The organism is Enterobacter vonholyi, assembly GCF_008364555.1.
In the GTDB taxonomy this organism is placed as follows: Bacteria; Pseudomonadota; Gammaproteobacteria; order Enterobacterales; family Enterobacteriaceae; genus Enterobacter; species Enterobacter vonholyi.
The window spans coordinates 55,888-113,558 of record NZ_VTUC01000002.1; the positions used below are offsets into that span (position 1 = coordinate 55,888).

At 56.7% G+C, this 57,671-nt stretch carries 52 protein-coding genes (2 of these 52 only partly in view); 23 read left to right on the plus strand and 29 right to left on the minus strand.

Translation table 11 applies throughout. The features are described from left to right. The 3 genes from F0319_RS02530 to F0319_RS02540 form a co-directional block, all read right to left on the minus strand. Window positions 1-678: the beginning of a fimbria/pilus outer membrane usher protein gene (locus F0319_RS02530; protein ID WP_149366207.1), read on the minus strand. Its footprint begins 1,866 nt before the window's first position; 678 of the gene's 2,544 nt are visible here — the first part of the coding sequence; the start codon lies at window positions 676-678; its stop codon lies beyond the left edge, outside the window. A 24-nt stretch (window positions 679-702) separates the two neighbouring features. Continuing rightward, on the minus strand, window positions 703-1,377 hold the full coding sequence (locus F0319_RS02535) for a fimbrial biogenesis chaperone (RefSeq protein WP_149366208.1): 675 nt from the start codon (window positions 1,375-1,377) through the stop codon (window positions 703-705). A 68-nt stretch (window positions 1,378-1,445) separates the two neighbouring features. Continuing rightward, the gene (locus F0319_RS02540) at window positions 1,446-1,982 is read right to left on the minus strand and encodes a fimbrial protein (protein ID WP_149366209.1); all 537 of its coding nucleotides are present in this window, start codon (window positions 1,980-1,982) and stop codon (window positions 1,446-1,448) included. A 266-nt stretch (window positions 1,983-2,248) separates the two neighbouring features. Between F0319_RS02540 and ybiB the strand changes: the two genes are divergently transcribed. Beyond that, window positions 2,249-3,211: a DNA-binding protein YbiB gene (gene ybiB, locus F0319_RS02545; protein WP_111963835.1), complete on the plus strand. Its 963-nt coding sequence runs from the start codon at window positions 2,249-2,251 to the stop codon at window positions 3,209-3,211. A gap of 116 nt (window positions 3,212-3,327) precedes the next feature. Here ybiB and ybiJ read toward each other — a convergent pair whose 3' ends face one another. The 3 genes from ybiJ to mcbA all read right to left on the minus strand — a co-directional run bounded on the left by ybiJ (window position 3,328) and on the right by mcbA (window position 4,529). Next, the gene (ybiJ, locus tag F0319_RS02550; RefSeq protein WP_149366210.1) at window positions 3,328-3,588 is read right to left on the minus strand and encodes a DUF1471 family protein YbiJ; all 261 of its coding nucleotides are present in this window, start codon (window positions 3,586-3,588) and stop codon (window positions 3,328-3,330) included. Between the two features lie 285 nt (window positions 3,589-3,873). Continuing rightward, window positions 3,874-4,140 (minus strand): DksA/TraR family C4-type zinc finger protein, encoded by a 267-nt coding sequence (locus tag F0319_RS02555; protein WP_149366211.1) that lies wholly within the window; start codon window positions 4,138-4,140, stop codon window positions 3,874-3,876. A 122-nt stretch (window positions 4,141-4,262) separates the two neighbouring features. Further along, entirely contained in the window at window positions 4,263-4,529 is a 267-nt protein-coding gene (gene mcbA, locus F0319_RS02560) for a DUF1471 family periplasmic protein McbA (RefSeq protein WP_111963837.1), read from the minus strand. A 243-nt stretch (window positions 4,530-4,772) separates the two neighbouring features. On the opposite strand from mcbA, the gene rlmF reads away from it, so the two are divergent. After that, window positions 4,773-5,684, plus strand: coding sequence for a 23S rRNA (adenine(1618)-N(6))-methyltransferase RlmF (gene rlmF, locus F0319_RS02565; protein ID WP_181574018.1), 912 nt, complete (start codon window positions 4,773-4,775; stop codon window positions 5,682-5,684). A 48-nt stretch (window positions 5,685-5,732) separates the two neighbouring features. Here the strand turns inward: rlmF and ybiO are convergent, their stop codons facing one another. From ybiO to rhtA, 6 genes are all read right to left on the minus strand, one after another. Next, entirely contained in the window at window positions 5,733-7,946 is a 2,214-nt protein-coding gene (ybiO, locus tag F0319_RS02570) for a mechanosensitive channel protein (RefSeq protein WP_149366212.1), read from the minus strand. 125 nt (window positions 7,947-8,071) lie between these two features. Continuing rightward, a complete protein-coding gene (glnQ, locus tag F0319_RS02575) occupies window positions 8,072-8,794 on the minus strand; it encodes a glutamine ABC transporter ATP-binding protein GlnQ (protein ID WP_111963840.1) in 723 nt (240 codons plus the stop codon). Then, entirely contained in the window at window positions 8,791-9,450 is a 660-nt protein-coding gene (gene glnP, locus F0319_RS02580) for a glutamine ABC transporter permease GlnP (protein ID WP_014169254.1), read from the minus strand. The genes glnQ and glnP overlap by 4 nt, the downstream gene beginning before the upstream one ends. 84 nt (window positions 9,451-9,534) lie before the next feature. Then, entirely contained in the window at window positions 9,535-10,278 is a 744-nt protein-coding gene (gene glnH / locus F0319_RS02585) for a glutamine ABC transporter substrate-binding protein GlnH (RefSeq protein WP_133294043.1), read from the minus strand. Window positions 10,279-10,640: 362 nt separating this feature from the next. Continuing rightward, on the minus strand, window positions 10,641-11,144 hold the full coding sequence (dps, locus tag F0319_RS02595) for a DNA starvation/stationary phase protection protein Dps (protein ID WP_063408106.1): 504 nt from the start codon (window positions 11,142-11,144) through the stop codon (window positions 10,641-10,643). 299 nt (window positions 11,145-11,443) lie between these two features. Next, the gene (gene rhtA, locus F0319_RS02600) at window positions 11,444-12,331 is read right to left on the minus strand and encodes a threonine/homoserine exporter RhtA (RefSeq protein WP_111963841.1); all 888 of its coding nucleotides are present in this window, start codon (window positions 12,329-12,331) and stop codon (window positions 11,444-11,446) included. A gap of 354 nt (window positions 12,332-12,685) precedes the next feature. On the opposite strand from rhtA, the gene ompX reads away from it, so the two are divergent. Further along, the gene (gene ompX, locus F0319_RS02605) at window positions 12,686-13,204 is read left to right on the plus strand and encodes an outer membrane protein OmpX (RefSeq protein ID WP_023310884.1); all 519 of its coding nucleotides are present in this window, start codon (window positions 12,686-12,688) and stop codon (window positions 13,202-13,204) included. Window positions 13,205-13,299: 95 nt separating this feature from the next. On the opposite strand, the gene F0319_RS02610 is transcribed toward ompX, so the two are convergent. After that, on the minus strand, window positions 13,300-14,883 hold the full coding sequence (locus F0319_RS02610) for a phosphoethanolamine transferase (RefSeq protein WP_149366213.1): 1,584 nt from the start codon (window positions 14,881-14,883) through the stop codon (window positions 13,300-13,302). Window positions 14,884-15,166: 283 nt separating this feature from the next. Further along, entirely contained in the window at window positions 15,167-15,295 is a 129-nt protein-coding gene (mntS, locus tag F0319_RS02615; protein ID WP_111963843.1) for a manganase accumulation protein MntS, read from the minus strand. Between the two features lie 183 nt (window positions 15,296-15,478). Here mntS and mntR point away from each other — a divergent pair, with 183 nt between their 5' ends. The 6 genes from mntR to F0319_RS02645 all read left to right on the plus strand — a co-directional run bounded on the left by mntR (window position 15,479) and on the right by F0319_RS02645 (window position 22,488). Next, entirely contained in the window at window positions 15,479-15,952 is a 474-nt protein-coding gene (gene mntR / locus F0319_RS02620; RefSeq protein ID WP_023310887.1) for a manganese-binding transcriptional regulator MntR, read from the plus strand. After that, a complete protein-coding gene (locus F0319_RS02625; protein ID WP_111963844.1) occupies window positions 15,949-17,058 on the plus strand; it encodes an anion transporter in 1,110 nt (369 codons plus the stop codon). Before mntR ends, F0319_RS02625 begins: the two co-directional genes overlap by 4 nt. Window positions 17,059-17,159: 101 nt before the next feature. After that, a complete protein-coding gene (locus F0319_RS02630) occupies window positions 17,160-18,254 on the plus strand; it encodes an HlyD family secretion protein (RefSeq protein ID WP_047742414.1) in 1,095 nt (364 codons plus the stop codon). Continuing rightward, on the plus strand, window positions 18,251-19,822 hold the full coding sequence (locus F0319_RS02635) for a DHA2 family efflux MFS transporter permease subunit (protein WP_111963845.1): 1,572 nt from the start codon (window positions 18,251-18,253) through the stop codon (window positions 19,820-19,822). The genes F0319_RS02630 and F0319_RS02635 overlap by 4 nt, the downstream gene beginning before the upstream one ends. After that, on the plus strand, window positions 19,822-21,345 hold the full coding sequence (locus tag F0319_RS02640) for an efflux transporter outer membrane subunit (protein WP_149366214.1): 1,524 nt from the start codon (window positions 19,822-19,824) through the stop codon (window positions 21,343-21,345). The genes F0319_RS02635 and F0319_RS02640 overlap by 1 nt, the downstream gene beginning before the upstream one ends. Window positions 21,346-21,447: 102 nt before the next feature. Continuing rightward, window positions 21,448-22,488 (plus strand): aldo/keto reductase, encoded by a 1,041-nt coding sequence (locus F0319_RS02645; RefSeq protein WP_149366215.1) that lies wholly within the window; start codon window positions 21,448-21,450, stop codon window positions 22,486-22,488. 113 nt (window positions 22,489-22,601) lie between these two features. On the opposite strand, the gene F0319_RS02650 is transcribed toward F0319_RS02645, so the two are convergent. Continuing rightward, on the minus strand, window positions 22,602-23,705 hold the full coding sequence (locus F0319_RS02650) for a M14 family metallopeptidase (protein WP_149366216.1): 1,104 nt from the start codon (window positions 23,703-23,705) through the stop codon (window positions 22,602-22,604). Between the two features lie 297 nt (window positions 23,706-24,002). On the opposite strand from F0319_RS02650, the gene F0319_RS02655 reads away from it, so the two are divergent. The 3 genes from F0319_RS02655 to F0319_RS02665 are packed head-to-tail and all read left to right on the plus strand — an operon-like array spanning window position 24,003 to window position 27,485. Continuing rightward, a complete protein-coding gene (locus tag F0319_RS02655; protein ID WP_149366217.1) occupies window positions 24,003-25,379 on the plus strand; it encodes a glycoside hydrolase family 1 protein in 1,377 nt (458 codons plus the stop codon). A gap of 51 nt (window positions 25,380-25,430) precedes the next feature. Beyond that, the gene (locus F0319_RS02660; protein WP_149366218.1) at window positions 25,431-26,753 is read left to right on the plus strand and encodes a PTS sugar transporter subunit IIC; all 1,323 of its coding nucleotides are present in this window, start codon (window positions 25,431-25,433) and stop codon (window positions 26,751-26,753) included. Window positions 26,754-26,768: 15 nt separating this feature from the next. After that, window positions 26,769-27,485, plus strand: a complete 717-nt coding sequence (locus F0319_RS02665) for a GntR family transcriptional regulator (protein ID WP_149366219.1) — start codon at window positions 26,769-26,771, stop codon at window positions 27,483-27,485. Window positions 27,486-27,527: 42 nt separating this feature from the next. Here the strand turns inward: F0319_RS02665 and ldtB are convergent, their stop codons facing one another. Continuing rightward, window positions 27,528-28,448, minus strand: a complete 921-nt coding sequence (gene ldtB, locus F0319_RS02670) for a L,D-transpeptidase (protein ID WP_023335026.1) — start codon at window positions 28,446-28,448, stop codon at window positions 27,528-27,530. Window positions 28,449-28,670: 222 nt separating this feature from the next. Here ldtB and F0319_RS02675 point away from each other — a divergent pair, with 222 nt between their 5' ends. Further along, on the plus strand, window positions 28,671-30,266 hold the full coding sequence (locus F0319_RS02675) for an ABC-F family ATPase (RefSeq protein ID WP_024908697.1): 1,596 nt from the start codon (window positions 28,671-28,673) through the stop codon (window positions 30,264-30,266). 89 nt (window positions 30,267-30,355) lie between these two features. Here F0319_RS02675 and F0319_RS02680 read toward each other — a convergent pair whose 3' ends face one another. After that, window positions 30,356-32,719 (minus strand): glycoside hydrolase family 31 protein, encoded by a 2,364-nt coding sequence (locus F0319_RS02680; RefSeq protein WP_149366220.1) that lies wholly within the window; start codon window positions 32,717-32,719, stop codon window positions 30,356-30,358. A gap of 17 nt (window positions 32,720-32,736) precedes the next feature. Then, window positions 32,737-34,038 (minus strand): MFS transporter, encoded by a 1,302-nt coding sequence (locus F0319_RS02685; protein ID WP_127730155.1) that lies wholly within the window; start codon window positions 34,036-34,038, stop codon window positions 32,737-32,739. 288 nt (window positions 34,039-34,326) lie between these two features. Here F0319_RS02685 and F0319_RS02690 point away from each other — a divergent pair, with 288 nt between their 5' ends. Further along, window positions 34,327-35,400, plus strand: a complete 1,074-nt coding sequence (locus F0319_RS02690) for a LacI family DNA-binding transcriptional regulator (RefSeq protein WP_149366221.1) — start codon at window positions 34,327-34,329, stop codon at window positions 35,398-35,400. Here F0319_RS02690 and F0319_RS02695 read toward each other — a convergent pair. From F0319_RS02695 to F0319_RS02710, 4 genes are all read right to left on the minus strand, one after another. After that, the gene (locus F0319_RS02695) at window positions 35,397-36,653 is read right to left on the minus strand and encodes a DUF1479 domain-containing protein (protein ID WP_149366222.1); all 1,257 of its coding nucleotides are present in this window, start codon (window positions 36,651-36,653) and stop codon (window positions 35,397-35,399) included. The genes F0319_RS02690 and F0319_RS02695 overlap by 4 nt on opposite strands. 150 nt (window positions 36,654-36,803) lie before the next feature. Next, window positions 36,804-37,619 carry a Cof-type HAD-IIB family hydrolase gene (locus F0319_RS02700; protein WP_111963854.1) on the minus strand — a complete coding sequence of 272 codons (816 nt, stop codon included), beginning with the start codon at window positions 37,617-37,619 and terminating at the stop codon, window positions 36,804-36,806. Window positions 37,620-37,812: 193 nt separating this feature from the next. Beyond that, window positions 37,813-40,245, minus strand: a complete 2,433-nt coding sequence (locus tag F0319_RS02705; protein WP_149366223.1) for a formate C-acetyltransferase/glycerol dehydratase family glycyl radical enzyme — start codon at window positions 40,243-40,245, stop codon at window positions 37,813-37,815. A gap of 4 nt (window positions 40,246-40,249) precedes the next feature. Continuing rightward, window positions 40,250-41,149 (minus strand): glycyl-radical enzyme activating protein, encoded by a 900-nt coding sequence (locus F0319_RS02710; RefSeq protein ID WP_149366224.1) that lies wholly within the window; start codon window positions 41,147-41,149, stop codon window positions 40,250-40,252. Window positions 41,150-41,277: 128 nt separating this feature from the next. On the opposite strand from F0319_RS02710, the gene fsa reads away from it, so the two are divergent. Next, window positions 41,278-41,940: a fructose-6-phosphate aldolase gene (gene fsa, locus F0319_RS02715; RefSeq protein ID WP_149366225.1), complete on the plus strand. Its 663-nt coding sequence runs from the start codon at window positions 41,278-41,280 to the stop codon at window positions 41,938-41,940. Between the two features lie 89 nt (window positions 41,941-42,029). Here the strand turns inward: fsa and moeB are convergent, their stop codons facing one another. Together moeB and moeA are read right to left on the minus strand one after the other, a co-directional pair. Then, window positions 42,030-42,782 carry a molybdopterin-synthase adenylyltransferase MoeB gene (moeB, locus tag F0319_RS02720; RefSeq protein WP_149366226.1) on the minus strand — a complete coding sequence of 251 codons (753 nt, stop codon included), beginning with the start codon at window positions 42,780-42,782 and terminating at the stop codon, window positions 42,030-42,032. 1 nt (window position 42,783) lies between these two features. Further along, a complete protein-coding gene (gene moeA, locus F0319_RS02725; protein ID WP_149366227.1) occupies window positions 42,784-44,016 on the minus strand; it encodes a molybdopterin molybdotransferase MoeA in 1,233 nt (410 codons plus the stop codon). Window positions 44,017-44,203: 187 nt separating this feature from the next. Here moeA and iaaA point away from each other — a divergent pair, with 187 nt between their 5' ends. The 5 genes from iaaA to gsiD are packed head-to-tail and all read left to right on the plus strand — an operon-like array spanning window position 44,204 to window position 50,426. Continuing rightward, complete coding sequence (gene iaaA / locus F0319_RS02730) at window positions 44,204-45,142, plus strand: beta-aspartyl-peptidase (RefSeq protein ID WP_149366228.1); 939 nt, start codon at window positions 44,204-44,206, stop codon at window positions 45,140-45,142. A gap of 11 nt (window positions 45,143-45,153) precedes the next feature. Continuing rightward, complete coding sequence (gsiA, locus tag F0319_RS02735) at window positions 45,154-47,025, plus strand: glutathione ABC transporter ATP-binding protein GsiA (protein ID WP_149366229.1); 1,872 nt, start codon at window positions 45,154-45,156, stop codon at window positions 47,023-47,025. Between the two features lie 23 nt (window positions 47,026-47,048). Next, complete coding sequence (gene gsiB, locus F0319_RS02740) at window positions 47,049-48,587, plus strand: glutathione ABC transporter substrate-binding protein GsiB (RefSeq protein ID WP_149366230.1); 1,539 nt, start codon at window positions 47,049-47,051, stop codon at window positions 48,585-48,587. A gap of 5 nt (window positions 48,588-48,592) precedes the next feature. Further along, window positions 48,593-49,513: a glutathione ABC transporter permease GsiC gene (gene gsiC / locus F0319_RS02745; RefSeq protein ID WP_149366231.1), complete on the plus strand. Its 921-nt coding sequence runs from the start codon at window positions 48,593-48,595 to the stop codon at window positions 49,511-49,513. 1 nt (window position 49,514) lies between these two features. After that, window positions 49,515-50,426, plus strand: a complete 912-nt coding sequence (gene gsiD, locus F0319_RS02750; RefSeq protein WP_024908682.1) for a glutathione ABC transporter permease GsiD — start codon at window positions 49,515-49,517, stop codon at window positions 50,424-50,426. Window positions 50,427-50,489: 63 nt separating this feature from the next. Here the strand turns inward: gsiD and rimO are convergent, their stop codons facing one another. Then, window positions 50,490-51,815, minus strand: a complete 1,326-nt coding sequence (gene rimO / locus F0319_RS02755) for a 30S ribosomal protein S12 methylthiotransferase RimO (RefSeq protein ID WP_008501203.1) — start codon at window positions 51,813-51,815, stop codon at window positions 50,490-50,492. Between the two features lie 216 nt (window positions 51,816-52,031). Between rimO and bssR the strand changes: the two genes are divergently transcribed. Together bssR and F0319_RS02765 are read left to right on the plus strand one after the other, a co-directional pair. Beyond that, window positions 52,032-52,415 (plus strand): biofilm formation regulator BssR, encoded by a 384-nt coding sequence (gene bssR / locus F0319_RS02760; RefSeq protein ID WP_111963863.1) that lies wholly within the window; start codon window positions 52,032-52,034, stop codon window positions 52,413-52,415. Between the two features lie 106 nt (window positions 52,416-52,521). After that, on the plus strand, window positions 52,522-53,640 hold the full coding sequence (locus F0319_RS02765) for a PQQ-dependent sugar dehydrogenase (RefSeq protein ID WP_136194584.1): 1,119 nt from the start codon (window positions 52,522-52,524) through the stop codon (window positions 53,638-53,640). On the opposite strand, the gene F0319_RS02770 is transcribed toward F0319_RS02765, so the two are convergent. Then, the gene (locus tag F0319_RS02770) at window positions 53,641-54,267 is read right to left on the minus strand and encodes a glutathione S-transferase family protein (RefSeq protein WP_111963865.1); all 627 of its coding nucleotides are present in this window, start codon (window positions 54,265-54,267) and stop codon (window positions 53,641-53,643) included. Between the two features lie 240 nt (window positions 54,268-54,507). On the opposite strand from F0319_RS02770, the gene dacC reads away from it, so the two are divergent. Then, window positions 54,508-55,713, plus strand: a complete 1,206-nt coding sequence (gene dacC, locus F0319_RS02775; protein WP_149366232.1) for a serine-type D-Ala-D-Ala carboxypeptidase — start codon at window positions 54,508-54,510, stop codon at window positions 55,711-55,713. A gap of 67 nt (window positions 55,714-55,780) precedes the next feature. Here dacC and deoR read toward each other — a convergent pair whose 3' ends face one another. From deoR to F0319_RS02790, 3 genes are all read right to left on the minus strand, one after another. Beyond that, window positions 55,781-56,539 (minus strand): DNA-binding transcriptional repressor DeoR, encoded by a 759-nt coding sequence (deoR, locus tag F0319_RS02780; RefSeq protein ID WP_008503427.1) that lies wholly within the window; start codon window positions 56,537-56,539, stop codon window positions 55,781-55,783. A 67-nt stretch (window positions 56,540-56,606) separates the two neighbouring features. Then, window positions 56,607-57,215, minus strand: coding sequence for an undecaprenyl-diphosphate phosphatase (gene ybjG, locus F0319_RS02785; RefSeq protein WP_111963866.1), 609 nt, complete (start codon window positions 57,213-57,215; stop codon window positions 56,607-56,609). Window positions 57,216-57,222: 7 nt separating this feature from the next. Further along, window positions 57,223-57,671 carry the 3' portion of a phosphatase PAP2 family protein gene (locus F0319_RS02790; protein WP_149366233.1) on the minus strand. 280 nt of this gene lie beyond the right edge of the window, so the window shows 449 of its 729 coding nt (coding positions 281-729); its start codon lies off the right edge, out of view; its stop codon occupies window positions 57,223-57,225.

The window sequence follows — 57,671 nt, forward strand, 5'->3', positions numbered from 1 at the left end:
GCCATCCGAATTGTGGTTCCAGGTGCTGTAATTACGCACGCGCCAGGCACCAATGTTAAAACCGGGGCGCAGGTTAATAAACTGGCTGCTGTTGTCCGCTTCCCCTTGCTGGCGAGCGCGGCTTTGGCTGGCGTTAACGCTATAGTTCAGGATGCCCGCGGTGATCCCTTCGTCATACTCTTTCGGATCGATGTAGCCGCGAGGCACCTGGCCCAGAGCTGACTGGGGAATACTCAGCAGTAGTTGCTGGTTTTTGATGCGGAAAGTTGCCGAGGCCGAAGGAATGGCGCTGAGGTCCGCGCATTCCCCTTTTGCCGCCAGCTTTGGATAATCTTTGGTTTTGATGCCCAGACGCGTTAATTCATCCAGACTCAGGCAAGGCTGCAGGGAATCATCTCCCTGGGCATCTTTTTGTAATGTAAAAAGGACGTCACGTGTGTCGATTTTATTGTTATTGACGAACACCGTGACCTGATATTTACCTGGCGCCTGACCGGGACCTTTTTCATAAACAGAGAGATCGGTCTTTGCCTGTTCTGGATTATCAATATCCAGCAGGGCAGGGTTAAAATAATCATCAGCGTGGGCCTGCAGCGCGCAGCATGTCACCGCTATTCCAAAAAAAGTGGGCAGCATTTCACGCAGTCGACGTAATAGCGGCTTATTTGTGCTGTACATGATTATTCAGGCGTCAACAGAGTATTAACGAACGGATGCAGACCAGGTTTTACTGATGCTTCCGTAATCGGTAATGACCGACCAGCTTACGGTGTTACCGCTCATATTTGTCGGAAGAGCAAAGCGGGTAGAGGTATTTGGCACAGCCCAGGTCGCTTTTGCTACTTTTTGGCCGTTCAGCGTAACGCTCTGGAAATTCATATAGAAAGGCGTGGGGTTGTTTACCACCAGATCATTGCCTTCGCGGTGCCATTCCAGTTTGTCAGCAACTTCTTCGGGTTTTCCTTTAATCGATGCAGGGCGATACAGCAATTTAATTCGGGTGTTAATGGCTATTTGTAATGTATTAATGCCCTCTTCATGGCTTGAAGAAGGAATGGCTTTAATATTTAACCAGTACAACGACTCGCGGTCTTCTGGCATATTTCCGCCGGTACGAACCACACGCAACACGTTATCTTCTTTAGCGTTCAGACGGAACAGCGGTGGAGTAATCAGAAATGGCGCTTTACCGCCTTTTTTCAAACCGGTATCCACCCAGGACTGTACCAGATAGTTAATCTCATCCGGATTGGAAATCCCAATCGAAGACTCTTTTTTCTCTCCCTGATAAACCAGTCGAGTGCCATTAATAATCACACCTGCATGGGCTGTTACTGCGGTCAGTAAAAGTGCGCTTAATAAATAACTGTGTCGCATAAATCTGTCTCAATGAAAGAGGAAATATTAGCCTTCGCATGAAGAAGAATATCTCCTCATTGATCGTATCAGTTATAAATAACTGTAAAAGTAGAGGCTGAGTTAGCCTGGCCAGCAGTGATCGATGCCTGAGTCTGAATATAACGCGCGCCAAACTCCAGATTATTTACCGTCGTTCCAGCAGCTAAAGGATACTGCTTTGAAGGCGTATATAAACTGACAGGCTGTTCGGAAGAATCAACCAGCTGAATCGCCACGCCAGTTGCAGTCGTCGCACCCGGGGTCAAAGACAGCGTGGTGTTATTGTCCGCATCTGGCGTACCACCGAAATTAATGGCTGCAGACGTGACCGTTTCCGGGCAGTCTTTTAACTGAATATCAAATTTCGTTAAGGTGCTGGTAGAGCCTACACCAGTAAATGTTGTTTTGGATACTTTGCCCAGCGCAACATTCAGCGGACTGCTTAAGCCGTTAACGACCTGACAGGCGGAATCGATAATTTCACCTGTGAAGTTAATTTGCCCTTCACCGGTGGATGCTGCGAACGAAGATGCAGAGCATCCCAGCGCGGCAATAATGAATAAACCTAAAGTGACTTTTTTCATATTTAAACCTGTATATTTCTCCTTTCGACTTCTGCATCACGCATTATTCGAAGTTATGTCTCAACTACTCACCGCTGGTTATTTAATCAGAAAACTCGGGCTGGGAAAGGTCCCGCGCGGCTTCCAAATAATTCAATTAATTCTTGCAAAATAAATTTCCTCAACAAAACAATTAATTATAAAATTCAGCAGGGCGGCCAAAAAAACTAACGGCGGAGTCATTATCAGGGCTATATTGTTGATAACCTGCTGTAAGGAGAAATGTCGTGGATTATCGTAAAATTATCAAAGAGGTAGGGCGTGGGAAGCACCATGCCCGCGACCTGGACCATGAAACTGCTCGCGCGCTTTACACCCGTATGCTTAACGGCGAGGTTCCGGAGCTTGAGTTGGGCGGTATCCTTATTGCGCTGCGTATTAAAGGCGAAGGTGAAGCGGAGATGCATGGCTTCTATGAAGCCATGCAGGCACAAACGCTGCGCTTAACGCCGCCGGTGGCAAAACCTATGCCGATCGTGATCCCGAGCTACAACGGTGCGCGCAAGCAGGCAAATTTAACTCCGCTGCTCGCTATCTTATTACACAAGCTGGGATTCCCGGTGGTGGTGCACGGCGTAAGCGAAGATCCCACCCGCGTGCTGACGGAGACCATTTTCGGGATGTTGGGGATTGAACCAACGCGTCATGCCGGTCAGGCACAGGCTAAGCTGGATGGCCATCAGCCTGTTTATATCCCGGTCGGCACGCTCTGCCCGCCGCTGGAGAAGCAACTCGATATGCGCTGGCGCATGGGCGTGCGCAACAGCGCGCACACCCTGGCAAAACTGGCCACGCCGTTTGGTGAAGATGCCGCCCTGCGTCTCTCCAGCGTCTCGCACCCGGAATACGTGGCGCGAGTGGGGCAATTCTTTGAGGCAATTGGCGCAAGGGCGCTGTTGATGCACGGCACGGAAGGCGAGGTTTATGCGAACCCGCAGCGCTGCCCGCAGGTCATGCTGATTGATTCTTCAGGTACGCGCGCCATTCTTGAGCGTGGGGAAGAGAATACCGGCGTGATATTGCCTGAGGCAAAAGATCCCCATACTACAGCCCACTGGATTGAGCAGTGCCTCGCCGGAAATGTTCCTGTTCCGCATTCGATTAAGCTGCAAATGGCCTGCTGTTTGCTGGCAACCGGCGAAGTGGAATCTGTCCAGGCCGGGCTTGAACGTGTGGCGCAGGCGTTTTAGACAAAAAAAAGCCCGTCCAGTGGCGGACGGGCAAGCAAGGGTAACAACAACAGGGTCAATGAGGGTGGAGCAGCTCACCAGAGGGTATGGCGAGGGGACAGCATTCATTCAGTCGATTACTTGTAGATAACTGCGGTACCGCTCAGCTTGTTATTACCGTTAGCGGAAGTAATGGTGTATCCACTTGCACCAGCAGCAGCAGCTTTTTCAGCCAGTTTGGCTTCCAGGCCGTCCAGCGTGGTGGCGCCATCAGCACTGACCACACCGACTTTATTCATGTTCTGTGCCTGACTAGAAGAGACAGGCTCGACAGCGAAAGCGCCGAAAGACAGAGCGGACAGGGCAACAGCAGCTACAGCATATTTGATGGTTTTCATAATTAATCTCTCGCAGGTGTTTCTGTTAAGGGGACGATGTTCCGTCGATGTGATAAGTATCACGGTTTTTCTCGTGAGATAAAATCGAAGAGAATTGACGTGGTTGCTCAAAAAAATTGAATGACAAATAACTTATTGAATATTAATAAAATCAAATCACCGCTTTACACTTCTTGCGGATACGCTTTACAGAAGTGAAATGAAGGGCACATTTTGCTACGCGGTTCGCTAAAAATCGTGAGCGTAAAGCTAAGGGCCTGCGCGGTTAGCTTAGGTAAAGGAAAGTCAACGTAGCTGGCTGTCTTTCGAACCTCTGCGATTATATCCCGAGTGCGATGAGTTTTTCGAATTTTTATGCTGCTGGCAGGTAATACAAAGCCTTACGCCGGGAATGGCTTTTCGGCGCGCTTTCGGAATGGGGTCTCCGCATTCTTCACATTCAGTTAGGCTTTCGCCGCGCGGAATTTCACCGCGGGCACGCGCAACCGCATCTTCAATAGTACTGTTGATCTGTTCGTTAACAGCGTCGTCATTTGCCCAGCCGGAAGCCATAGCGCCCTCCTGAAATCGGTTTAAGCTATACGTTCACTATGGGGTTAAAAAATGAACAATCAAGGTGAAGGGAGAAGAGAACTGCACCCGTTGGGCAGATGCAGTCTTGTGGAAGAGAAAGATTATTTATAGATGGTCGCGGTGCCGTACATATGGTTGTCACCGCCAGCGGAGTTCACCACGAATCCTTTTGCACCCTCCTGGCGGGCTTTTTCAGCAAGTTTAGCCTGTAGATCGTCAAGGTTACTGGCGCGGCTAACCGAAACGGTGCCCGCAGGACGAAGCTGGCTGGTGTCGGTACTCTGGGTCAGCGACTGAACGGCCATGGCAGAAAATGACGCGGTCGTCAGGGCGGCTGCGATAACAGCAAGGGTCAGGTACTTTTTCATAATCACATCCTCATGAGGAAACAACAGGTGATTCCCCTTAAGTTTAGAAGCCTGACGAGTGTGACTTAGCGCAAATATTTGATGATGATCTGCTTATTTTTTGAACGATATAAGTTGACAATTCGCTGACGGATCATAGACATAAAGGTGCTTGATTTATGGCGAGTTTCTAAGCGCCGCAGAGAAAGATTTACCGTTGAGCCAGCACAGGGTATCTTACGCCGCTGTTTAAAGGAGAATGCCATGACTGCCCAAAAGCCGGGATTACACCCGCGAAATCGCCACCGCAGCCGCTACGACATGAACGCGTTATGCCTGAGCTGCCCGCCGCTGCAGGACTACCTAGTTCAGACCCCAGCGGGTGAGCCCTCGGTCAACTTTGCTGACCCGCAGGCGGTGAAAATGCTGAACAAAGCCCTGCTGGCGCATTTTTACGGTGTGGCGAACTGGGATATTCCGGAAGGCTTTCTCTGTCCACCCGTACCGGGCCGGGCTGATTACATTCACCACCTTGCCGACCTTCTTGCCGAAGGTAATGAGGGTGTTGTTCCACAGCAGGCCACTATTCTGGATATTGGCACCGGGGCAAACCTGATTTACCCGCTGATTGGCGCGCATGAATACCAGTGGCGCTTTACCGGAAGTGAAATCGGTGACGAGGCCTTTGCCAGCGCCCAGGCGATTATCAACGCTAACCCGGGATTAAGCCGCGCCATTCGCCTGCGTCGACAGAAAGATACGGCTTCGATCTTCAACGGCATTATTCACAAAAACGAAAGCTATGACGCCACGATGTGCAATCCACCTTTCCATGATTCGGCGGCATCGGCCCGCGCGGGCAGCGAGCGCAAGCGCCGCAACCTGGGTCAGGCTGAGGATGCCGCGCTGAATTTCGGTGGTCAGCAGCAGGAGCTCTGGTGTGAAGGGGGCGAAGTGGCGTTCATCCTGCGCATGATTGCGGAAAGCAAACAGTTTGGCCGTCAGGTTAAGTGGTTCACGACGCTGGTATCCCGCGGAGATAACCTGCCGCCACTTTACCGCGCCCTGACCGAGGCGGGCGCCGTAAAAGTGGTGAAAAAAGAGATGGCGCAGGGCCAGAAGCAAAGCCGCTTTATCGCCTGGTCGTTTATGGACAATAACAAACGTCGCAAATAGTACTCCGTCGTAGGCCGGGTAAGGCGAAGCCGCCACCCGGCAACCAGGCTACAGCGTCGGCTCCTGCGGAGGGAGCGGCGATGCGGGCGGCGGCAATACCTGATACGTCTGCACGGGCATCCGCACGTTCGCCAGATCGAAGTGTTTTTTCACCATGCTGTCGAGGGCAAAGCGCACCGTCCACTGCTTCAGCGGCTGGGTGGTGAACGACACGCGCAGGGTAAACGCCGTGTTCGTCAGCCCGACAATGCCGGCAAATGACGGCTCGCCAATCACCAGTCCGCGAATATCCTCCATCTGCATCAGCTCTTCTACCGCATCGCGCAGCGCCTGCTTCGCTTTATCGGCATCCTCATGACGATCCACATCGTAGTTCGCCACCACGGAGCCAATGCCGCGCACAAAGTTGGCGAAGGTGGTTATCGAGGACCAGGGAATGATGTGGTACGCCCCGGTGTCCTGGCGCACGCCAACTGAACGGATGGACATCCTCTCAACGGTGCCGGTTAACGGCCCTATGGTTACCAGATCGCCCGTGTTCATCCCGTTCTCAAACTGGATAAAGATGCCGGTAATAATATCCTTCACCAGCGTTTGCGACCCGAAGGAGATCGCCAGGCCCAGGGCACCGGCACCGGCCAGCAGCGGGGCGATATTCACCCCGATTTCCGACAGCACAATCATGATGGTGATGGTACTGATAATGACCGCCAGCGCGTTACGGAACAACGTTAACAGCGTTCTTGCCCGCGCGCTGGGCAGGGGACGGCCGTGAATATCCGACACCAGACGGTTCTCGATAAGGCTCGCCAGCAGCGTCCAGCCGACGGCAGAGAAGAACAAAATCAACGCGATGCGAATCAGGATGTCGACCGTTTTCTCACCCGCACCGTTGTGCAGCCAGTTCCAGAAATCAAACAGGCTCCAGGCATTCAGGAGCAGCATGATCGCCACGCAGACGGTGAGGATGCGCGCCACCTTCAGCGATACCGACATCCAGCCGTTTACCCGTTTTTGCAGTTCCGGGTAATTACGCTGTACCTGCGGCGACAGGGTGATGGTTTTCGAAATCCAGCGCGACAGCAGCCCCGACACAAACGCCGCGATCCCGATAATGGCCAGGCTTTTGAACGTCGCCCCCATCATAAATTTCAGGCTATTGCCTGGGTCGAACAGCGAGAAGAAGCACAATACGATGAAGTAGGCGCTTGCCAGCCAGTGCCACACCAGGGCGAAAGCGCGGATAAAGAGGCTAAAGAACGAAAGGGAGCGATCGGCCAGATTCAGCAGGCTTTGGGTAATGTTTTTTTTATTGTGGAAGATAAGATACAGCGACCAGAAGGTAATGCAGATCATGATAATGACGTTTGCCAGCGCGCCAAACTGGACGTTTACCTGGTTGGAGATGATCGGCACGGCAACCAGCAGACCGTAGCCAATCAGCCCGCTGAGCACGCTCAGACGCAGCGCCCAGTACCTGGCGCTCGCATCGCGAATTGAGAAGGGACGTAGCTCCGGTACGTGCGGACAAAAGAGTAACCGCAGCAGCGCCTTAAAGAACTCGATCAGGGCAAAGGCATTCAGGAAAAGCGACTGCTGAAATGCGATGGTTTTATTGCCCGCGTTCAGCCTGTCGGCGAGCATCTGGCCTAAAAACAGCGTCAAGGCCAGCAGCAGTAAATCGATGATAAACGCTGAGGCGATCATCAGCGGCAGGTGCAGCCAGCTGCTTTTATGCTGATTCTTCCTTCGTCCCCATTGTCCCATTTTGCGGTACAGCGGCCACGCGCACAGGCGCACCAGCCAGTAAAAAAGAAATACCGCACCGGCCAGCATCAGGAACTGCGCGGCTGCGGCGGTAAACGTGTGTGGATTAAACGGCTTATGCGGTGATCCAATCAGGTTGCGGTAGAGCTGAGCAAAGCGCGAGGAGAGGGCTTCCCCATAGTGGCGGCTTACGTCGGTGACATTTTCCAGCACCGTTTTTTGCTCCTCCACCTGGGGAGGGGTGATGACAGGCACCGGCTCCTGCGGCGGCGTGGCGGCCACTTTCCTCAGCTGGCTGATGAGTTCCTGCCGGGAGGTGTCGTTTTCGAGGACGTCGGCGAGGGCGCTGTAGGCGGCTTTTTTCTGTTCGACATCCGGTTCCGGCGGGGGAGTATTTTGCTGGCTGGCGGTTGTTCCGGTGGTCACGCCGGGGATCGCGACGGCGAACGATGGCGCACTAAACAGGCTAATCAACAGCAACAGGATCCACGGCACGGCGTCCTCCGGTGAAAATGTCGAACAAAATGATAAGTATAGAAGTCGAGGCGAGGTGGGGGATTTTTGGGAACAATCTGGCGTAAAAAAGCCGGGCATGCCCGGCTTACGTGTAAAGCGAGAGATCAGGATACGTGCTGCAGGAACTCCTGCAAACGCTGACTCGGCGGGTTCGCAATCAATTCCTGCGGGTTACCGTCTTCCGCTATACGGCCTTTATCAATAAAGATCAGGCGGGACGCCACTTTCTCAGCGAAGCCGATTTCGTGGGTCACGATCACCATCGTCATCCCTTCTTCCGCCAGATCCTGCATGACTTTCAGCACCTCGTGGCGCAGCTCCGGATCGAGTGCGGACGTAGGCTCATCAAACAGCATCAGTTTCGGTTTGACCGCCAGGGCGCGGGCAATCGCCACGCGCTGCTGTTGACCACCGGACAGCTCGGAAGGGTAGTGGTGCGCACGTTCAGCCAGACCGACTTTCGCCAGCAGGTCTTTTGCCAGCGCTTCCGCTGCCGCTTTGTTGGCACCGCGCACGCGCAGTGGGCCAAACATCACATTTTCCAGCGCCGTCAGGTGCGGGAACAGGTAGAACTGCTGGAACACCATGCCCGCTTCCTGACGAATCAGACGGTCATCCACTTTCGGGTCGTTCACCTTCAGGCCGTCGACGATCAGATCGCCGCTGGTGATCTCTTCCAGCTTGTTGATGCAGCGGAGCAGGGTGGATTTACCGGAGCCGGATGGCCCAATAATCACCACCACTTCACCCTGTTTAATGTTCAGATCGATATTGTGCAGCACCTGGGTTGGGCCAAAGTGCTTGGAAACGTTTTTAAATTCAATCACAGGATTTTCATCCTTCTTTCAAGACGACGCAGAACGAAGCTCAGAACCAGAGTAATGATCAGGTAGACAACGGCTACCGCACTCCAGATTTCCAGCGCGCGGAAGTTGCCAGCAATGATCTCCTGACCCTGACGGGTCAGCTCGGCCACGCCGATAACAATGAACAGCGACGTGTCTTTAATGCTAATGATCCACTGGTTGCCGAGCGGTGGCAGCATGCGACGCAGCGCCAGCGGCAGAATAACGTGGCGGATCGTTTCGCGACGTGAAAGGCCTAATGCCAGACCGGCTTCACTGAAACCTTTATGAATCGACAGCACCGCACCGCGGGTGATTTCCGCAATATAGGCACCTGAGTTGATCATAATGGTGACGACGGCTGCGCTGAACGGGTCGATGCGCAGGTCGGTGAATGCCATTGGCAGGGCGAAGTAGATGAACATGACCTGCACGACAATAGGGGTGCCGCGGATCACTTCGATGAAAACCAGTGCGATGTGGTTTGCGATCCAGCCGCCGTAGGTGCGAGCGAAACCGGCGACAAGACCGATAATCAACCCACCAACCAGACCCAGGACCGAAATCCACAGAGTCATTTTAGCGCCTTCAAGCAAGATAGGAATGGCAGGCCAGATGGCGCTCCAGTCAAACTGCATGATAATTTCCTGTTACTGTTACCGTGTTTCAAAAATAGCAGGGGCGAAAGGTCGCCCCCGAGTGAACGTCATTTTTACGTCTTATTATTTAGGCTCGGTACCGAACCATTTTTTGTAGATTTCGTTATAGGTGCCGTTCTCTTTCAGCGTTTTCAACGCGCCGTTAACTTTCGAGCGCAGATCGTCGCTGCCTTTCGGGAACGCGATACCGTATTGCTGTGCTTCCAGAGACTCGCCAACGGCTTTGAACTTACCGTTACCGGCTGTTTTGATGAAATACAGGATGTTAGGCGTGTCGTGCAGAACAGCGTCAGCACGGTTGGTGCCGAGTTCCATGTACGCGTTGTCGATGTTCGGGAACTGGCGCAGGTCTTTGGTTTTGATATTTGCTTTCGCGTAATCAACAGAGCCGGTGCCGCTCTTCACCGCAACCACTTTGCCGTCGAGATCTTTCACGCTTTTTACGTCGTTATTATCGGCTTTGACCATGACCAGCAGGCCGCTTTTGTAGTAGCCGTCAGAGAAGTCGATCGCTTTTTTACGTTCATCGGTAATGGTGATACCTGCCAGCGCCAGATCAACGTTCTTGGTTTGCAGTGCCGGGATAATGCCGCTGAAGTCCATAGGCTTCAGGGTGTAATCCAGTTTGAGTTCTTTTGCGATAGCGGCCCACAGATCCACATCAAAACCAACGTATTTATCACCCTGTTTGAATTCAAACGGAACGAACGCCGTGTCGGTCGCCACAACCAGTTTGTCGGCAGCCTGAGAGGACACTGCAAAAGCCAAGGTAAGTGCAGCCAGTGAAACTTTTAATACAGACTTCATAGCATTTCCTTTTATATCCACGGGGCGATCCCCTGCGAGAACAGCTGGCACAATGAAAAAATCGTGCCAACTTTACAAGCTATTGTTTTGCAAAGGGGATAATGTCATGCATTGCACAATTAATGGGGCAATGAGGTTTTATTGCACCAAAGTGGAGCACTGTTTTGGTGCGCTTCGTTTGGCTCAACTGACGGGGAGATATTTAGCGCAAATTCTGACGAAAAAACAATCTTCCGTTAACGGTTGTGTGAGGTGATTATTACATTTTTTTCACTTTTGCACTGTCTCAGGCAAAAAACGTGCACCATAGATGTGCAAAACCCTCACCGGAAGGCGAGGGTTGGATAGAAATTTCGTATGAATTATTCGATGTTAGATTCGATGAACCACAGGAATTGATCCAGGTCGCGGGATGCGGCGGTAAAGATATCTGCAGTATCTTCATCTTTAGCTTCGCCAATCGCTTTGCGCACATCGTTTGCCACAATCGCGTAGCGGTCCGCCAGCTCTTTCAGGTGATCCTGAACGGTATGGATATCGAGCGGATAACTCTTCAGAGGCGTTTTGCTGTTGATCACCTGCGTGGTGCCCAGCGCCACGCCGCCTAGCTGAACGGCACGCTCAGCCATCGTATCGAGGTGGGTAACCAGTGCTGTGCGGAAGCCATCCAGCATTTCATGAACGGCAATAAAGTTTGCACCGCGCATATTCCAGTGGGCCTGTTTGGTGATCAGCGAAAGATCGATGAACTGGATCACCTGGCGATTCAGCAACTCAATGGTCGCTTTTTTGTCGCTGTCCGGTACATCGTTACGGGTATAAAGCAGATTAGACGCTTTCGTTTTCACCAGTTTAGCGGTACTCATAATCTCATATCCTCTTGATGTTTATGTCCCAGGTAATTACGAAACTAAGTATAGCACCGGATTTTTTCTCTGCGGTTTGGCTGTGCCTATCGGTTTAATAGCGAGAAGTGGGTTGAGAATTTAACTTATTGAAATTAATGAGTAATTTTTAAATTTATACAGATCAATCTTAATTGCTGGATGGGGACACAAACGTAGAGGGATATTTCGAAAATAGAGCATAGTGTGTAAGAAATTATAACGTCTGTCTTTCTGGCCTTTATTCTGCATGGCGTGGAAGCCATGCAGAATATATGGCCTTAGCTGATATCCACCTTTTCAACTTTAGGTTCCGGGCGCATAGTGAGCGTAGAGCCCATTGAAGCCGCGATAATCGAGCAGAGCGCCAGCGTCTGGGTCAACGTGAGGGTTTCGCCGAGAAACACCATCCCGGAAATGGCAGCAAGAGCAGGCTCCATGCTCATCAGGGTGCCAAATATGCGTGTCGGCAGACGCGTAAGGGCAATCATCTCCAGAGAATAGGGGAGTGCGGTAGAGAGAATCGCGACTGCCAGTCCGATGGGCATGACGGACCATTGCCAGATAGATTCCGTCGCCTGCGCCATGCCGATGGGCACAAATACGATGGCCGCAATCAGAGAACCCAACGCCACCGTTGCCGGACCGTGCTCTTCGCCTGCACGCTGCCCCGTGAGAATATAGACAGCCCAGCAGGCGCCTGCACCCAGCGCCAGCGCGGCGCCCGTCAGATCGATCTCAGCGACACTCTGGCCCAGGGGAAGCAGGAACCATAAGCCCAGAACGGCTAGCACGACCCAGATAAAATCGACCGGACGTCGCGAGGAGAAAAGCGCCACCGCCAGCGGACCGGTAAACTCCAGCGCGACGGCGATCCCCAGTGGTATCGTCTGAATAGAGAGGTAGAACAGATAGTTCATTGCTCCCAGGGAGAGTCCATAAAACAGCAGGGGTAAACGCTGCTCCTTTTTGAAACGCAAACGCCAGGGTTTGAAAATGAACACCAGTATCGCCGTTCCCAGCACAATGCGCAGGGCGGTCACCCCTGGCGCACCGACCAGAGGAAAAAGTGATTTTGCAAGCGAAGCACCGCTTTGAATGGACAACATGGCAATGAGTATCACTGCGACCGGCAACCAGACCGACGATGTGCGGGATAACCCAGGCATCCTTTCTCCTGTCAGCTTATGTCAAATGAGGTAAAGGTTGCAGTGTAAAGGAAATATGCGGCAACGGTTGAGGCGCTGTTGAAAAAAAACCACGTGAAATCCGTAAAATGGTTAAGCGCTGGTGGATTTATCGCCTGTCAGATTAGGAATAATCTGGATGAATGTAACGGCGCAGACGCGCACTATGCGCATTAAGTAGTGAAAATTTCATGTGATTTGAAAGAGATAGCTTAGGCTGGAAACGTTCTGTTACAGGAAAGGTTTCATTAGACATCACGAATCACAAAGAGTTTCGCAAATTTTTTTGATATATTTAAAACTTACGGACTTACTTGAAGCACATTTGAGGTGGTTATGAAAAAAATTGCATGTCTTTCAGCACTGGCCGCTGTACTGGCTGTTTCCGCAGGTACCGCTGTAGCTGCTACTTCTACTGTTACTGGTGGTTACGCTCAGAGCGACTATCAGGGCGTGATGAACAAAGCTAACGGCTTCAACCTGAAGTATCGCTACGAGCAGGATAACAACCCACTGGGCGTGATCGGTTCTTTCACCTACACCGAGAAAGATCGTTCTGAAAACGGCGCATACAACAAAGGCCAGTACTACGGTATCACCGCTGGTCCAGCTTACCGTCTGAATGACTGGGCGAGCATCTACGGTGTTGTAGGTGTTGGCTACGGTAAATTCCAGCAGACTGAAAACCAGAGCGAAAGCCGCACTGCAAGCAACAGCGACTACGGCTTCTCCTATGGCGCAGGCCTGCAGTTCAACCCAATCCAGGACGTTGCTCTGGACTTCTCCTATGAGCAGAGCCGTATCCGCAACGTTGACGTTGGCACCTGGATCGCGGGCGTAGGTTACCGCTTCTAATCACTTCGGTGATTAAATAAAAAATCCGCCCACTGTGGCGGATTTTTTTTGTCTTTTTCCCTCCCCCCGTAGGCCAAGGTGAGAGCATCGAACCGCTACTTACTCTTAATATCAAAAATATCCGTACCCAGATGGTTGTAGTCAACTTTCTGTAACTTGAAGTTGGTAACGTACACTGGGGGAGCTTTCTTGTTAGAGACAAACGGGTAAGCCGTTTTTATCTGTTCGGCTGTAATCCCCGTCCACTGCGAGAAGAACTGCAGGAAATCATTTGCCGAACGGCGCGCTTTAATGACGCGATGCGTTTTATCATCACTCGACAGCACCATAAACGGCACCTGGAAGTTCTGCTGGAACTTGTCATCGTGCGCCAGATACTGCACCTCTTTACCACGCTCTTTAAACGCCAGCCCGTGATCCGAGAAATAGACCATAGAGAAGCTGTCGCCCGTATTGCGTAGCTGATCGTACAGCTTGCTCAGCAGATCGTCGGTTTGCGTCATGGTGTAGAGGTAGCACGAGGTCTCTTTGGACTGCACGAACTCCGCGTACTTCCCGCCAGTCCGATCGCAGGCCTGCGGATGCGACCCCATCAGGTGCAGGACGATCAGCTGAGGCTGCGTGCGCGGGGTGGCGAAGACCTGTGCCGTCATTTTCAGCAGCGCTTCGTCTTTGGTGTTTTTGTCGGCTTCAAAATCGCCGTTTTTCAGGAACTGCACTTCGTCAGCCCGTTTGGCGATGCTGGCGATGGCCGTATCGTATTCGCCAATTTGCCCCTGATTGGAGAACCACCAGGTCTGATAACCTGCACGGTTTGCCAGAGTGACAAAATTATCCTGATACTGCGGTTTACCATCCACCACTCGGTTAAGGGTCAGACCGAGCGATTTCTGCGTTGAGCCGCTGGCCGCGACATAATCGGTAAACAGAGTGCCTTTGACTGAACTCGCAAACGGGGTGTTGTCCCAGTGGCCGCCAAACGCCCCCATTGCATCGCGACGCGCGCTTTCGCCAATCACCACCACATAGGTGTGATATTTCGGCTTAACGGCCAGCACGTTCCAGGTGTCTTTCATATTGGAAAGCTCAGCCATGCGCGCCTGTTCGTCGAGAACCTCTTTATTATTTACAACAACGTCTTTAACGAAGCGGAAAACCGGATAGCCGATATTGATGAGCCTTAACTTACCGTCCCAGGGAATATTCTGGATGGGGGCGACAAACGCCACGGCAATGCTGAACACCAGACAGAGTATTTCGATCTTACCCCAGGATTTTTTCTCGCCCGACTGACGGCGGATGGCAATAACGCCCAACGCGAAGATAAAAAGCCCGACCACATAGCTGTACCACGGGAAGATCGTCAGGATCTCCGTCGACTCTTCCATATTGGTCGAGTGCAGCGCCAGCAGGGTATTAAAGTTTGGCGAGCCGTAAGCCTGACCGAACGGGAAATAGAGTGCAGCAATCAGCGAACAGATCCCGATTACTGTTTTTTGCACGCGCGGGGCGGCTCGCCACAGCACATGCAGAATGCAGGTGAAGGCTACCGCGTAGAGCAGACTAAAGGGATAACCCAGCGCAAAGTTAATCAGTAATGACTGCAAAAAGTAAAAACCCGTCCACGGGCTTAAGGCCCGGCTGCGGGTAACAACGGTATCTATCAGGGTTACATTCATAGGTCACTATCATGGATGAAAACGCCATGTGCTCACCCTGGCGTCAAGGGTCATAACCTGCCTGACAGTGCGTGGAGAGGGAATGAGGGTCCGCTTCAGCGAGCCGCAAATTGTGCAGGGCTGCAAGAAGATAGTGCGAGCGCTAAAGAATATCAACAGTTGCTAAGCAGATGTTTTGCGAAGGGGATTGCAAATCCGTAAAAAAGATCGGGAATAAGGCGGCTGAAAGCCAGTTTACAGCGAGAATGTGACGGGAAAATGAAGCGGCGTACCGCAACGCCGCTTAGTTGGAAGGTTTATCGTCCTGATGCGGTTTGTTGTTAAACATATCGCACAGCATGTTCAGCAGCATTAAGCGCACTTTAAAGGGGGAGTGGGTAAACACGGTCATGCACCTCTTGAATTCATTCATAAGACCTCCTGAGTTTTGATCCCTTCGATCCATGAAGGGTGACTGCATTACATACAGATATAGCACAGGCTATATTGTATAGCTATGGCTATTTCGTTAATTTTTTGTGCTTGCAGAGCTATGGTTTACAATGTGCGCTCTCGAAACCGGGCGCTGGAAGCGTCACCCCACTGAGGAAGTACAATGAACCGTCGCGCAGGTCATCCGACAATGAGGAAAACGACGCAACTGGTGAATGTTGAAGAACATGTCGAAGGTTTTCGCCAGGTCCGTGAAGCGCACCGGCGTGAACTGATTGATGATTATGTTGAACTCATTTCCGATCTGATTCGTGAGGTTGGTGAAGCGCGCCAGGTCGATATGGCCGCCAGGCTGGGGGTTTCACAGCCAACTGTCGCTAAAATGTTAAAACGCCTGGCCTCCGTGGGCTTAATTGAAATGATCCCCTGGCGCGGTGTTTTTCTGACGCCGGAGGGGGAGAAACTCGCGCAGGAGAGCCGCGAGCGCCATCAGCTTGTCGAGAATTTTTTACTGGTGCTGGGCGTCAGCCCGGAGATTGCCCGCCGGGATGCGGAAGGCATGGAACACCACGTCAGCGAAGAGACGCTGGTGAAGTTTCGCGAATTTACCCTTAAATATGGTCCCTCCGCTGAATGAAAATCCCTGGACTGCAGGCCCTGGCACGCGATCGTTTCTTCCATCTCCTATTACTCATTGGCGCAGGGTTAAGCCTCTTTGTGCCGTTTACGCCGCAGGCCTGGCCCGCCGCGATTGACTGGCGCACCATCATTACCCTGAGCGGCCTGATGATGCTCACCAAAGGGGTTGAGCTGAGCGGCTACTTTGACGTTCTTGGCCGTAAAATGGTGCGCCGCTTTGCCACCGAACGCAGGCTGTCCCTGTTTATGGTGTTTTCTGCCGCGGTGCTGTCGACGTTTCTGACCAACGATGTGGCGCTGTTTATCATCGTGCCCCTCACGCTTACGCTGCGTAAGCTGTGCGAGATCCCGGTCAGCCGGCTGATCATCTTTGAAGCGCTCGCCGTCAATGCAGGCTCACTTCTGACGCCAATCGGCAATCCGCAAAATATCCTTCTCTGGGGACGTTCCGGGCTGTCGTTCGCCGCCTTTACCTGGCAGATGGCCCCTCTGGCGCTGGTGATGATGCTGTCGCTGCTGGCGGTATGCTGGTTTGCGTTTCCTGATAAAAAACTGCAGTACCACAGCGGTACAACGGGCCCGCAGTGGCAGCCGCGTCTGGTGTGGAGCTGCCTCGGGTTATATATTGTCTTTCTCTTTGCGCTGGAGCTGAAGTATGAGCTGGCGGGCGTCCTGCTCGTTGCCGCAGGCTTTGTCGTCCTCGCGCGACGCGTGCTGGTCAGCGTGGACTGGACGCTGCTGCTGGTCTTTATGGCGATGTTCATCGACGTGCATCTGCTTATTCAGCTCCCGGTACTGCAAACCGTCCTGCACAGCGTCAGCAGTCTGCCGCAGGCAGGGCTGTGGCTGACGGCGATTGGCCTGTCGCAGTTTATCAGCAACGTGCCTTCCACCATTCTGCTGCTCAACTATGTTCCGCCGGACACGCTGCTGGCCTGGGCGGTGAACATCGGCGGGTTTGGGCTGCTGCCCGGCTCGCTGGCAAACCTGATTGCCCTGCGTATGGCCAACGATCGTCGTATCTGGTGGCGCTTCCATCTCTGGTCAATCCCGATGCTGGTTTGGGCCGCGGCGATCGGTTTCGGAATATTCCTTCTCATATAGTGCGCAATTTGTCAGTTTTTCCTGGCAAACGTATAGCAACGTCCTAGCTTTAGTGAACGGCATAGTGTGATGCCGCTCACTGACAGGACCGTTGCTGAACTATGGCTGAAGATCAAAACCCGCCTGCTGACGAGCAGGACAAAAACAATAATGAGCGTAAGCGCCCGGGCAAGAAACCGTTAATTATCCTCGGCATTGTCGTCGTGGTAATGGTCGTCGTGGCGCTGGTCTGGTGGTTTTTAACCCGTAACGAAGAGACGACCGACGACGCCTTTACCGACGGCGACGTGGTGACGATTGCCCCGAAAACGGCGGGCTACGTCACCGAGCTGCGCGTGCGTGATAACCAGCGCGTGAAAAAGGGCGATCTGCTGGTGGTCATCGATCCGCGGGATACCACCGCGCAGCGCGATCAGGCCCAGGCCCAGCTTGGGCTGGCTATCGCGCAGCTGCATCAGGCCCAGGCGCAGCTGGCGCTTTCAAAAGTCCAGTATCCCGCCCAGCGTGACGAAGCCAAAGCGCAGGTGCTGAAAGCGCAGGCCGATCTGGCTAACGCACAGGCGGAGTACCGTCGCCAGCGCGGCGTCGACCCGCGGGCAACCACCCAGCAAAGCATTGATTCCGCGAACGCTCAGCTGCGTAGCGCCCAGGCAGGGCTGGCCAGCGCCCAGGCGCAGCTGGAAGTGGCAGAGCAGGTACAGCTGCAAATCCGCCAGCAGGAAACCAACGTTGAAGCGCGCGAGCGTCAGGTCGATCAGGCGAAAGCGCAGCTTGAAACGGCCAATCTGAATCTCTCTTACACCGAAGTCCGCGCCCCGTTCGACGGATTTGTCACCAAACGCAACGTGCAGCCCGGCACGCTGGTGCAGGCGGGAACGGCGCTGTTCTCACTGGTTTCGCCGAACGTGTGGGTGGTGGCGAACTTCAAAGAGTCCCAGCTTGAGCGCATGAAGCCGGGCGATAAGGTCACCGTGTCAGTCGACGCGTGGCCGGATATGGAGCTTGAGGGGCACGTAGACAGTATCCAGCAGGGCAGCGGCTCGCGCTTCTCCGCCTTCCCGGCAGAAAATGCCACCGGTAACTTCGTCAAAATTGTGCAGCGCGTGCCGGTCAAAATCGTGATTGATAAAGGCCTCGATCCGAACAAACCGCTGCCGCTGGGGCTGTCGGTTGCACCGAAGGTGACGGTGGAATGACGGATCACAGCCACGACAGCTGGAAGCCCGCCAGCAATCCGTGGGCGGTGGCGATTGTCGTCACCCTGGCGGTGTTTATGGAAATTCTGGACACCACCATCGTCAACGTGGCGCTGCCCCACGTGGCGGGTTCGCTCTCGTCCAGCTATGACGAATCCACCTGGGTGTTAACCAGCTACCTGGTCGCGAACGGCATCGTGCTGCCCATCTCGGCGTTTCTGAGCCGCGTGTTCGGCCGCAAGCAGTTCTTCCTGATCTGCATCGTCATGTTTACCGTCTGCTCGTTTCTGTGCGGGATTGCCACCGAGCTGTGGCAGATCATCCTGTTCCGCGTGATGCAGGGCTTTTTTGGCGGCGGGCTGCAGCCCACGCAGCAGTCGGTACTGCTCGACTACTTCAAGCCGGAGGACAGGGGCAAAGCGTTTGGGCTCTCATCCATCGCGATTATCGTTGCACCGGTCCTCGGCCCGACGCTGGGCGGTTGGATCACCGACAACTACTCCTGGCGCTGGGTGTTCTTTATCAATATTCCGGTGGGGATTGTCACGGTGCTGGCGATCTACCAGCTGCTGGAAGATCCGCCGTGGGAGAGCAAATCAAAAGAGAAGCTGAGTATCGACTGGACGGGGATCGGCCTGATCGCGTTAGGGCTTGGCTGCCTGCAGGTGATGCTTGACCGGGGAGAGGATGAGGACTGGTTCTACTCGAACTTTATCCGTACCTTCGCGGTGTTAACGCTAATCGGCATTATCGGTGCCATTTACTGGCTGGTGTATGCCAAAAAGCCGGTGGTGGATCTGCACTGCATGAAGGACCGCAACTTTGCCATCTCCAGCCTGCTGATGGCGGGGATGGCGATGATTTTGTACGGCAGTTCCGTGGTGATCCCGCAGCTGGCGCAACAGGACCTGGGCTATACCGCCACCTGGTCCGGGCTGGTGCTGTCGCCCGGTGCGGTGCTGATTGTGCTGACTATTCCGCTGGTGCTGAAGCTGATGCCGGTTGTACAGACGCGCTGGATTATCGCCTTTGGCTTTACCTGTCTGGCGGTGTCGTTCTTCTGGTCGCGCACGCTGACCCCGGATATCGACTTCGAGACGCTGGTGCTGTTCCGCAGCGCCCAGTCGCTGGGGCTGGGATTCCTGTTTGTGCCCCTGACCACCATTGCCTTTATTTCGATCCCAAGACGGCTGAATGCTGATGCGGCGGCGCTGTTCACCATGTTCCGCAACGTGGCGGGCTCGGTCGGGATCTCGCTGTCGACGGCGGCCATCACCGAACGATCTCAGGCGCACAGTGCACACCTTGCGTACCACGCCTCGCCGTTTAACGAGCAGTTCCAGCTGGCAATACGCGAAAGCGCCCAGGCAATCCAGAACTTCACCACCCAGGTAGGGGACCCCACCGGCATCGCTACCGGGCGTATGTACCAGACCATGATTGAGCAGTCGCGCTTTTTGGCCTACATCGACGTCTTCACCATCCTGAGCGCCGTGGCCTTGTTACTGATTCCGTTTTGTTTGTTGCTCTCGCCGGTTAAGAGCGAGGGGAGTGCAGGAGCACATTGATGATACACAGACGTTTACACCCCCTGATGATAATGATGCTGCTGGCAGGCTGCGCCGTCGGGCCGGACTATCTGCCGCCCGCGCCGCCTGCCGTCACGCACTGGAACGATAAGGGCGACAGCACGGTGAAATCGCAAACTACCTCCGCCGCGACAAACCCGCGCTGGTGGAAAACCTTTGGTTCGCCGCAGTTAGATAGCCTGGTTGAGCGCGCCATCGCCGGGAACCTGACGCTGCAGCAGACGGTGCTGCGCATCGCCGGAGCGCGTGAGCAGATTAACCAGGCGGGCGGGGCGTTTTACCCGTCGGTGAACGGCAATCTGCAGGCGACGCGCCAGCAGCTCGGGCTGGAAGGGGAGCTGAAGTCCCACGGCGTGTACGACCAGCTGGATAATGTCGATCCTGAGCTGCGGGGCGCGTTAGGCCCTCTGACGCAGCCGATCAACCTCTACCAGGGCAGCTTCGACGCCCAGTGGGAAATCGACCTGTGGGGCAAGGTACGCCGGCAGGTGGAAGCCGCCGAAGCGCAGCAGAAAGCCGCTATCGAGCAGCGTAACGACGCGCTGGTGTCGCTGGAGGCGGAAGTGGCGCGCGCGTGGCTCCAGCTGCGCGGGGCGCAGAGCATTATCGCCACGCTGAACACCCAGATTAAAAGCGCGCAGCAGACGCTGGATCTGACCGAAAGCCGCCAGCGCGGCGGACTGTCTCCACAGATGGACGTGGAAAACGCCCGGGCGCAGCTGGGCAACCTCGAAGCGCAACTGCCGCAGTATCAGGCGCAGGAGCGGCAGGCGATGAACGGCCTGGCGATCCTCCTCGGCAAGCCGCCGGGGGCGCTGGATGCCGAACTACAATCCGCGCAGCCGATGCCCGCGCTGCCAGATATCGTGCAGACCGGCATTCCGTCGACGCTTGCGCGACGGCGTCCGGACGTGCGCGAAGCAGAAGCGAACCTCCATGCTGCCACGGCGCAAATTGGCGTCTCGGTGGCGGAGCTGTTCCCGAGCTTTACCCTCTCCGGGCAGTTTGGCCTGCGCAACAGCGAAACCAACTGGCTGACCGACTGGAGCAGCCACTTCTACAGCTTTGGCCCGCAGGTCTCCATTCCCATCTTCCAGGGCGGGAGGCTGGTCTCCAGCGTGAAGGTGGCGCGCGCGCAGCAGGGGGCGGCGGTGCTGGACTATCGTCAGACGGTGCTCACCGCGCTTGGCGATGTCGAAAATGCGCTGGTGAGCTATCGCACCGACCAGCAGCGTGAAGCGGGCCTGGCGAAAACCATTGATGCCCTGCAAAACGCCTTCGATTTAGCCAGCGATAGCTACCGCCAGGGGATCGCCAGCTTTATTGACGTGCTGGACGCCCATCGGCAGCTGGCGCAGGCCCAGCAGCAGCGCGCGCAGGCGCAGGTGCAAAGCGCCCTCGATCTGGTGGCGCTCTACAAGGCGCTCGGCGGCGGCTGGGAACCGTATCAGCAGGTGCAATTACCGGACTACAGCGTCTTTGGCGACGCCCCGCGCGGATAAATTCAGAGGATTGGGCAAGAAACGGACAGGAACACCACATTCGCGATGGCTGAGGGGCGGGTATAACTATCGGGTACCCAATCGACATGCGAGGAATAACTTATGCGTTATCAAAAACTGGGCAACACCGGTCTGTTTGTTTCAGAACTGTGCCTCGGCACCATGACCTTCGGCGGTGAAGGCGGCATGTGGGGCAAGATTGGCCAGCTCCAGCAAAGCGAAGCAGAACAGCTGGTGGGCCGCGCGCTGGATGCCGGGATCAACTTTATCGATACCGCGGACGTTTACTCGGAAGGGCGTTCGGAGGAGATCGTCGGCCAGGCGCTGAAAAACCTGAAAATCCCTCGCGAGAACGTGGTGGTCGCGACCAAAGTGTTCGGCGAAACCGGAACGGCAGGGGTGAACTCGCGCGGCAGCTCGCGCTATCACATCATCAGCAGCGTGAAGGAGAGCCTGCGCCGCCTGCAGCTCGATCATATCGATCTCTATCAGCTGCACGGCTTCGACCCGGCCACGCCGATTGAAGAGACACTGTATGCGCTGGATAACCTGGTGCAGCACGGCCACGTGCGCTATATCGGCGTCTCGAACTGGGCGGCGTGGCAGATTGCCAAAGCGCTGGGCATTTCCGAGCGTCTCGGGCTGGCGCGTTTCGCATCCCTCCAGGCGTATTACACCATCGCCGGACGCGATCTTGAGCGCGAGCTGGTGCCGATGATGCAGAGCGAAGGCGTCGGGCTGATGGTATGGAGCCCGCTGGCAGGCGGTCTGCTGAGCGGAAAATATGGTCGCGACGGGCAGAGCGAAGCCGGTAGCCGCCGTCTGGAGTTTGACTTCCCGCCGGTGAACAAAGACCGCGCCTTTGACTGCGTGGACGTGATGCGCACTATCGCCGAAAGCAAGGGCGTCTCCGTCGCGCAAATCGCGCTGGCCTGGCTGCTGCATCAAAAAGCCGTGACCAGCGTGATTATCGGGGCCAAACGCGTCGAACAGCTGGACGACAACATTGCCGCCACCGGGATCCGCTTAAGCGAAGACGAGCTCAAACAGCTGGATGCGGTGAGCGCGCTGCCGCGGGAATACCCTGGCTGGATGCTGGAGCGTCAGGGGGAATATCGCCGCAATCAGCTGGCGCAACAGTAACCTTTTTCATCAGGTGATTTTAAATTTCTTTGCCCATCGTTACAGCAATCGGCGAAAGCGGCTTATTTCACTGAGCATGCTTTTGCCGATTCAACGATGGGCTCTGGCGGAAATCAGCAACCGTCTTTGCAGGTTGCCGCTGGATTTTGCTCAAGAACTCTTACCAGTAGGGCTCGGGGTTCTCTTACTACATCCGTTCCAACTGACAGTACTTTGCCGTCCCGCTCTGCTGAATACTTCGCGACAACATCACCGAATGCATTTCGCTGCAGGGCGACTTCTTGTCCTGCTTTTACCGTATCGCCGGGCTTAACGAATACTTCCGCAAACCCACCCGTGGTCGCTCGTATTGAACTGATAGCATTACCAATATACGTTTTATTGCTGCTGGCGGTTGCGCCGATTTTGCCTTCAATCACCTTATAATGGATCAGTACATTACGGGCACCTTCTACACCCCGGGCAATCATATCCTGCTGGTAAATCCTCGGCTCTCCCGTCTCGGCCGTTATCGCCGGGATACCATTTTGAATAAAGGTGGTTTCCATTGAGCCGGCTTCACCGGGATCTTTCTTAATTTGATCTGCCGGAAAAAGTTCTGCAATAGTCCGGGCATCCGCATTGCGGTAGTCGGCATAAATGAACAGCGGATAAGCCGTTCCGGTAGACTGGGTGTGATAGTCAATCGCCAGGTCGACATTTCCCTTGTAAACGTTATTCCACATCATCCATGCCTGACGCTCGGCAGGGTTACCCGTTTCTTTTCCCGGATGCACGCGGTTGTAGTCGATCGTCTCACCCCCATCGGTTGAAACGGACCATGTCCGGGAGACCCTTTCAAGGCCAGAACGGTTTGGACCAATAATGGCAATAACGCTGCCGTTCATTTTTGCAGGGTCCAGTTGTTCCATCACTTTTTGTACGATGCGCACTCCGTTTAGCTCATCTCCATGGACGCCCGCCTGCAGCAGAACTTTCTTCCCGTCCGTTTTCCCTTTTGCCACCATGATGGGTACATACCAGCGCTGTCCCGTTCCTGTCTCAACCCCCTCGAACATGAAGCGATGTTGTCCTGCTGTCAGGTCTGATACATCCAGAGTCGAGATGACCGGCACTCCCTGTACCTTATCACCCGTATACACCGTTGCCGCGTAAGCCATTGAGCATGGCAGCGCTAAGCTGAGAGCGAATGCAATACGGCCAGTAGATATCTTCATGAGCGTCATTTTCCATTTGATAGAGTTAAGATTTTTATTTTCCGGCCTGGGCCGTGGTTCGTGCTCATTAAGTTAATAGTGATTTTATGAGGCCAGCCAGTGGCACGAGCGGGAAATGTGATTTTGCATAGGCTAAGGCACCGGCTTCAATAACAGGGTTTGCGCGATTCATTTCCTGCCCGACGTTTCTTTCCGACATGCCTCACAAAAAACGATCCTCCGCTTTGATCGACATGCCATCTTCACCTATATGACTAGTCATGAATTTTTAAATGACTAGTCATATAGGGAGAGACCATGAACAATCAGCTGCCGGCAAACTTTTTATGGGGCAACTCGGTATCGAGCATGCAGACGGAAGGAGCCTGGAACGAGGGCGGGAAAGGGATGTCGGTGTACGACATTCGTGAAGCCGGGGAGAATGTCTCCGACTGGAAAGTGGCGACCGACTCCTATCACCGCTACCGGGAAGATTTCGATCTGATGCAGGATCTGGGGATGAACTGCTACCGCTTCCAGATCTCATGGAGCCGCGTCTGCCCGCTGGGTGACGGCCCGTTCAACGACGAAGGCATCGCGTTTTACGACCGCTTTATCGACGATCTCATCGCCCGCGGCATCGAGCCGATGATCTGCCTGTACCACTTCGATATGCCGCTGGCGCTGGCGCAGGAGTACAACGGCTTTAACGACCGCCGCGTGATGGACGCCTTTATCCGCTACGGCAAAAAGATGATCGACTGCTATGGCGATCGCGTGAAGTACTGGCTGACCTTCAACGAGCAGAACATCTTCCATATGCCGGAAGCGTTTCGCATTTCTGGCTACATGAAAGGCGAGAAAACCCTGCGCGAGCTGTACGAGCTGCAGCACCACACCATGGTGGCGCACATGTCGCTGACCGAATACCTGCACCAGACCAAACCGGGCCAGCTGATGGGCGGCATGCTGGCGCACCAGCTGATCTATCCGGCCACCTGCAAACCGCGCGATATTTTCTGCGCCCAGCAGTATGACGAATTTCTTAACCAGAACCTGCTGCGCGTCTTTGCCGGGCAGGGCTACAGCCCGGCGGTGATGGCGGTGGTGGAGCAGGAGGGCTTCGGCGATATCTACCGCGCTGAAGATTTAGCGCTGCTGGCGCGCACCAAAAACGACTATATGGCCTTCAGCTACTACGCCAGTAAAACGCTGGACAGCGATGCGATCCCGGAAGGCACGCCCGTGAACTATTACCTGCTGCACGGCGAGAAAAACAATCCGTACCTGAAAGCCACCGAGTGGAACTGGCAGATCGACCCGCTCGGTTTTCGCACCATCATTACCCGCTATTACAACGACTGGCGCCTGCCGGTGTTCCCGATCGAAAACGGCATCGGGGTGATTGAGTCCTGGGACGGCGTGAACCCGATTGAGGACACCTACCGCATTGACTACCACCGGGCGCATATCAATGCCATGAAAGAGGCGATGTTCGAAGACGGAGCAGAAGTTATCGGCTACCTCGGCTGGGGGTTAATCGACATTCTCAGCTCCCAGGGCGACATGCGTAAGCGCTACGGCGTGGTCTATGTCAACCGTGAAAACCACGACCTGAAAGACCTGAAGCGCGTGCCGAAGAAGAGCTACGCGTGGTTAAAACAGGTTATCCATACCAACGGACGCGAGATGTAAGCCGTACGCTGCCGGGCCGTTTTTGTGACTGATTGATGGGAAATATCCGCTATGTCTGAAACAAAAATAACACCGCACATGCAGTCTTTTGTCGATAAATTTGTAGAGTTCTCGGCGCGCCTGGCAAACCAGGTGCACCTTCGCTCCCTGCGCGACGCCTTCGCCACGGTGATGCCCATTTTCATCCTCGCCGGTCTGGCGGTGCTGGTGAACAACGTGGTGTTTCCGTGGATTTTTCACGGCGACACGCTCGCGCAGTTTAAGGTGTGGGGCGAGGCGATTATCAACGGCACGTTGAACATCGCCGCGCTGCTGCTAGCCCCGATGATTGCCTGGTCGCTGGCGCGCAACAAAGATTTCGACAATCCGGTCTCGGCAGTGGTTATCGCCGTCAGCAGTTTTATCATCATGATGCCGATGCGCTTACAGGTTACGCCCGTTGGCAGCGACGCTGCGGTGAACGTCACGCAGGTGCTGACGTTCGCCAATATCGGCTCAACCGGCATTTTCGCCGGGGTGCTGATTGGGCTGCTCTCAACGGAAGTGTTTATCGCTATTTCGCGCCTGAAGGCGCTGCACATATCGCTCGGGGAAAATGTGCCCCCGGCGGTGAGCAAATCCTTTACCGCGCTGATCCCGACGATCCTCACGCTCTCCTTGTTCGCGGTGCTGGCGGCGATACTGGCAAACGTGCTGCATACGGACCTGATCCATCTCATTACGACCTTTATCCAGCAGCCGCTGCGGCTGATCAACACCAGCCTGCCGGGGACGATTTTTATCTACAGTTTCGGTAACTTCCTGTTCACCCTCGGTATTCATCAATCTGTCGTTAACAGTGTGGTGCTGGAGCCGTTCCTGCTGATCAACACCAACGAGAACATGCTGGCCTTCGCCAACGGCCAGCCGATCCCGCATATCATCAACAACATCTTCGTGCCGACCTTTGGCATGGTGGGCGGTACGGGCAGCACCATCTCGCTGCTGATTGCCATCTTTATCTTCTCCCGACAAAAGTCGGCGAAGCAGGTGGCGCGTCTGTCGCTGGCGCCGGGCCTGTTTAACATCAACGAACCGGTGATTTTTGGCCTGCCGATTGTGTTTAACCTGCCGCTGATGATCCCGTTTGTGCTGCTGCCCGCCATCGGCATTTACTTCGCCTGGCTCTGTACCACGCTGGGGTTAATGTCGCGCTGCGTGGTGATGATCCCGTGGACTACGCCGCCAATTCTCAGCGCCTGGCTGGCGACGGCGGGGGACTGGCGCGCGGTGGTGGTGCAGTTGGCAATCATTGTATTTGGTGTATTCTTCTACCTGCCTTTCCTCAAGATTGCCGAGAGAGTGGCGTTGAAAAACAACGGGATAGAAAACTAACTGAAAGGAAGGACGATGGCGGCGAAGTACATCACCATAGCGCGGGAAATCAAGAAACGCATTATCAGCCAGCAGTACGCCGCCCATGAACCGCTCCCGGACCAGTTTGCGCTGGCGGCGGAGTTCAGCACCAGCCGGATGACCATTCAGCAGGCGATGCGCCAGCTGATCGTCGAAGGTCTGGTCTATACCCGTCAGGGCCAGGGCACGTTTATCCGCAAAAACTTCCTCCAGCTCTCGCAGTGGGATCTCTCCGGCAGCGACTACTTCGGCGCGACTAAAACCTGGGAACACCTGGGCAAGGTAACCAGCCAGGTGGTGCATTTTGAGCTGCGCTTCCCGAACGAGAAAGAGCAGGCGTCGCTGATGATCAATGCCGATGCGCCGATCTATGACTTCATTCGCCTGCGTTTGCTGAACGGTGAACCTATGTCGCTGGATTCCACGGTAATGCCGGTGAATCTGGTGCCGGGCCTGACGAAAAACCATCTTGAAGGTTCAGTGTTCCAGTACGTGCAGGAGACGCTGGGGCTGAAAATTATGGGGTCGTATCGGGTGGTGCGGGCGCTTAAGCCCAGCGCGCTGGACAGGGAGCATCTGGTCTGCGAGGAAACCGATCCGGTTCTGGAGGTGGAGCAGGTCATTTATCTGGAAGATGGCACAGCGCTGGAGTATGCCCACTGTCACTATCGGTACGACCACGGCGGGATTGTGATCGTGAATAACGGGTAAAAAAAAGCGGGCAACGAGGCCCGCTTTTTTAATGCTTCTCTATCAGTTCAAACGCACCGGCATACCGGAGCGGTTCTGCACGGCCTGGTCAACAATCGCCGTTTCTACGTCAGGCTGAGAAGTCACCGCCTGTACCGCGCTGTTCAGCGTAACAGGGACGACTTCGTTGTTGTTGATCTGGTCTTCGCTGGTGGACAGCGGGTTGTGCACTTCGATGTAGCGGCTGCCGTCTGGCTCAGAGGTCGCTTTCACCGGTTCGTTGATGAACTGCACGCGCGTACCGACCGGCACGTTTTCGAACAGGAATTTAATGTCATCGTTACGCAGGCGCACGCAGCCGTGGCTCACGCGCAGGCCGATACCGAAGTTGGCGTTAGTACCGTGGATAGCGTACAGGCGACCAATGTACAGAGCATACAGACCCATCGGGTTATCCGGGCCTGCCGGTACTACGGCTGGCAGCGGTTCGCCCGCAGCGATGTATTCCGCGTGCATTTTGGCAGTCGGCGTCCAGGTCGGGCCCGCTTTCTTACGCTCGACTTTCGTGGTCCAGTTCATCGGGGTATCTTTACCCAGCTGGCCGATACCGATTGGCAGCACGATAACGGTGTTGGTGCCTTTCGGGTAGTAATACAGACGCATTTCGGCGCTGTTAATCACGATACCTTCATGAACGGTATCCGGCAGGATCAGCTGCTGAGGAATATTCAGCACGGTACCCGCTTTTGGCAGATACGGGTCAACGCCCGGGTTTGCTTCCAGCATGTTAGACAGGCCCAACTGGTACTGCGCAGCGAAATACTCCAGCGGCTGAGAGTTACCTTCTGGTACCGTCACAACCTGGTTCTGGCCTACCAGACGGCTACCGTCTGTTGGCAGGGGATACGTCACCGCAGACGCGGTCTTACAAAAACCTACTACGGCTAACGCCGCCGCAAAAAGCGTTGTTAATTTCATGTTCATGTTGTGCGAGGTATCTAAGCCATTCTGGCGATGAGTTGATAAGTCTGAATCTGTGATGGGAGCGCATTATATGTGCATTCCCGCTAACAGGGAATTCAGATGTGTACGAAATCACATTTTTTTCGATTTTGTTAAAGTTTAGTGGATTGCCGCAACACGGGATCTCAATTCGGAATTGTGGCATAATGCCGTGTTTATCACACTTTTCGCAGGAATCTCCCCGTGTTAGTTACCAGCAACGTCACTATGCAGTTTGGCAGTAAGCCGCTGTTCGAAAACATTTCCGTCAAATTTGGCGGCGGCAACCGTTACGGCCTGATTGGTGCCAACGGTAGCGGAAAATCCACCTTTATGAAGATCCTCGGCGGCGATCTGGAGCCGACCCTCGGCAACGTCTCGCTCGACCCTAACGAGCGTATCGGTAAGCTGCGTCAGGATCAGTTCGCCTTCGAAGAGTTCACCGTGCTCGACACCGTGATCATGGGGCACGCGGAGCTGTGGGAAGTGAAGCAGGAGCGCGATCGCATCTACGCGCTGGCCGAAATGAGCGAAGAAGATGGCTATAAGGTGGCCGATCTGGAAACGCAGTACGGCGAGATGGACGGTTATTCTGCGGAAGCGCGTGCGGGCGAGCTGCTGCTGGGCGTGGGGATCCCCGTTGAACAACATTACGGCCCGATGAGCGAAGTCGCGCCAGGCTGGAAGCTGCGTGTGCTGCTGGCACAGGCGCTGTTCTCTAACCCGGACATCCTGCTGCTCGACGAACCGACGAACAACCTGGACATCGACACCATCCGCTGGCTGGAGCAGACGCTGAACGATCGCGACAGCACCATGATCATCATCTCGCACGACCGTCACTTCCTGAATATGGTCTGTACGCACATGGCGGATCTCGACTACGGCGAGCTGCGCGTCTATCCGGGCAACTACGACGAGTACATGACGGCGGCCACCCAGGCGCGTGAACGTCTGCTGGCGGACAACGCCAAAAAGAAAGCGCAGATTGCCGACCTGCAGTCCTTCGTCAGCCGCTTCAGCGCTAACGCCTCTAAATCGCGTCAGGCAACCTCGCGTGCGCGTCAGATTGATAAAATCAAGCTGGAAGAGGTTAAAGCCTCCAGCCGTCAGAACCCGTTCATCCGCTTCGAGCAGGACAAGAAGCTGTTCCGTAACGCGCTGGAAGTGGAAGCTCTTACCAAAGGCTTCGATGAAGGCCCGCTGTTTAAAAACTTCAACCTGCTGCTGGAAGTGGGCGAGAAGATTGCCATTCTGGGCGCCAACGGCGTGGGTAAGTCCACCATGCTGAAAACCCTGGTCGGCGAACTGCAGCCGGACAACGGCACCGTGAAATGGTCCGAAAACGCGCAGATTGGTTACTACGCGCAGGACCATGAATATGAGTTCGAGAATGACCTGACCGTCTTCGACTGGATGAGCCAGTGGAAGCAGGAAGGCGACGACGAGCAGGCGGTACGCAGCATTCTGGGTCGTCTGCTGTTCAGCCAGGACGACATCAAGAAGCCGGCTAAAGTGCTTTCCGGTGGCGAGAAGGGACGCATGCTGTTCGGCAAGCTGATGATGGAAAAACCAAACATCCTGGTGATGGACGAACCGACTAACCACCTGGATATGGAATCGATCGAATCCCTGAACATGGCGCTTGAGATGTATCAGGGCACCCTGATCTTCGTCTCTCACGACCGTGAGTTCGTCAGCTCGCTGGCGACCCGCGTGATCGAAATTACGCCAGAGCGCGTGGTGGACTTCACCGGTAACTACGAAGATTACCTGCGCAGCAAAGGTATCGAGAACTAAAAACGCCGGGTGGCGGCTTCACCTTACCCGGCCTACGTTCTATCCCCTCTCCCTGTGGGAGAGGGTTAGGGTGAGGGCATCCGCCCGCACTATACCACCCACTCGCTCCCTTCAGTCCCGTTCACCAGCAGTTTGCGTTTCCCCCCCGCCGGTAACGACACTTTCAGCGCTTTCCACGCTGGACGATAATCCCCGCGCGCGTTCACCCTCAGGTTGATGGTTGCGCTGTCGCACACCATCTCCCATTCCACCCACAGCGCATTGCCGTTCTGGTAGCCCCAGCTTTCACCGTCGTCTTCAAACAGCAGCCCCGAGCTTGTGCCGACGCCTTTAATCGGGAACAGCTTAAGCTCGCGGGTCGTATCTTTTTCGGCACTCACATGCGTGATGCGCTCGCTCAGCGGCAAACCGGCCCCGGCGCGCACCAGCAGCGGCAGTTTTTCCAGCGGCGCATCGAGAACGATGGATTGTCCGCCCGCATACCACGCGTGGGTGTAAAAATCGTACCAGCCCGTTTCGTTATCCGGCAGCCAGACCCTGCGCTCGCGCTGCCCGGCTTCGACGACGCTGGCGACCAGCAGGTCGCGACCCAGCAGGAAGTCGTCGCACTCTTCGAAAGTCTGCGCGTCGCGCTCGTGGTCGAGGAAGGTCGGGCGCAGCATCGGCTCGTCGTCGGCGTGCGCCTGCCAGAGCAGGGTGTAGAGATACGGCAGCAGGCGGTAGCGCAGCTCAATCGCGCCGCGAATGGCAGGCGTGACGCCCGGATACATCCACGGTTCGTTGACGGTGTGGTCATCGTTCCACGAGTGAATGGTAAAGCGCGGGTGCATCACGCCGTTCTGCACCCAGCGCACGAACAGCTCGGCGTCCGGCTTGTCGCCGGAGAAACCGCCGACGTCGTGGCCGACGTTGAACAGCCCGGACAGGCTCATGCCCAGCCCCATGCGGATGTTATAGCGCAGCGTGTCCCAGCTGGTGCGGTTGTCGCCGCTCCAGGTCTGAACGTAGCGCTGCATCCCGGCGCATCCGGAGCGGGAGATGAGGTAAGGGCGTTTTTCTGGCGCAAAGCGCTGCTGCGCTTCCAGCGAGGCGCGCATCATCAGCAGCGGCATGACCGGGCGAATATGCTTGATGGCGATCTCCTTGCCGAAGCCAAAGCAGCGGGCTTCTCCGTCCCACACTTCGTACTCGTTGTTGTCGTTCCAGGTAGAGTCGATGCCCATCTCCAGCAGCTGCGTGGTGACGCCGTTCTGCCACCACTGCACCGTCTGCGGGTTGGTAAAGTCGAGGTGCGAGCCTTCGTCATCCCAGAAGCTGGAGCGTTCGGGTGCATCGGTTTCCGAATCGCGAATGAACAGGCCGCTCTCCGCCACTTCGTTGTAGCGCGGATGGTCCTGCAGCAGGCACGGCTTGATGTTAGCCGCAAGCTTCAGTCCCGCGTCGTGGAACGCCTGGCTCATTACCTTCGGCTGCGGCACCTTGCCGTAGTTCCAGTTGAAGACGTAGCGCTTGCCGTTGATGGAGGTATAGCCGGAGGAGAGCTGGAACGAGTCGCACGGAATGGCGTGTTCTTCGCACAGGCGGATGAAGTTCATCAGCTGGTTTTGCGCGTCCGGCGCGTCGGTATAGTGCATGGTCGAACCGCTGTAGCCCAGGCTCCATTTCGGTCCGAACAGCGTTTTCCCGGTGAGGCGAACAAAGGCTTTGGTAACGTCCAGCACGCGTTTGCCGGTAAAGATGTAGTAGTCGATATCGCCCGCTTCCGCCTGCCAGCGGCGATAGGCAGTATGGTAGTTGTCGATCTCGTTGCCCAAATCCAGCCAGCAGCTGCTCAGGTTGTCGTAGAACAGGCCGTAGCTCACGTCGTCGCGGCGGGCGATGGTGAACGGGATGTGCTTGTAGAGCGGGTCGGTGCTGGCCGCGTTGTACCCCATTGCGTCGAGGTTGCGCATCTCATAGCGCTTGCCGTTGCGCTGCAGATCGCCCGCTTTCTCGCCCAGGCCGTAGAAGCGCTCGTCCTTGCGGCGGCTCAGGTAGTGCGCCACGCCGTCGCCGTGGGCGTTCAGCAGGTAGGCGCTGGTGGGGCGGTCGTTGACCAGCGGCTGCCACTCGCCCGCGTCATTGCGATAGCGCCACTCCAGCCACAGCGGCTGGTGCACGGTGACGCGCAGCTGTTCGGTTGCCACGGTTAACGTGTCGTCCTGCTGCGTCAGCGTCCAGGTCGGGCAGGTGAAGCCGCTGATATCGTCACGACGGCGCCCTTCCCAGGAAACGTCTTGCTCCGGCGCGATGCTCCAGGTGCGGTCCAGCGCCAGCTCGCCCTTGCGTTTGATCAGCACGCGGAACAGGTTCTCTTCCAGCACATACAGGCACAGGCGGTGCTGGTTATCGACCAGCAGTTCCAGATGGTTTGCCGACTGCGTATCAACGGTCCAGTTTTTCAGGGTTTTCATATGCAATACATCCACTATCAGGCGCGCTTGGCGCGACGTTCAGCAATAAATGCTACCAGGAAGACGGCGCCAATCAGGTCAAAGAAGCCCATGGCGATAAAGAGCGGGTTAAAGCCGATTTTGTCGGCGGTCACACCGATTAACAGGGAGAACAGGAAGCTGGCGATCCACGCCGCCGAGCCGCGCATGCCGTTGACGGTCGCCATCTGGCCTTTGTCGAACGACTCCACGACCAGGGCGCTCAGCATGCAGGAAATAATCTGGTGCCCGAAGCCGCCTATGGAGATCAGCACGATGGTGATATACGGGTCGCGGGTAATGGCCACGATGGCCAGCGAGATCATCAGGAACGCGCCCGTCACGGAGCTGGCGACGACCGAGTTAACGCGTGAGCAGCCGAACATGCGGGTGTACAGACGCGTCAGGTAGCCGCTCGCCACGCTGCCGAGGTCAGCGGCGAGGAACGGCAGCCAGGCAAACATCGCAATCTGCTTCAGGTCCATGCCGTGCTCTTTGGCGAGGTACAGCGGTACCCAGAAGCTCAGCACCGCCCAGGCCGGTTCCGCCATAAAGGCGGGGATGGCGATACCGTAGAAGCGTTTGTTTTTTGAAACGGTTTTCAGCGCGGTCAGGAAGGGCAGCTTCACCGCAGGCGGTTCGTTGTCCTGCTTGATAAACGCCAGCTCGTCCTTGCTCAGATTCGGGTGCTGCTCCGGGTTGTGGTAGAACGCCCACCAGAGGATCACCCACAGCAGCGCCAGCACGCCGGTAAACATAAACGCGCCCTGCCAGCCAAACGAGGCGTGAGCAAAGTAGATGATAGGCGGAGCAAGCATCGCGCCGATGGAGAAGCCCACGCCCGCCCAGCCGGCGGCAACGGGTCGCTCTGATTTCGGGAACCATTCGCCGATGGTTTTGGCGTTCGCCGGGGTAGCGGCGGCCTCAGAGGCACCCATAAAGAAGCGCAGAATGGCCAGGTGCAGCCAGCTTCCGGCACCCGCGTGGAAAATACACATCAGAGCCCAGATCCCGGCGCAGACCATAAAGCCAATCTTCAGGCCAATGACGTCAATCAGCCAGCCGCACAGGGGCTGGAAAATGGTGTAGGCGATCTGGAAGGCTCCTACGATCCAGGAGTACTGCTCGGTGGTGATCCCGAGGCTCTCTTTCAGTTCCGGGGCGAGGATCCCGAGCGAGTTTCGGGTGATGTAGTTAACGGTAACGCCAAGTAAGAACAGCACCAGCACGTACCAGCGCAGGTTCTTGATGACGCGACGGGTTTTGCTTGTCGCAACGGTGTTATTGATGTCCTGACTCATTTTACTCTCCACAAGACGGACGGTAAGGGGACGGAGGTTCAGGTGTCACACGGATTTTTATGACTTTGATTTTTATCCGTTTAAAATTCTTTATCTGGTATACAACTAGTATGGAAGTTGTGTGACAAGTTCACCTTAAGGAAGAAAATGAGTGGGCAAAAGTGGATTTTGTGCAAAATTTCTCATAACTGACGAAAAGCCTCTGGCAAGATGGTATTTATGTCAGTAATTGCCTGACAAATACGCTATGAAAATTTTTTCATTTCGCAAATGGAGCCAGATCACAAAATGGACAAAAGGCTAAAAATCACCGAGATCGCGGCCCGCACGCAGCTCTCGATCAGCACCGTGTCGCGGGTGCTGGCGGGAAAAGCGAATACCAGCGAAAAGGCGCGCGCAAAGGTGCTGGCGTGCGCGCGGGAGCTGGGGGTGATGGAGGGTATGGCGGCGGGACGGCTGCTGCTCAATAGCCTGGTGGTTTTTGCCCCTCAGCGTGCGTTCGACGAGCGGTCCGACATCTTTTACTACCGTGTGATCCAGAGCGTGAGTAAAGGCCTTGCATCCCACGATGTGCGCTTGCGCTACTGCGCGCTGGAAGAGAACGATAGCGATGCCCAGCTGTTTCTGGCGCGCATGAACGAGGCGGATACCCAGGCGGCAATCCTTCTTGGCATCGACGACCCGCATATCCACGATCTGGCTGTGGATGTCGGCAAACCCTGCATGCTGATTAACTGCCGTGACCGCCACATGCGCCTGCCTGCCGTCGCGCCGGATCATCGCGCCATTGGCGAGCGGGCGGCGGAATATCTGTTTGAGATGGGACACCGTGAGGTCATGAGTGTGCTGTGCCTGCGCCGCTATACCATGGAGCTGCGCCTGGCGGGTATCCGCGACGCGTGGCAGTCTCACAACCTGAAATTCAACGACAAGCGCGATCTGCTGGTGGTGCCCAGCTTCAGCGCACGCGAAAGTGAACAGGCAGTCAGCAGCTGGCTCAGCGAAATGCAGGGCAAGGATTTGCCAACCGCATTTTTGGTTGGCGGCGATTTTATGGCGGCGGGCACCATCAGCGCATTACAAAAAAAAGGATTACGCGTGCCGCAGGACGTGTCGGTGATGAGCATTGACGGGTTTAACCTGGCGGCAATCCAGGATGTTCCATTAACGGCCGTGCACGTTCCCCGCGATGAGCTGGGAACGGAAGCGGTTTATATGCTCCAGCAGCGGCTCATGCGCCCGGACGCGCCGGTGGGGACGTTACTGCTTAACGGCACGCTGGCCGTTCGGGAATCGGTACGGCGGATACGTCAGGGGAAACGACGCACCGCCGTTGAGCGGGAAGGTTTGTATGACAGTTAAACCATGCCCAGCGCGCGCTTGCCGTGGATGTTGAGATCGTTCACGGTAAAGCGGTCCTGCCAGCTCTTTTCATAATCTTCGCGCGGGAAATCTCCCGGTGACGCGCCGGTTTCAAGCGCTTCCTTGACCTTTTTGGCGTACGCGAGGTTCTTCTCGCACATCGGCGCGGCAGGAATGTACATCACGTTGCCCCAGCCCTGCTGATTTTCCACCGGCGCGACGGAGTGGATCACATCGCAGTGCCACCACACGGAATCGCCCGCGTCGAGCGCCGGAATGCTGCTTAATGCTTCGATGAGCAGCGGGTGCCACTTCTCGGAAACCGGCAACACGCGCCCCGGCGCCACGCCGCACAGCTCGTCTTCCGGCACGTCGTCCAGCAGCGGACGCAGCAGAATGTACGCCATTGCTTCGGGGATTGGCACCACGTGCAGCAGCCCCTGACCGGGGATCATGTCCGACAGCGCCGTCCAGCCCTGGAAGGTGCGGAACACCGAGCATTTGGTGGTGTTATCGACGGTGTACTCTTCCACTTCGGTACGGTGCGCGGCGTTCCACGGATCGTATTTCTCGACGTTGCCGTCAAACACGCGGGCAAAGACCTGCTGGTAAGCCGGCAGCAGCCAGCGCTCCAGCGCGCCGGAGTCGGTATGTGCGCCAAGTCCTTTCGAGGTGGTTCCCGGCGGACGGCGGCGAATACGATCCGGATAAATCACGCTCACATCCGGGTCGAACCACTGCTTGCCGTTGCTCTCGAACGTCCATAAACGGTTCAGGAACGACTGCACCTGCGCCATCTCTTCGCTCTGACGCGCCTGCATTTGCGCCTGCGACCAGTAGATCGGGTAAATCTCCGGACGGGAGGCCGTTAAGGTGCCGAAGAAGTTATCGCCAGGCCCTTTGTACACTTCGTCAAACTTGTTCAGATCGAGGTAGTCGAGCATCGACTGATCCCACGCCAGCGCCTGCTCGCGGGGGAAGTGACCTTTAATCACCGCGCAGCCGCGGCGTTTAACGGCTTCGCGCTGTGCGTTGGTAATCGTGCCGTTTTTCACATCCGCAAACGGAATCACCGGCCAGACGGATTCGCCTTTGTTCTTAAGAGCGTTGATTTCCGCCACGCGGGTGGCAATTTTATCGCTGAGCTTATTAAACACCGCCTGCACGTCGCCGATCTGCGCGCGCAGCTCACGTTTCAACTGACGGATTGCCGCTTTGTGATCCGCCGGCAAAGTTTCACTGGTAAAGGTCATAACTGCCTCGCATCTTTCATTCGAAAGTGAAGATATCTACAAGTGATACTTTAAGTTAAAATTAAGTTAATGCAAGTTTAAAAACTTGACGCAAGCCACAGGACGGGAAAAGAGTGAGGCTGCCGGAGCAAGGCTCCGGCGAGGAGAAGATCAGGCGTCGAACGGGGAATGGTTGTCGAGCACGGCCTGAATGACGTTCAGCGCGCCCTGATGGTTGTTGTCGTCGGTGCTGTAGCGGCTGATTTCTTTGATGCTTTCCGCCGCGTTACCCATCGCAAAGGAAAATTTTACCAGCTTCAGCATCTCGGCATCATTGCCGCTGTCGCCAATGGCCACGCACTCCTGAGGGGAGATTTTCCAGCGCTTCAGCAGACGGCTGATGCCGTTGGCTTTGTGCAGGCCGGGGATAATCAAATCGACAAACCCAAAGCCGCTGGTGACCGGCTTCATGATGCCGTCCAGGGAGACGTGCAGCTTATCCACCAGATTCGGGATATCGCTATCCGGCAGGTTCAGGGAGAACTTGAACAGCACGTCGTCAATGTCGCGGTAATCGCTGATGCGCTTTAAGCGGTGGTAGTGCTTTGACATCAGCGCCACGAAGGCGTCCGGGGCTTTGTCGCTGACGTAGGCGCTCTCCAGCCCGCAGGCCACGAAGTTCAGCCCTTTGTCTTTCAGCAGTTCGCCAATCACGATCTGCGATTCATGGCGGGTCAGCTCGCCGTGAAAAATCTGTTCTCCGCGGTCGAACACCAGCGCGCCGTTTTCCGCCACGAAGGAGATCCGATCTTTTAGCGCCGGAAAGAAGGAGATGAGCTGGTAATACTGGTTGCCGCTGGCGACAACGAATTCAATATCGCGGGCTTTAAGCTGTTCAAACTGTGCCTGGAAGCGGTCACGATCGTACTGCTTGGCATCATCAAGGAAAGTTCCGTCCATATCGGTGACGATAACTTTAACGGTCATACTGTGCTCCTGGGTCACTGCGTTTTGAAACATTCTAATAACAAGGTGACGGGGAGCACAAATTTAATTTCATTCGAAAGTAAAAGCAAAACGGCAACCTCGGTTGCCGTTTTTAGTGTTTTCTCCCTCTCCCCGTGGGAGAGGGTCGGGGTGAGGGCATCAGCGTGCGCATTTCCCCTGAGGGGATGCACCGTTACAGCGTATGCTCAGTACGGGCAATAATATCGTCCTGTGCATCCGGCGACAGGGCGGTGAAGAACGCCGAGTAACCCGCGACGCGCACCACCAGGTCACGATACTGGTCAGGGTGTTTCTTCGCCTCCAGCAGCGTTTCGCGGGAGACAATGTTGTACTGAATATGCCAGCCCTTATGCACCTCGAAGAAGGTGCGCAGCAGCACCATCAGCTTCTGGCGATCGCTGTCGTTTTCCAGCGTTGACGGATTCAGCTTCTGGTTCAGCAGCACGCCGCCGAGAATCGCTTCGGTCGGCAGTTTGCCCACCGAGCCAATTACCGCCGTCGGGCCAAGGTGGTCGGTACCGGAAGCCGGGCTAGCCCCTTCCGCCAGCGGCGTATGCGCCTTACGTCCGTCCGGCGTTGCCATCGTCGCCGCGCCAAACGGCACGTTTGCGGAGATGGACGACGTGCCCGCGTAGTAGTTACCGCCAATCGGGCCGCGGCCGTAGCGAGGGTTGTGATACTGCTTAAGCTCTTCAATGTAGGTCTGATAAGCACGGGTCAGCAGCATATCCACGCTGTCATCGTCGTTACCGTACTTCGGCGCGCCGTTAATCAGACGTTGACGCAGCTGCTCGTGAGTCAGCCCGTCGAAGTCATCCGCCAGCGCCGCCGCCAGCTGCTGTTGGCCGATAGTGCCCTGTTCGAACACCAGCTTTTTCACCGCCGCCAGGCTGTTGCCGAGGTTGGCGATACCCACCTGCAGGCCGGAGACCCAGTCATACTTCGCGCCGCCCTGCTTGATGCTTTTCGCGCGCTCGATGCAGTCGTCCACCAGCGCCGAGCAGAGAATATCGTGGACGTTCTCTTCCAGCATGGTGTCTACCACGTACTCAATCTCAATGGATTTGCGGGTGTAGTAGCGGATCTGGCTATCCCAGGCTGACATCACCTCCTCGAAATTTTCGAAGTTACCTGCAGAGAGCGCTTTCTCCTGCGGCAGGAATACCTTGCCGCTGGTGGCGTCGCGGCCGCCTTCCAGCGCCGCCAGCATCACGCGGGCGAAGTTGATAAAGCTCATGCCGGTGCAGCGATAGCCCCACTTGCCGCCCACTGCGGTTTCGATACAGCCAATGGCCGCGTAGTCGTAGGCGTCGTCGCGTTCAACGCCGAGCTTGATGAATTCCGGAATGACGATTTCATCGTTGTTGAACGCCGGCATCCCGAAGCCGCAGCGGATCACCTGCACGCACGCATCGAGGAAGTCGTTGCTCATGCCCGCGTGATAGCGCACGCTCAGGTTCGGCTGGGTGGATCGCAGACGGCCGCAGGATTCCAGGATCGCGTAGGAGAGCGGGTTCACCGCGTCCATCGGCTCACCGTTGACCAGCTTCTGGCCGCCGATGGTGACGTTCTGGTACAGGGGGCTACCGGCAGAGGCTTTGGAGTGCGAGCCGGAGCGGATCTTGTTCACTTCAAGCAATTTCAGCCAGCAGCTGTGCAGCAGTTCAATGGCGTGTTCGCGGTCGAGGCTCTGGTTCAGCTCCACGTCGCGGCGGTAGTACGGATAGAGATACTGGTCCATACGCGCAAAGGAAACGGAGTGGCCGTTGGACTCAATCTGCAGGATCAACTGAATGAAGTAGCACAGCTGCAGCGCCTGCCAGAAGGTTTTTGGCGGCTCGTGGGCAATCACGTCGCAGTTTTCCGCCATTGCCAGCAGCTCGTCGCGGCGGCTTTCGCGGGTTTCGGTCGCGGCCATTTCACGCGCCAGGTCGGCAAAACGTTTGATGTGCAGGCTTACCGCTTCCAGCACGATATCGATCGCCTTCAGGAACTGATCGCCGTGCAGGTCTTCCAGCACCGTCAGGTTGATGCGCGAGCGGCGTTCGGCCACTTTGGCGCGCAGGCCATCGAGACCTTTCTCCAGCACCAGCGGGAAGTTCACCGCCAGGTGCGCGTCGCCTGAGGTCATGTTGCCTTCGGCTTTGATAATGCCGGTTTCCAGCAGGCCTTTCTGCTCGTCGGTGAACATGCCGTAGCAGCGATCCTGCACCGTCTGGCCGCGCCACCAAGGGCAGATCTCGTGCAGCACACGCTTGTTCTGTTCGCTCACCGCAAAGCCCGCGCCCGGGCGGTCTGCCAAGTCGTCGATCTCTTTCTCAATCCAGGAGACGGTGTATTCCGGGAAGATCGGCGCGGCGCGCACCTCGCTTGCCTGGTTACCGATAATCAGCTCGTCGTGTTTGATCCAGATGGTACGTTCGGCCAGGTGATGCGCCAGCGCCAGAGCGCGACGCACCGGGATCGGCTTGTCCATGTGCTGCTGGTACATTTCGGTGTAATGCTGCGCGCGCTCGGTACAGACCGGCGGCTTGACGATATGCACCAGGGCCGTTTTGTGCGCCTTAATGCGTTCGCTGAGGGTATTGAGATTCAGGGTGGTCATAAGTTTATCCTCGTAAGGTCGCGGTTAACCCTTTCTGGCGGGCGTACTGCTGCGCAAAGTCCAGCAGAGCAGGGTTATCCAGCGGTTTGTCAGGGGCAGAGTAGGGTTGGCCGAGCAGGGTGTATTTGTTCATGCCCAGCGTGTGATACGGCAGAAAATGAATATCGTCGACGCCGAGTTCATCAGCAGCGAAGTTGGTAATGGCGGTTATGGAGGCTTCATCTGCGTTGAAGCCCTGGATGAGCGGTACGCGGATGGTGATTTTTTTCCCTGCGGCGGCCAGGCGTTTCAGGTTATCCAGGATGCGCTTAGCCGAACCGTCCGTCCACTGCTTGAAAACGTCACCGTCGACATGCTTCAGGTCGGCGAGGAACAGATCGACGTACGGTAATGACGGCTCGATATAGTGCCACGGCACGTGAAGGCAGGTTTCCACGGCGGTGTGGACACCCTGTTCGTGGCTGGCTTTAAACAGGGCCTGCGCCAGATCCGGGTTCATAAACGGCTCGCCACCGGAGAGGGTGATCCCGCCACCGCTGCGGTCGTAGAAGGGCTTGTCGCGCAGTACGGTCGCCATGATCTCCTCGACCTGCTGTTCTTCGCCACAGACGGTCAGCGCCTGCGTCGGGCAGCAGTCGGTGAGGGCGTTAAGCGTCTCTTCACTCAGCTTTTCGCGGTGGATGATCGGGCCATTCAGCGCGCGTTCGATGCAGCCCGGCGCGGCCTGCTGGCACAGATCGCAGCCGTCCAGGCACTGACGTGCATCAAACAGCACGTCCCGGCTGCGGGAGCGGCTTTCCGGGTTCTGGCACCAGCGACAGCCCAGCGAGCAGCCTTTCAGGAACACCACGGTACGAATACCGGGGCCGTCGTGGGTAGAGTAACGCTGAATATTGAAGATCATGTTTTTGCCTCTCATATTGCATATGAAGATTAAATTACTTTCGAATGAAAGTTATCTTGATGCAGGTCAACTCTTCAGCAGGTTTTGTCGTGATAGGGTAAGTGCAGGCTAATTTTGAGGGTGACATCATGGAACTTTATCTCGACACATCTGACGTTGCGGCAGTCAAAAAGCTGGCGCGTATCTTCCCGCTGGCGGGCGTGACCACCAACCCAAGCATCGTAGCTGCCGGTAAAACGCCGCTCGATGAACTGCTGCCCGCGCTGCACGACGCGCTGGGCGGCAAAGGTCGTCTGTTCGCACAGGTGATGGCGACCACCGCCGAAGGGATGGTGGAAGAAGCGCGTAAGCTTCGCGCCATCATTAACGATCTGGTGGTGAAAGTGCCGGTAACCGCAGAAGGGCTGGCGGCGATCAAGATGCTGAAAGCGGAAGGGATCCCGACGCTGGGTACGGCGGTATACGGTGCTGCGCAGGGGATGTTGTCCGCGCTGGCGGGGGCGGAGTATGTGGCCCCTTACGTTAACCGCGTGGACGCGCAGGGCGGGGACGGGATCCAGACCGTAATTGAGCTGCAACAGCTGCTGACGCTGCACGCGCCGCAGTCAAAGGTGCTGGCCGCGAGCTTTAAAACCCCGCGTCAGGCGCTGGACTGCCTGCTGGCAGGGTGCGAGTCCATCACGCTGCCGCTGGACGTGGCGCAGCAGTTTATTATCTCTCCTGCGGTAGATGCGGCAATTGTGAAGTTCGAGCAGGACTGGCAGGGGGCGTTTGGACGGACGTCGATCTGACGGGTGCGGCCTGATGCCCTCACCCCAACCCTCTCCCACAGGGAGAGGGAGCAAACACTAAAACGGCAACCTGAAGGTTGCCGTTTGCTTTAACCTCCGCACACCTCACACCCCGGGTTACGCATCAGCTTCATCTCGCGGAACTGGCAGGTCATCGCGTCGTACATCACGATTTTCCCCGCGGCAGGCGTGCCGTAGTGTGCCAGCACCTTGATCGCTTCCATCGCCTGCAATGAGCCAATCACGCCGACGAGCGGCGCCATCACGCCCGCCTCAACGCAGGTCAGCGCATTCTCGCCAAACAGGCGGCTCAGGCAGCGGTAGCAGGGTTCCCCCTCGGCGTATGTGAAGACGCTGATTTGCCCCTCCATGCGGATAGCCGCGCCGGAAACCAGCGGCGTTTTATGGGCAAAACAGCCCGCGTTGAGCTGGTTTCGGACGGTGACGTTATCGGTGCAGTCCAGCACCAGGTCATGCTGTGCAATCTGCGCGAACAGCGCATCGTCATCCAGCATCGCGTCAATCAGGGTGAACTGTACGTTGGGGTTGATGCGCGCCAGCGCCGTGCGGGCAGAGTCCACTTTCGGCTGGCCCACCGTCGCGTCGCTGTGCAGCGTCTGGCGCTGCAGGTTGGACACCGACACGGTATCGAAATCCAGCAGCGTCATACTGCCCACGCCCGCCGCGGCAAGGTATTGCGCGGCGGCGCAGCCCAGCCCGCCCAGCCCGACGACTAGCACGCTGGCCGCCTTGAGCGCTTCCTGGCCTTCGAAGTCAAACCCGCGCAGCACAATCTGGCGGTTGTAGCGCATCATCTCCGGGTCGCTCAGCTCCACCGTCATATCAGCCTCCGAACAGGTGGTTAAAGCGCTCTATCTCAACCCATTCGCCGGCTTCCACGTTGCCGCGCTCGCGCTCCAGCACGATAAAGCAGTTGCCCTGGCTGAAGGAGCTGAAAATGTGTGAGCCCTGGTGCCCGGTGGTACTCACTTCGAGCTCGCCGTCCGCGTTGCGCGCCAGAATGCCGCGCTGAAAATCGAGACGACCCGGTGATTTTTTCATCCGCGTGGCGGCACGCACGCGCACGCGTTCCGGCAGCGGGCTGGCCTTGTTGCCGGAAAGCTTCGCCAGCAGCGGGATCGCCAACTGGTAAAAGGTGAGTGCCGCCGAGACCGGGTTACCCGGCAGGCCGCAGAACCAGCTGTGTGAAAGCTTGCCAAACGCAAACGGCTTGCCCGGCTTGATTGCAAGCTTCCAGAAGGCGATTTCGCCCAGCTCTTCAAGAAGGGTTTTGGTGTAATCCGCTTCGCCCACGGAAACGCCGCCGGAGCTGACGACCACATCGGCGGATTTATCCGCCTCGATAAACGCCGCGCGCAGTTTTTCCGGATCGTCTGGAATAATGCCGAGGTTAATGACCTCGCAGCCCAGCTGCTCCAGCATCAGGTGTACCGCCAGGCGGTTGGTATCGTAAATCTGGCCGTCCTGCAGCGGCTGGCCCGGAAGCTGCAGCTCGTCGCCGGTGGAGAAGACGGCGACGCGCACTTTGCGAATAACGTCGACTTCCGCGATGCCGAGCGAGGCCAGCACCGGCAGCTCCGCCACCGTCAGCCTTTGCCCGGCGGTAAAAATGGTCGCGCCGAGGGTAATGTCCTCGCCGGTACGGCGGATGTTCTGGCCTGCTTTGACGCTGGCGGTAAAACGCACGCCGTCGTCGGTCTGTTCGGTCTCTTCCTGCATCACCACGGCGTCGCAACCGGCCGGAACCGGCGCGCCGGTCATGATGCGCACGCAGGTGCCCGCAGGCCATTCACCGCTAAACGGCTGACCCGCAAAGGCTTTACCCGCCACCGGCAGGGCGTTACCCGTCTCGAGATCCGCCAGGCGTACCGCGTAACCGTCCATCGCTGAGTTATCAAACCCCGGCACGTTAAGCGGAGAGACGATATCGCGCGCGGCAATACGGCCAAAACAGCGCACGAGGGGCAGCGTCTCTACGTCATGCAGCGGGGAAACTCGGTCAAGCATCTGCGTGAGTGCCGTCTCAAGCGGCATCAGTCCGGCGGTAAAATCCATGGTGGGCTCCTGCGGAGTAACAACGAAAGCGTCCATTATGGCAGAAAAGTGCGGCTAACTGTATGACCGAAGGGTGCACGCTTTACATCACTGTTACGTCTTTCTATATTCAAAAATCATCTGAAGTTTCGTCGACGATAATGATATTTATAGAAAAAGCCGCAAAACAGGCTAACGGGTGATGCGAATGGTTAATGCGGTAATCGCAATTCATGGTGGCGCCGGGGCAATCACCCGAGCACAGCTCAGTCCCGAGCAGGAAAAGCGCTACATCGACGCGCTGTACGCCATTGTGGAAACGGGCCAGAGAATGCTGGAAGCGGGCGAAAGCGCGCTGGACGTGGTCACCGAGGCGGTGCGCCTGCTGGAAGAGTGCCCGTTATTTTATGCGGGGATCGGTTCGGTCTTTACCCGGAATGAAACGCACGAGCTGGATGCCTGCGTGATGGACGGTATTACCCTGAAAGCGGGCGCCGTGGCGGGCGTCAGTCACCTGCGTAACCCGGTGCTGGCCGCGCGTCTGGTGATGGAAGAGAGTCCGCACGTGCTGCTGACGGGGGCCGGGGCGGAGACCTTTGCCTTTGAGCACGGGATGGAGCCGGTATCGCCCGATCTGTTTTCCACGGAAGCGCGCTATCAGCAGTTACTGGAAGCTCGTTCGGCGGGCATGACGCAGCTTGACCATACTGCGCCGCTGGATGAGCGCAGCAAAATGGGCACGGTCGGCGCGGTGGCACTCGATAAAGCCGGAAACCTCGCGGCGGCGACGTCAACGGGCGGGATGACCAACAAGCTGCCTGGACGCGTCGGCGACAGCCCGCTGCCGGGTGCGGGCTGCTATGCCAATAACGCGACGGCGGCGGTGTCGTGTACCGGCACCGGGGAAGTGTTTATTCGCGCTCTCGCGGCCTACGACATTACCGCGCTGATGGATTACGGCGGCTTAAGCCTGAGCGAGGCCTGCGAGCGCGTGGTGATGGAAAAACTGCCTGCCCTGGGCGGCGTCGGCGGACTCATTGCGGTGGATCGTGAGGGCAACGTGGCCCTGCCGTTCAACAGCGAAGGCATGTATCGCGCCTGGGGCTATGCCGGTGATGAGCCGAGCACGGGGATCTATCGTGAATAAGGGGGCAGCGCGTGCCGCACAGTGAAGAGCTGGACAACCGCGAAGTATTGGCTGTCCATCAGCTGAATATTGCGTTTCAGGAAGAGCGGCAGTTCTTCCCCGCAGTACAGAATTTATCGTTCACGCTCAGGCGCGGCGAGACGCTGGCGATTGTTGGCGAATCCGGTTCCGGGAAATCGGTCACCGCGCTGGCGCTGATGCGCCTGCTGGAACAGACGGGCGGGCAAATCAGCAGCGAGAAAATGCTCCTGCGCCGCCGTAACCGTCAGGTCATTGATTTAAATGAGCTGAGCGGTGCGCAGATGCAGGGCGTGCGCGGGGCGGATATTGCGATGATTTTCCAGGAGCCGATGACCTCTCTGAACCCGGTGTTCCCGGTCGGGGAGCAAATTGCCGAGTCTATCCGCCTGCATCAGGGGCTGAGCGGCGACGAAGCGCTCAAAGAGGCCCGACGGATGCTGGAGCTGGTGCGCATTCCGGAGGCGCAGGCTATTCTGGGCCGCTATCCGCATCAGCTTTCCGGCGGCATGCGCCAGCGGGTAATGATCGCCATGGCGCTCTCCTGCCGTCCGGCGGTGCTCATTGCCGACGAGCCGACAACGGCGCTGGACGTGACCATTCAGGCGCAGATCCTGCAGCTCATCAACGTGCTGCAGCAGGAGATGGAGATGGGGGTGATCTTTATCACCCACGATATGGGCGTGGTTGCCGATATCGCCGATCGCGTACTGGTGATGCATAAGGGCTGCGCGGTAGAAACCGGCCCGGTCGAGCAGATTTTTCACGCGCCCGCGCATCCTTACACCAAAGCACTGCTGGCGGCGGTCCCGCGCCTGGGGGCGATGAACGGCAGCGATCTGCCGCGCCGTTTTCCGCTGATTTCCCTCGAGGCGTCTGAGCTGCAGGAGGATGAGCGCGAGCAGGACACCGTGGTGCCGGGCAAGCCCATTCTGGAAGTACGAAATCTGGTCACTCGGTTTCCGCTGCGCAGCGGCGTGTTGAACCGGGTGAAGCGCGAAGTGCACGCGGTGGAAAACGTCAGCTTCGACCTCTGGCCGGGCGAAACGCTGGCGCTGGTGGGGGAGTCCGGCTGCGGTAAATCCACGACCGGGCGCGCGCTGCTCCGTCTGGTGGAAACTCAGGAGGGCAGCATTACCTTTAACGGCGAGCGCATTGATACCCTTCCGGACAGCAGGCTGCAGGCGGTGCGGCGGGATATTCAGTTTATTTTTCAGGATCCGTATGCCTCCCTCGATCCGCGCCATACGGTGGGGTATTCGATCATGGAGCCGCTGCGGGTGCATAACCTGCTCGACGGCGAGGCGGCTCAGCGTCGCGTGGCCTGGCTGCTGGAGCGCGTTGGCCTGAAGCCGGAACACGCCTGGCGTTATCCGCATGAGTTTTCCGGCGGGCAGCGGCAGCGTATCTGCATCGCCCGCGCGCTGGCGCTGAACCCGAAAGTGGTGATTGCGGATGAATCCGTCTCTGCGCTGGATGTCTCTATTCGGGCGCAAATCATCAATCTGCTGCTTGATTTACAGCGGGATATGGGTATCGCCTTCCTGTTTATCTCGCACGACATGGCGGTGGTCGAGCGCATCAGCCATCGCGTGGCGGTGATGTTTATGGGGCAGATCGTGGAGATTGGGCCGCGAAGGGCAGTGTTCGAGAACCCGCAGCACCCGTACACCCGCAAGCTTATTGCGGCGGTTCCGGTTGCCGATCCCGCACATCGTCACGGCCAGCGTGTGCTGCTGCAGGATGATATGCCGGGCAATATTCATAAACTCGGCGAGGCCGTGGAGCGCGTGACGCTTCGCGAGGTCGAGCCGGGTCATTTCGTCGCTCCCCCGCGTCAGGACAATGCTTTTTCGCGGTTATAACTTACAACAGGCAGGAGAACACAATGGTTACATTTGTAGCGCGTAGATGGTTGTTAGCCGCGAGCGTGACGGCAGCCCTGGCCGCTGCCCCCGCGTTCGCTGCCAAAGATGTGGTGGTTGCCGTCGGCTCCAATTTCACCACGCTCGATCCGTATGACGCCAACGACACGCTCTCTCAGGCGGTGGCGAAATCGTTCTACCAGGGCCTGTTCGGCCTGGATAAAGAGATGAAGCTCAAAAACGTGCTGGCGGAGGGGTACACCGTGTCCGACGACGGGCTGGTCTACACCATCAAGCTCAGAACCGGCGTGAAGTTCCAGGACGGGACAGACTTCAATGCGGAGGCGGTGAAGATTAACCTCGATCGCGCCAGCAATCCTGAAAACAGCCTCAAGCGCTATAACCTTTATAAAAACATCGCCAAAACCGAGGTGGTCGACCCGGCGACGGTAAAAATCACCCTGAAAGAGCCGTTCTCCGCGTTTATCAATATTCTGGCGCATCCGGCAACGGCGATGATTTCCCCTGCCGCGCTGCAGAAATACGGCAAAGAGATCGGTTTCCACCCTGTTGGCACCGGCCCTTACGAACTGCTCACCTGGAACCAGACCGATTTTGTGAAGGTGAAGAAGTTCGCGGGCTACTGGCAGCAGGGGCTGCCGAAGCTGGATACCATCACCTGGCGCCCGGTGGTGGACAACAACACCCGCGCGGCGATGCTGCAAACCGGCGAGGCGCAGTTTGCCTTCCCGATCCCGTATGAGCAGGCCGCCATTTTGCAGAAAAACAGCAAGCTGGAGCTGGTCGCCAGCCCGTCGATCATGCAGCGCTACATCAGCATGAACGTCACGCAAAAGCCGTTCGATAACCCGAAGGTGCGCGAAGCTATTAACTATGCCATTAACCGTCAGGCGCTGGTGAAGGTCGCTTTTGCGGGCTATGCCACCCCGGCCACCGGCGTGCTGCCGCCGGCTATCGCCTATGCGCAAAGCTATCAGCCGTGGCCCTACGATCCGGCTAAAGCGCGCGAGCTGCTGAAAGAGGCGGGCTTCCCGAACGGTTTTAGCACCACGCTGTGGTCGTCGCATAATCACAGCACCGCCCAGAAGGTGCTGCAGTTTACCCAGCAGCAGCTGGCGCAGGTGGGTATCAAGGTACAGGTCACGGCAATGGATGCCGGACAGCGTGCGGCAGAAGTGGAGGGGAAAGGGCAGAAAGAGAGCGGCGTGCGGATGTTCTACACCGGCTGGTCGGCATCGACTGGTGAAGCCGACTGGGCGCTGTCGCCGCTGTTTGCCTCGCAGAACTGGCCGCCAACCCTGTTCAACACCGCGTTTTACAGCAATCCGCAGGTGGACAAAGACCTGGCCGATGCGCTGAAAACCACTAAACCGGACGAGAAAGCTCGTCTCTATAAGGACGCACAGGACATCATCTGGAAAGAGTCGCCGTGGGTGCCGCTGGTGGTGGAGAAACTGGTGTCAGCCCATAACAAAGCGTTGACCGGGTTCTATATCATGCCTGATACGGGCTTTAGCTTTGACGATGCGGATTTAAAATAACGCCCATGCTGAATTATGTTTGTAAACGCCTGCTGGGGCTTATTCCGACGCTGCTGATTGTGGCGGTGCTGGTGTTTTTGTTTGTCCATATGCTGCCGGGCGATCCGGCGCGTCTGGTTGCCGGGCCCGAAGCGGATGCCTCGGTCATTGATCTGGTGCGTAAACAGCTGGGTCTTGACCAGCCTCTGTATATGCAGTTTCTGCACTATATTGGCAACGTTCTTCAGGGTGACTTTGGTATTTCGATGGTGTCGCGTCGTCCGGTGTCGGAGGAGATCGCCACCCGCTTTATGCCGACGTTCTGGTTGACGATTGCCAGCATGAGCTGGGCAGTCGTGTTTGGGCTTGGCGCCGGTATTGTCGCTGCCGTCTGGCGCAACCGCTGGCCGGACAAGCTCGGCATGGCGCTGGCGGTCACCGGCATCTCTTTCCCGGCGTTCGCGCTGGGGATGCTGCTGATGCAGATCTTCTCCGTTGAGCTGGGCTGGCTGCCCACCGTCGGGGCCGATACCTGGAAGCATTACATCCTGCCTTCCATGACGCTTGGGGCTGCCGTGTCGGCCGTGATGGCCCGCTTTACCCGCGCCTCGTTCGTTGACGTGCTGAGCGAAGATTATATTCGCACCGCGCGGGCGAAAGGGGTCAGCGAGAAGTGGGTCATTCTCAAGCACGGGTTCCGCAACGCGATGATCCCGGTGGTGACGATGATGGGGCTGCAGTTTGGCTTCCTGCTGGGCGGCTCTATCGTGGTGGAAAAGGTCTTCAACTGGCCGGGGCTGGGACGCCTGCTGGTCGATTCCGTCGAGATGCGCGACTACCCGGTGATTCAGGCGGAAGTCCTGCTTTTCTCGCTGGAATTTATTCTTATCAACTTAGTGGTGGACGTGCTCTACGCCGCCATTAACCCGGCCATCAGGTATAAGTAAGATGCGATTATTGAACTGGCGACGTCAGGCCGTTTTAAACGCGATGCCGGGGCTCAAACCGGACCACGTCCGCACCCCGTGGTCTGAATTCTGGCGGCGTTTTCGCCGTCAGCCGGTCGCGATGACCGCGGGGCTGTTTGTGCTGCTGCTTATTGCAGTGGCGGTGATTGCGCCGTGGGTGGCGCCATTTGATGCGGAAAACTATTTTGACTACGACCGTCTGAACGACGGACCGTCGATGCTGCACTGGTTCGGCGTGGACTCCCTCGGGCGCGATATCTTTAGCCGCGTGCTGGTCGGGGCGCAAATCTCGCTTGCCGCCGGGGTGTTCGCGGTGCTGATCGGCGCGGCCATCGGTACCGTGCTGGGGCTCGTTGCCGGATATTACGAAGGCTGGTGGGACCGCATCATCATGCGCATCTGCGACGTGCTGTTTGCTTTTCCCGGCATTCTGCTGGCGATTGCCGTGGTGGCGATCATGGGCAGCGGCATGGCCAACGTCATCATTGCGGTCGCGGTGTTTTCGATTCCGGCGTTTGCGCGCCTGGTGCGCGGCAACACGCTGGTGCTGAAACAGCAGACCTTTATAGAATCTGCCCGCAGCATGGGGGCCAGCGACGCCACCATCCTGTTCAGCCATATTCTGCCGGGTACGGTGTCGTCCATCGTGGTCTATTTCACCATGCGTATCGGCGTGTCGATTATCTCGGCGGCCAGCCTGTCGTTTTTAGGGTTGGGGGCTCAGCCTCCAACGCCGGAGTGGGGCGCGATGCTGAACGAGGCGAGGGCGGATATGGTGATTGCACCGCACGTGGCGATCTTCCCGAGCCTGGCAATTTTTCTGACCGTGCTGGCGTTTAACCTGCTGGGTGACGGTCTGCGCGACGCGCTGGATCCGAGGATTAAGGGATAGCGCAGTGAAATGTGCCGGGTGGCGGCTACGCCTTACCCGGCCTACAAAAGAGGAGCAGGAAGATTAAACCCGGCTACCCCACAGGTCATACTCGTCGGCGTTTTCAACCTTCACGCGAATAATATCACCTGGCTTAACGTTGGTTTCGCCATTCAGGTACACCGCGCCGTCGATTTCAGGGGCGTCCGCCATGCTGCGGCCAATCGCGCCTTCTTCGTCAACTTCGTCGATGATAACCATTATCTCGCGGCCCACTTTTTCCTGCAGACGCTCGGCAGAAATCTGCTGCTGCAGCTGCATGAAGCGGTTCCAGCGTTCTTCTTTCACCTCTTCCGGCACCTGGTCCGCCAGCTCGTTGGCGGTTGCGCCTTCTACCGGGCTGTACTTGAAGCAGCCGACGCGGTCCAGACGCGCTTCTTTCAGGAAGTCGAGCAGCATCTGGAAGTCTTCTTCGGTTTCACCCGGGAAGCCGACGATAAAGGTGGAGCGCAGCGTCAGATCCGGGCAGATCTCACGCCACTGCTTGATGCGGGCCAGCTGGCGGTCAACGGAGCCAGGACGTTTCATCAGTTTCAGGATACGCGGGCTCGCGTGCTGCAGCGGGATGTCCAGGTACGGCAGAATTTTGCCTTCCGCCATCAGTGGGATGACATCGTCAACGTGCGGGTACGGGTAGACGTAGTGCAGGCGCGTCCAGATACCGAGTTTGGACAGCTGTTCGCACAGGCCAACCATGCTGGTTTTCACCGGCTCGCCGTTGTGGAAACCGGAGCGGTGCTTCACGTCCACGCCGTAGGCAGAGGTGTCCTGGGAGATGACCAGCAGCTCCTTCACGCCCGCGTCGGCCAGACGTTTGGCTTCAGCCAGCACTTCGCCAATCGGACGGCTCACCAGATCGCCACGCATGGATGGGATGATGCAGAAGGTGCAGCGATGGTTGCAGCCTTCGGAAATTTTCAGGTACGCGTAGTGGCGCGGCGTCAGCTTCACGCCCTGTTCCGGCACCAGGCTCAGGAACGGGTTATGCTTTGGTTTTGGCACGTAGTGATGAACATGTTGCAGCACCTGCTCGTAGCTGTGCGGGCCGGTGATCTCCAGCACCTTCGGGTGCACTTCGCGGATCTGGTCTTCTTTCGCGCCCAGACAGCCGGTCACGATCACTTTACCGTTTTCCGTCAGGGCTTCACCGATGGCTTCCAGTGATTCCTGGACCGCGCTGTCGATAAACCCGCAGGTGTTAACGATCACCATATCGGCGTTGTCGTAGCTTGGCACCACGTCATAGCCCTCGGTGCGCAGTTCGGTCAGGATGCGTTCTGAATCCACCAGGTTTTTCGGGCAGCCCAGGGAGACGAAGCCGATTTTCGGCTGGTGCGTAACATTGCTCATAGGTTAAAAATTCATCAATTATGGAGTTATCAGGGCGGGATTTTACAGCGTATCGCGGGGGATTTATACACTCTTTGCAAGGTGGATGCGTCGGGCTGACGTTGTAACATTGTAAATAATGTTAATCAGTTAATAAAAATTGATCCCAGGCATTAAACTGTACAAAAAATGTACTTATCCTGACTATGCACCATGGCTGACAGAGGAGGAAAGAGCATGACCGTTGACAGACTAAAACGCGATCTGCTGAACAAGCTGATCAACGCCCGAATCGACCTGGCCGCGTACCTGCAGTTGAGGAAGGCAAAAGGGTATATGTCAGTCAGCGAAAGCGAACATCTGCGTGATAACCTGTTTGAACTGTGTAATTTCATGCGTGAAAAAGCACCGACCCTGAAGGCGAATTACGGCGAAAGTGAGCTGATCGCGCTGCGCCGCGCCGCTGAGGTGCTCTCTATCGCTGGGGTATGTCTGATGAACGGACGCCACGACTGCCCGAACTTTATCGCCGTAAACGCGGAGAAGCTTGAAAACTGCCTGACAACGCTCTCTCTTTGCATCATGTGCCTGAACGAGCACGAGAAGCTTGAACAGCACTGATCCAGGGGGAGGCGACTCCCCCTTCTGCTTAAGCTTTTGTAAAAGTGCTAACGCGCCCGGACGCAGTGGCTAATCTTTATGCCATATGCCGATAAAGGAGTGCGTTATGCCTCGATCCTCGCTGATTTCCCTGCCTGTATTATTCATTCCGTTTTCACTTCTTGCTGCGCCAGAGGCGGTGAAGGTCGAGGTGCTGCAAAACAGACTCGATCACCCTTGGTCCCTGGCGTTCCTGCCGGATAATGACGGGCTGCTGGTGACCCTGAAGGGTGGTCAGCTCAAACGCTGGCAGACCGGAAAAGGGCTCTCCGATCCGATTGTCGGCGTGCCGAAGGTCTGGGCAAACGGTCAGGGAGGGTTGCTGGATGTGGTGCTTGCCCCGGATTTTGAGAAGTCGCGCCGCGTCTGGCTGAGCTACGCCGAGGCCGGGCATGACGGCAAAGCCGGCACGGCGGTAGGCTATGGCCGCCTGAGCGACGACTATTCCCGCATCGAGGGATTCCAGGTGGCGTTTCGCCAGATGCCGAAACTCTCAACCGGTAACCATTTTGGCGGGCGGCTGGTGTTCGACGGCAAAGGCTCTCTCTTTATTGGACTCGGCGAGAATAATCAGCGTCCGACGGCGCAGGATCTGGATAAATTGCAGGGTAAAGTGGTGCGCCTTACCGAAGACGGAAAAGTCCCGCCGGATAACCCCTTTGTGAATACCCCCGGTGCGCGACCCGAAATCTGGTCTTACGGCATTCGCAACCCGCAGGGGATGGCGATGAACCCCTGGAGCGACACGCTCTGGCTGAACGAGCACGGCCCGCGAGGCGGGGATGAGATCAACATTCCGGAGAAAGGAAAAAACTACGGCTGGCCGCTGGCGACGCACGGCATTAACTACAGCGGCCTGAAAATCCCGGAAGCTAAAGGCGAGCACGTTGAGGGAACCGAAAAACCGCTGTTCTTCTGGAAAGTCTCACCCGCGGTGAGCGGCATGGCGTTTTACAACAGCGACGTTTTCCCGCAGTGGAAAAACAAGCTGTTTATCGGCGCGCTGAAGGAGAAGGACGTGATCGTGCTGAGCGTGGACGGCAATAAGGTGACGGAGGACGGGCGCATTCTGGGCGACCGGGACCAGCGTATTCGCGACGTGCGGGTGGGGCCGGATGGGTATCTGTATGTCCTGACCGACGAGACGGACGGGCAACTGTTGAAAGTCAGCCCGTCCGGCGCGTAATCAGGTGACCGGGATCATTACCACGTTGCGGTAAGCCGGGCGATCGCTCAGCTGTTTAAGCCAGCGCTCCAGGTGAGGGCGCGGCGTCCACTTCAGGCCCATATTGGTCAGGTTCCAGACGAACGGCGCCACGGCAATATCGCCCACGCCGAACGCCTCGCCGGAGAACCAGGCGTGCTTCGCCAGCTCGTCATCCATCATCGCAAACAGATTTTCGCAGGCATCCTGGGCGGCGTGAATTGCGGGATAATCGCGTTCGGCTTCCGGCGTGCGGATAAGCCCCATTAGGATCACGCGGTGGGTCGGGGACAGCGTCTGGTTCGCCCAGTCCATCCACTTTTCGCCCTGAGCGCGCCGGGCGGGATTCTCAACCCACAGGCGGCCCTGACCGTACTGCGCTGCGAGGTAACGCACAATGGTGTTGGACTCCCAAAGCGTCGCGTCTGTTTCATCATCGCGCAGCAGCGGCACCAGGCCGTTCGGGTTCATGGCCAGATAGTCGGCCTCTTTGTTCACGCCAAACGACATACCGGCCATAATTTGGTTGAACGGTAAATCCAGCTCCTCGAGCGTCCAGAGCACTTTCTTAACGTTGGTCGAGTTGTTCCTGCCCCAAAGCGTAATCATATTTACTCCTGATGAGATGTGAATCCGGGTCAGCTTTTGCCATGGTGAGATAAACCTAACAATTACGCAACAGAAGACAAAAAAATCGTCAGAATCAAAGCGTATCTGAATGTTATTGCATAAACTTTAATAACTTTACCCTCGTTGGGTTTCTTTAACCGTTTTAGTGCGCTATTACTCATCGCTTCTTGCGACACGGTGATGTGACGTAATTTTTGAATGGACACTCGGGTGGCATTTATGACGCGTAAAATGACTTCTCTGCGCAGCCTTGCGACAGGCTCTGCGCTCCTTTTCATGTTTGCACCAACTCTCTACGCAGCTGAGCAGGCTGCGCCCGAAGCGCCGCCTGTGGACGCGCGCGCATGGATCCTGATGGATTATTCCAGCGGTAAAGTGCTGGCGGAAGGTAATGCAGATGAGAAACTCGATCCGGCAAGCCTGACCAAAATCATGACCAGCTATGTGGTGGGTCAGGCGCTGAAAGCGGGCAAGATCAAGCTGGACGATATGGTCACCATCGGGAAGGATGCCTGGGCGACCGGCAACCCGGCGCTGCGGGGCTCTTCGGTGATGTTCCTGAAGCCTGGGGATCAGGTCTCCGTTTCCGATCTGAACAAAGGGGTAATTATTCAGTCGGGAAATGATGCATGCATCGCGCTGGCCGATTATGTTGCCGGCAGCCAGGATTCTTTCATTGGCTTGATGAATGGCTATGCGCAGAAACTGGGCTTAACCAACACCACGTTCAAAACGGTTCACGGTCTGGATTCGCCGGGACAGTTCAGTACCGCGCGCGACATGGCGCTGCTGGGGAAAGCGCTGATCCACGACGTGCCGGATGAATACGCCATCCATAAAGAGAAAGAGTTTACCTTCAATAAAATCCGTCAGCCGAACCGCAACCGACTGTTGTGGAGCAGCAACGTTAACGTGGACGGAATGAAAACCGGCACCACGGCGGGCGCGGGCTATAACCTGGTGGCCTCCGCGACCCAGGGCGACATGCGCCTGATTTCGGTAGTGCTGGGCACCAAAACCGACCGTATTCGCTTTAATGAGTCAGAAAAACTGCTGACGTGGGGCTTCCGCTTCTATGAAACCGTGACGCCGATTAAACCGGATGCCACGTTCGTCAGCCAGCGCGTCTGGTTTGGTGACAAGAGCGAAGTGAACCTGGGCGCGGGTGAGGCGGGCTCGGTGACCATTCCGCGTGGTCAGCTGAAAAACCTGAAGGCCAGCTACACCCTGACCGACCCGCAGCTCACCGCGCCACTGAAAAAAGGTCAGGTAGTCGGGACGATTGATTTCCAGCTAAACGGTAAATCAATTGAACAGCGTCCGTTAATTGTAATGGAAGCGGTCGAAGAGGGCGGCTTCTTTAGCCGGATTTGGGATTTCGTGATGATGAAATTCCACGGGTGGTTCGGCAGCTGGTTCAGCTAAACCTGATGGGTTTTCTCCCTCTCCCTGTGGGAGAGGGCTGGGGTGAGGGCATCAGACCGCACCCCTCTTAATACATCAATTTCACCTGCTGCGCCTTCGCGTGGGCCACAATCTCGTCGTCCGGGCGGCAGTCGCTAACGATGGCGTCGAACTGCGCCAGCTCGCCCATTCTTGCCGAACGGACCTTACCAAACTTGCTGTGATCGACCACCAGCACATGGTACTGCGCGGCGCTTAATGCCCAGTGCTTCACCGGTAGCTCTTCCAGGTTAAAGCAGGTAGCGCCCTGGCGCACGTTGACGCCCGCCGCGGAATAAAACGCGATATCCGGGCAGAGATTGCTGAGCGTGTCCTGCAGGTTGAGCGGCTTAAAGATGGCGTTGCTGGCGTGAAACTCGCCGCCGCACAGGATCACCCGGCACTCGGGTTTCTCCTGAAGCGCCAGAAAGGTGTTCAGGGAGTAGCACACGGCAGTAAAAGGAATGCTGCTGTCGATGGCCTCGATAATCCACGGCGTGGTGGTGCCGCAGTCAAAAAATAGCGTCTGGTGCGGCTGTACCAGCGAGGCTGCAAGCCGGGCGGCTTTGCGTTTCTCTTCCACCAGGCGCGTCTTCTGGTCGCTGATCAGATAATGGCTGGCGCTACGCGGCTCAAGCACAATATACCCGCCCAGCAGCACGACGGGCGCGCTTTCGCTGTTAAGATCCCGACGAATGGTCATCTCTGAGACGCCGAGGAGGTTGGCGGCTTCCTTAAGATGCAGCTTATCGCTGCGCTTCAGCGCCTGTAGCAGCTGAGCAATGCGGTCATCGCGACGTGTTTCCATAGTTCCTCGGGATAAAAAAGTGAACCCCCGCAGGGCGGGGGTTCAAGTGTAACCTGACAGGTTGGGGTTAGTCACGTATCCAGCCTTTGCGGATCGGGATAGCGAAAATGGCGCGATAGAGTGATGACAGCGTGCGGTAGAGCGCTTCACCGAAGAGGCTCCACAGGATAGCCGCGCTCACGCAGCCAATCAGCCCGACCAGGAAGCCGCCCACCATATCCAGCGGCCAGTGGACGCCCAGGTAAACGCGAGACCAGGCGATGGCCACGGCGACCACCATCAGCACCGCACCAGACCACAGGCGATGCCAGAACAGGAAGGCTAGCGCAAAGGTGAAGATCACCGTACCGTGATCGCTCGGGAACGAGTCATCCGGCGCATGATGCAGGAAGGTATAGCCGACGTGATCGACAAACGGACGATCGTGCGGGAACGCGTGGCCCAGAATGTAGCTCACCAGGACGCTTACGCCGAGAGCCATCGCCACTTTGATTACCAGCTTGCGCTGTGCTTTTACCTGGCTACGAGGCCCCCACAGCCAGAGAATGGCTGCCAGCGCGGGCACGATACCGATCAGGTCTTTTGCCAGAAAGGTGGCAAAGTCGATCATCCACTCGGGCGAGGCCGGTGTGGCGTTGATCAGATAAAACAGCTGATAATTCAGATTCTCTAGCATAGCGTTATCACTCTTTAGCAAACCGGGTGGAAATCAGCCCGTAGACCACCACCTGGGAAAACCAGACCCACCACCCGGCCCACAGGTTGTGAGAGAAAAAATGCGCCCCGCGCATGACCTGACCGAAGCCCATCGCCAGACCTAACACCACGCCCAGCGCGACGAAGAACCAGGCGAGACGCGGACGTTCGCGCCAGAAGGCAAAAAACAGCCCCATCACCATAAAGCCGCTGGAGGCATGACCGCCGGGGAAACAACGCCCCGGACCGCTGTCAGCAGGAATGGCGCTGAACAGGGGGTAGGACACGGCCTTCCCGCCATATTCCACCAGGTCCCACGGACAGCTGTGATGGCTCATGCTTTTCAGCAGGCCTACCACCAGCGCGCCAACGCCCATCAGCATCGCCGCCGTAACCAGCCTTGCGTTACGCTTGTAGGCGCCGTAAAACAGCGCCA

Bases quoted from the DNA above. Each gene is read 5' to 3' on its own strand.
- ybiJ (WP_149366210.1), bottom strand. From the start codon at position 3,588: ATGAAAACCATCAAATATGCTGTAGCTGCTGTTGCCCTGTCCGCTCTG.
- rlmF (WP_181574018.1), top strand. From the start codon at position 4,773: ATGACTGCCCAAAAGCCGGGATTACACCCGCGAAATCGCCACCGCAGC.
- F0319_RS02695 (WP_149366222.1), bottom strand. From the start codon at position 36,653: ATGACCTTTACCAGTGAAACTTTGCCGGCGGATCACAAAGCGGCAATC.
- F0319_RS02665 (WP_149366219.1), top strand. From the start codon at position 26,769: ATGGCGGCGAAGTACATCACCATAGCGCGGGAAATCAAGAAACGCATT.
- F0319_RS02710 (WP_149366224.1), bottom strand. From the start codon at position 41,149: ATGATCTTCAATATTCAGCGTTACTCTACCCACGACGGCCCCGGTATT.
- F0319_RS02765 (WP_136194584.1), top strand. From the start codon at position 52,522: ATGCCTCGATCCTCGCTGATTTCCCTGCCTGTATTATTCATTCCGTTT.
- rimO (WP_008501203.1), bottom strand. From the start codon at position 51,815: ATGAGCAATGTTACGCACCAGCCGAAAATCGGCTTCGTCTCCCTGGGC.
- ldtB (WP_023335026.1), bottom strand. From the start codon at position 28,448: ATGAACATGAAATTAACAACGCTTTTTGCGGCGGCGTTAGCCGTAGTA.
- F0319_RS02685 (WP_127730155.1), bottom strand. From the start codon at position 34,038: ATGAGTCAGGACATCAATAACACCGTTGCGACAAGCAAAACCCGTCGC.
- F0319_RS02540 (WP_149366209.1), bottom strand. From the start codon at position 1,982: ATGAAAAAAGTCACTTTAGGTTTATTCATTATTGCCGCGCTGGGATGC.
- F0319_RS02635 (WP_111963845.1), top strand. From the start codon at position 18,251: ATGACGGATCACAGCCACGACAGCTGGAAGCCCGCCAGCAATCCGTGG.
- ybjG (WP_111963866.1), bottom strand. From the start codon at position 57,215: ATGCTAGAGAATCTGAATTATCAGCTGTTTTATCTGATCAACGCCACA.
- mntR (WP_023310887.1), top strand. From the start codon at position 15,479: ATGAACCGTCGCGCAGGTCATCCGACAATGAGGAAAACGACGCAACTG.
- glnP (WP_014169254.1), bottom strand. From the start codon at position 9,450: ATGCAGTTTGACTGGAGCGCCATCTGGCCTGCCATTCCTATCTTGCTT.
- gsiC (WP_149366231.1), top strand. From the start codon at position 48,593: ATGCTGAATTATGTTTGTAAACGCCTGCTGGGGCTTATTCCGACGCTG.
- F0319_RS02535 (WP_149366208.1), bottom strand. From the start codon at position 1,377: ATGCGACACAGTTATTTATTAAGCGCACTTTTACTGACCGCAGTAACA.
- F0319_RS02645 (WP_149366215.1), top strand. From the start codon at position 21,448: ATGCGTTATCAAAAACTGGGCAACACCGGTCTGTTTGTTTCAGAACTG.
- F0319_RS02640 (WP_149366214.1), top strand. From the start codon at position 19,822: ATGATACACAGACGTTTACACCCCCTGATGATAATGATGCTGCTGGCA.
- F0319_RS02660 (WP_149366218.1), top strand. From the start codon at position 25,431: ATGTCTGAAACAAAAATAACACCGCACATGCAGTCTTTTGTCGATAAA.
- bssR (WP_111963863.1), top strand. From the start codon at position 52,032: ATGACCGTTGACAGACTAAAACGCGATCTGCTGAACAAGCTGATCAAC.
- dps (WP_063408106.1), bottom strand. From the start codon at position 11,144: ATGAGTACCGCTAAACTGGTGAAAACGAAAGCGTCTAATCTGCTTTAT.
- F0319_RS02655 (WP_149366217.1), top strand. From the start codon at position 24,003: ATGAACAATCAGCTGCCGGCAAACTTTTTATGGGGCAACTCGGTATCG.
- ompX (WP_023310884.1), top strand. From the start codon at position 12,686: ATGAAAAAAATTGCATGTCTTTCAGCACTGGCCGCTGTACTGGCTGTT.
- F0319_RS02610 (WP_149366213.1), bottom strand. From the start codon at position 14,883: ATGAATGTAACCCTGATAGATACCGTTGTTACCCGCAGCCGGGCCTTA.
- rhtA (WP_111963841.1), bottom strand. From the start codon at position 12,331: ATGCCTGGGTTATCCCGCACATCGTCGGTCTGGTTGCCGGTCGCAGTG.
- F0319_RS02700 (WP_111963854.1), bottom strand. From the start codon at position 37,619: ATGACCGTTAAAGTTATCGTCACCGATATGGACGGAACTTTCCTTGAT.
- F0319_RS02705 (WP_149366223.1), bottom strand. From the start codon at position 40,245: ATGACCACCCTGAATCTCAATACCCTCAGCGAACGCATTAAGGCGCAC.
- fsa (WP_149366225.1), top strand. From the start codon at position 41,278: ATGGAACTTTATCTCGACACATCTGACGTTGCGGCAGTCAAAAAGCTG.
- F0319_RS02625 (WP_111963844.1), top strand. From the start codon at position 15,949: ATGAAAATCCCTGGACTGCAGGCCCTGGCACGCGATCGTTTCTTCCAT.
- F0319_RS02770 (WP_111963865.1), bottom strand. From the start codon at position 54,267: ATGATTACGCTTTGGGGCAGGAACAACTCGACCAACGTTAAGAAAGTG.
- iaaA (WP_149366228.1), top strand. From the start codon at position 44,204: ATGGTTAATGCGGTAATCGCAATTCATGGTGGCGCCGGGGCAATCACC.
- F0319_RS02650 (WP_149366216.1), bottom strand. From the start codon at position 23,705: ATGAAGATATCTACTGGCCGTATTGCATTCGCTCTCAGCTTAGCGCTG.
- deoR (WP_008503427.1), bottom strand. From the start codon at position 56,539: ATGGAAACACGTCGCGATGACCGCATTGCTCAGCTGCTACAGGCGCTG.
- gsiB (WP_149366230.1), top strand. From the start codon at position 47,049: ATGGTTACATTTGTAGCGCGTAGATGGTTGTTAGCCGCGAGCGTGACG.
- gsiD (WP_024908682.1), top strand. From the start codon at position 49,515: ATGCGATTATTGAACTGGCGACGTCAGGCCGTTTTAAACGCGATGCCG.
- moeB (WP_149366226.1), bottom strand. From the start codon at position 42,782: ATGACGGTGGAGCTGAGCGACCCGGAGATGATGCGCTACAACCGCCAG.
- F0319_RS02555 (WP_149366211.1), bottom strand. From the start codon at position 4,140: ATGGCTTCCGGCTGGGCAAATGACGACGCTGTTAACGAACAGATCAAC.
- F0319_RS02690 (WP_149366221.1), top strand. From the start codon at position 34,327: ATGGACAAAAGGCTAAAAATCACCGAGATCGCGGCCCGCACGCAGCTC.
- mcbA (WP_111963837.1), bottom strand. From the start codon at position 4,529: ATGAAAAAGTACCTGACCCTTGCTGTTATCGCAGCCGCCCTGACGACC.
- F0319_RS02630 (WP_047742414.1), top strand. From the start codon at position 17,160: ATGGCTGAAGATCAAAACCCGCCTGCTGACGAGCAGGACAAAAACAAT.
- dacC (WP_149366232.1), top strand. From the start codon at position 54,508: ATGACGCGTAAAATGACTTCTCTGCGCAGCCTTGCGACAGGCTCTGCG.
- moeA (WP_149366227.1), bottom strand. From the start codon at position 44,016: ATGGATTTTACCGCCGGACTGATGCCGCTTGAGACGGCACTCACGCAG.
- mntS (WP_111963843.1), bottom strand. From the start codon at position 15,295: ATGAATGAATTCAAGAGGTGCATGACCGTGTTTACCCACTCCCCCTTT.
- glnH (WP_133294043.1), bottom strand. From the start codon at position 10,278: ATGAAGTCTGTATTAAAAGTTTCACTGGCTGCACTTACCTTGGCTTTT.
- F0319_RS02680 (WP_149366220.1), bottom strand. From the start codon at position 32,719: ATGAAAACCCTGAAAAACTGGACCGTTGATACGCAGTCGGCAAACCAT.